The organism is Bradyrhizobium sp. USDA 3311 (assembly GCF_054062495.1).
In genome coordinates this window covers 7,843,084-7,900,306 of record NZ_JBSSFI010000001.1, presented here as the reverse complement: position 1 = coordinate 7,900,306, position 57,223 = coordinate 7,843,084, and the positions used below count along the sequence as shown (strand labels likewise).

Below are 57,223 nucleotides of genomic sequence, written 5' to 3'. Positions count from 1 at the left end.
TGTGTGGTGCGGTCGCCGCGATCGAGCGCCGCCAGTGCGCCCTCGGCGAGTTTCGGCACGATCTGGACCGAAGCGGGGAATTCCGGCGGCATCGAGACCAGCGTCGGCGGGAAGGTCGAGAGCAGGCCGATCCGCTTGCCCATCGTCACCGCGCGCTCGATCATCGCTTCGTTCGGCTTCAGCACTGGCATCGGCGCATGGGCGCGCGCCACCGCCTCGATACAGGGGCCGAAGGCCGAACAAGTGAAGAGGATCGCGTTTGCCTCCGTTGCCTCCGCGTAGTCGCCGAGCGCGAGGAAACGCTCGGTCATGGCGTCGGTGAGCTGGCCGTCGCGCGCGAGATCCGCAGACAGGCTGTCGTCGAGCAGGTTCATCAGTCGCGCCTCGGGCCACGCTGTCGCGAATGCCGCCTCGATCGGGGCAATGGAATGCTTCAGGGCGTGGATCAGGGCGATGCGCATGGGATCTCTCTTCTCCCTCTCCCCCTAAACGGGGGAGAGGGAGAATTCCTTACTTGAACGGCACGGCGTACATCAGGCCGCCCTTGCTCCAGAGGCCGTTGAGGCCGCGATCGAGCTTGAGCGGGCTCGCCTTGCCGACATTGCGCTCATAGATCTCGCCGTAATTGCCGGTGGCCTTGATCGCCGTGACCAGCCATTTGTTGTCGAGCCCGAGCCGCGAGCCGAGATCGCCGGAGGCCCCCAGCAGCCGCTGGATCGCCGGCGTCTGCGACTTCGCCATCTCATCGACATTGGCCTGGGTGACGCCGAGCTCTTCGGCCTCGATCAACCCGTAATGCAGCCAGGTGATGATGTCGCTCCAGACCTCGTCACCGTTGCGGGTGAAGGGCCCGAGCGGCTCCTTGCTGATGGTCTGCGGCAGCACGACGTAGTCGGCCGGGTTGGGCGCTGCGGTCGTCACGGCGCCGGCAAGCGCGGACGCATCCTGGGTCATGGCATCGCAGCGGCCGCCGAAGAAGGTCTGGTACATGGTGTCGACGCGGTCGAACACCAGCGGCTTCCAGTCGATGCCGTTGGCGCGGCCGTAATCGCCGAGCGTAACCTCGTGCGTGGTACCCTGCGCGACGCAGACCGTGGCGCCCTTGAGGTCCTTGATGTCCTTTACGCCAAGGTCCTTCTTCACGACAAAGCCCTGGCCGTCGTAGAAGTTGATCGGGCCCTGGCGCAGGCCCAGTGTCACGCCGCGCAAATAGGTCTGCGTCGAGTTGCGGTAGAGCACGTCGATCTCGCCCGATTGCAGCGCGGTGAAGCGATTCTGCGCTGTCAGGGAGACGTAACGCACCTTGCTGGCATCGCCCAGCACGCCGGCCGCAAGCGCGCGGCAATAGTCGACGTCGAGGCCCTTGTAATTGCCTTGCGAGTCCGGCGCCGAGAAGCCGGCAAAACCTGCGCTGACGCCGCACACCAGCGTGCCGCGGCTCTTTACCGTGTCGAGCGTCGCCGCCTGCGCGGCCACCGCCGATGCTGCGAGCACGCCGGCTGCGATAACCACTTTCCTCATCATGCTACTCTCCCCTCAATGATTGACACTACGCAACACGTTGTCGACGGCGGTGCCGAGCTTGTCGACGATCAGGTCGATCTCGGCGACTGATGCGATATAGGGCGGTGCCAGCAGCACGTGGTCGCCGCGGACGCCGTCCACGGTGCCGCCGCCGGGATAGCAGCCGAGGCCGTTGGCGAAGGCCTCCGCCTTGATCTTCTGGTTGAGCTTGAGCGCCGGATCGAACGAGGTGCGGCTGGCGCGATCGGCGACAAGCTCGATCGCCCAGAACAGGCCGCGCCCCCTGATATCGCCGACATGGCGGTGATTGCCAAAGCGCTCGGTCAGTCGCTGCTCGAGTTGTCGGCCGCGCTCTTTCACGCGATCGAGCAGGCCGTCCTCGCGGATCACGTCCTGCACGGCGAGCGCGGCCGCGCAGGCGAGGGGGTGCGCCAGATAGGTATGGCCATGCTGGAAGGCGCCCGAGCCTGACCGGATAGTGTCGATGATCTTGCCGCTCGCGAGCATCGCGCCGATCGGCTGGTAACCGCCGCCGAGTCCTTTCGCGATGGCCTGGATATCGGGCGCGACACCTTCCTGCTCCCAGGCGTGCGTGGTGCCGGTCCGGCCCATGCCGCACATGACTTCATCCAGGATGAGCAGCGCACCGTGCCGGTCGCAGATTTCGCGCACGGCCCTGAAGTAACCGTCCGGCGCCGTCACCGCGCCGGCGGTGGCGCCGACGACGGGTTCGGCGAGGAACGCCGCAACGGAGTTGGGACCGAGCCGTTGAAATTCAGCTTCTAGCTCGGCTGCGAGCCGCGCTACGAACTGCGCATCCGACTCGCCGTCGTGTTTCTCATGATAAGCAAAGGCGGGAGTCACATGGCTGAAGGCGGCTGACAGCAGCGGCGCATAGGGCGCCCGGCGCCAGGCATTGCCGCCGGCGGCGAGCGCGCCGAGCGTATTGCCGTGATAGCTCTGCCGCCGCGCGATGAAATGCTGTCGCTGCGGCTCACCGCGCTCGATGAAATATTGCCGCGCGAGCTTGATGCTGGCCTCGATCGCCTCCGAACCGCCGCTGACGAAATAGGCGTAGGCGAGACCGCCGGGCTCGTGTCCGACCAGCGTCTCGGCCAGTGCTTCTGCCGGCTCGGACGAAAAGAAGGCGGTGTGCGCATAGGCGAGCGTCGACGCCTGCTTCGCCATCGCCGCGATCACACGCGGATGCTGGTGGCCGAGACAGGAGACCGCGGCGCCGCCGGAGGCGTCGATGACGCGCCGTCCGTCCTCGGCGAAGAGATAGACGCCTTCGCCGCCGATCGCCTTGGGCGGCGTTTCGCGTAGCGAGCGGTGCAGCACGCGGCTGGTGCGAGTGCTCATGGATCAACCTTTCTCCGAGACGTAGGTGGTAGCTGCGGCAAGCCGCGCCTCGGTATTCTCCAGACGCTTCTTCGCGGCGATGCCGCCGAGCGAGAACGTCACCGCGGCAAGCGACTGTGCAATCGCGATCGCGCCGGTGAGGCTTGGGAAAAAGCCCGGGGAAGAGGCTGCCTCGAACAGCAGCACATGGTCGGCGCCCTCGGCCATCGGTGCTGATACGCTATCGGCGATCGCAATCAGCGTCGCGCCGGCACGATAGGCGGCCTGCGCGACCCGGACGCTTGCGTGCGTGTAGGGCAGGAAGCCGATGACGATGACGGCTTCGCCGGGGCGGAAGGCGCCAAGATCGAGATCGTCAGGACCGGACGCGCCGACGAGTTGCACCTGTTCGGGGCGAAATAGCCGCAGTTCGTAGTTCAATAGTTCCGCGACGCTGCGGCAGCTGCGATAGCCCGCGATCCAGATCCGCTTGGCGTCGTGCAGCGCGCCGGCCGCCTCTGCAATCGGCTGCGCCGGAATGCGCGGAAGGCCGGCGGCCTCGGCCACCAGCTTGTCGGTAACGAGCGCGACGTCGGCGTGCGGACCATGACGCCGGCTCTTGGCGCGGCCGGAGAAGGGCGAGGTCTGCGACGGCCGCCGTGCCTCGGTCAGCGCCGCGCGCAACGCGTCCCAGCCGGAATAGCCGATAGCTTTTGCAAGCCGCGTGAAGGCGGCGGGATCGGCGCCGGCAACGGCCGCGAGATCGCGCATCGAGCGGGTGGTGGCGTCGTAATCATTGGCGGCGACGAAGCGCCCGACCTCCTGCAAGCGCATCGGGAGCGATGGCAATGCAATGCGCAGTTCGCTCAGCGGCGAGGATTTCGCGGGCTCGGCCATGAAACATTTGTTGCATGAATTGGCTTTTGGTGCAACAGTTGACGTGCGCCGCCGGAAATCGTTGCTTTTGAGAAGGATTTTTGCGCTGTGACATCAGATGGTCCGAGACCGCCGCCGCGCCGCCGCTTGTTCGGCGCCTTCGGACAACGGGAGCTGAAAGGCCTGTTCTGGCAGGTCCTGGTGGTCGGGATCGCGGTCGGGGTGATCGCCTTCCTCTGGTCCAACACCGTCACCAATCTCTCCGCTCGCCGGATCACCACGGGCTTTGCCTTTCTCGGCCGCGAAGCCGGCATGCCGATCGCCGACAGCCTGCTCGCCTACAATCCGCGCGACACCTACCTTTGGGCTTTCGTCGTCGGGATCGCCAACACTCTGCGCGTTGCGGTGATCGGCATCGTGCTTGCGACCATCCTGGGCACGCTGATCGGGATCTCGCGGCTGTCGGCCAACTGGCTGCTGTCGCGGCTCGCCGCCGTCTATGTCGAGACGCTCCGCGACATCCCGCTGCTGCTTCAGCTCCTGTTCTGGTACGTGCTGATGCAGGGGCTGCCGGCCGCGCGCGCGGCGTTCCGGCCGCTCGAGGGGGTGTTCCTCTCCAATCGCGGCCTGATCCTGCCGGCGATCCCGATCGGGGCGCCGCAGCTCTGGGTGCTCGGCACCGCCGCGCTGGGCTGTGCCGTGTTCTATGTCTTCAGACGATGGCAGATCGCGCAGCAGATGCGGGACGGCAAGCCGCGGCCAGCATGGCCGTTCGCGCTCGGCCTCATCGTCGTACTGCCGGCCGCAGTGTCGGTGCTGCTCGGCGTGCCCTGGGCGATCGAATGGCCCGAGCTGCGCGGTTTCAACTTCGTCGGCGGGCTGACGCTGGCCCCGGAATATTTTGCGCTGCTGATCGCGCTCGTCACCTACACCTCGGCCTTCATCGCCGAGATCGTGCGTAGCGGCATCCAGTCGGTGCCGCGCGGGCAGTGGGATGCCGCCAACGCGCTCGGCCTGCGCCGCAGCTTCATGCTGCGGCAGATCATCCTGCCGCAGGCGCTCCGCGTCATTGTGCCGCCGATGACGAGCCAATACCTCAACCTGACCAAGAACTCCTCGCTCGCGGTCGCGATCGGCTACCAGGACGTGGTCTCGGTCGCCAACACCACGCTGAACCAGACCGGGCAGGCGATCGAGGCGATCGCGCTGATCATGGCGGTGTTCTTGACCATCAGCCTCGGCATCAGCTTCTTCATGAACTGGTACAACGCGCGTATCGCGCTGGTGGAGCGCTGAGCATGACGGCGATCACCGATAGTCCGGATGCACCGCGCGCCGCGCGCCGCCCGCAGATGGGAAATCCGGTGCTGCGCTGGCTGCGCACCAATTTGTTCTCGTCGATCCCCAACGGCATTCTGTCGGTCGTGCTGCTGGCGATCCTCGCCAAGGGCATCTTCAGCTTCGTGCAGTGGGGCATCGCGAATGCAGTGTGGCTGACGCCCGCGAACGATTCCAGCGCGTGCCGTGCCGTCCGCGGCTTCGGCGCCTGCTGGGCGATCATCCCCGAGAAATATCGGTTCATCCTGTTCGGCACCTATCCGTTCGACGAGCAATGGCGGCCGGCGCTGTCGGTGATGCTGTTCATCGCGCTGTTCTATCTCTCCAGCCGCCGTGCTTTCTGGCGGCGCGAGCTGGTCTATCTCTGGATCGGTGTGCTGGCGCTGATCAGCGTGCTGATGTGGGGAGGCGTGTTCGGCCTGTCCTTCGTGTCGCAGGACCGCTGGGGCGGACTGCCGGTGACGCTGATCCTGGCGACCTTCGGTCTCGCCTTCGGCTTCCCGCTCGGTATCCTCGTCGCGCTCGGCCGGCGCTCAAAGCTGCCGGCGATCCGCTCGCTCAGCGTGCTCTATGTCGAGCTGATCCGCGGCGTGCCGTTGGTCAGCCTGCTGTTCATGGCGAGCGTGATGTTTCCGCTGTTCATGCCCAGCGGCTTCAACATCGACAAGCTGCTGCGTGCGCAGATCGCGATCATCCTGTTCGCGGGCGCTTACCTTGCCGAAGTCATTCGCGGCGGCCTTCAGGCCGTGCCGCGCGGACAATACGAGGCCGCCGAGGCGCTGGGGCTGTCCTATTGGCGCAAGCACCGGCTGATCGTCCTGCCGCAGGCGATCCGCCACGTCATCCCGCCGCTGGTCAACACCTTCATTGCCTTCTTCAAGGACACCAGCCTCGTCCTCATCATCGGCATCTTCGACCTGCTGACGACGGCCAAGACGGCGATCATCGATCCGGCCTGGCAGCAGTTCTCGGTCGAAGTCTACATCTTCGTCGCCGCGATCTATTTTGTGTTCTGCTTCGCGATGTCGCGCTACAGCCGCGGCCTGGAGGCGGCAAGCGGACGGTGAGGTGATCTTCCTTCTCCCCTTGTGGGAGAAGGTGGCGCGAAGCGCCGGATGAGGGGTTCTATCCTCGAGTTCGGACGGTGAGGGAGTCGCTCGCGGAGAGATACCCCTCACCCGTCTCGCCGCTTTGCGGCGAGCCACCCTCTCCCACGAGGGGAGAGGGGAACTACCGAGTACGCGTTGTAGATCGTGCTACTTCTTCACCTTCGGATCAATCGGCGTCGTGCCGCGCAGGCCCAGAATATCCTCCAGAACCTTCGCTCCCGCGAGCACTTGTGCATCAGCGCGGGGGGCTCCCACCACCTGGACGCCGACCGGCAGGCCTGACGCCGTGAAGCCGCAGGGCAGCGACAGCGACGGGCAGCACGCTAGCGTGATGGCGTAGACGATGCCGAGCCACTCGACGTAGTTGTCGAACCTCTTGCCCGCGCATTCGGCGACATAGCGGTCTTCGATCGGAAAGGGCGGCACGATCGTCGTCGGCACCAGCAGGAGATCGTAGGTCTGGAAGAACTCCACCGCGCGTGCAGTCATGCCGACGCGCTGCGCCTCGGCGCGCGCGAGCTGCTCGACGGTGAGCTTGAGGCCTTCCTCGATGTTCCAGATCACCTCGGGCTTGAGCAGGTCCCGCTTGGTGCGCAGCAGATTGGCCTTGGTGATGGCGAAATCGAACGCGCGCAGCACGTGGAAGCATTCATGCGCCTCGCGCCAGTCGGGATGGGCCTCCTCGACGATGGCGCCGGCCTCGGCAAAGCGTTCGGCAGCCTTGCGTGTGATGGCTTTCACCTCAGGATCGACGGGCGTGATGCCGAGATCGGGTGAATAGGCAATGCGCTTCGGCTTCTTGCCCGCCTGTGTCGTCGACAGGAACGACGTCGTAGGCGCAGGTAGCGACAGCGGATCGTCCGCATAGTCGCCGCTCATGGCATCCAGCAGCAGGGCGAGATCCTCGACGTTGCGTGCCATCGGGCCCACCACGCCGAGATTGCGATCGATCGCCGATTTGGGGGTATGGGCGACGCGGCCAATGCTCGGCCGCATTCCGACGACGCCGCAGAAAGCCGCCGGGCTGCGCAGGCTGCCACCCATGTCGGAGCCCTGGGCGAGCCAGGCCATGCCGGTCGCAAGCGCCACCGCCGCGCCGCCTGAGGAGCCGGCGGCGGACTTGGACGTATCCCAGGGATTGAGGGTTGCGCCGAACACCTCGTTGAAGGTGTTGGCGCCGGCGCCGAATTCCGGCGTGTTGGACTTGGCGTAGACGACTGCGCCGTTGGTTTCGAGGTTCTCGACCATGAGGTCGGACTTCGCAGGGATATTGTCCTTGAAGATCGGCGAACCCTGCGTGTTCAGCACGCCGGCAACGTCGGTCAGGTCCTTGATCGGCACCGGCAGGCCAGCGAGCAGCCCGCGCGCACCGGCCGGTTTCTGCATCAGGGCCTTCGCATTGGCCCGGGCGCGATCGAAGCACAGCGTCGGCAGCGCGTTGACCTTGCCGTCGACCTCGGCGATGCGCTTCTCCAGCACATCCAGCAGTTCGAGCGGCGAGACGTCGCCGGAACGCAACTTGTTGACGACGGTGCGGGCGGTTTCGCGGATCAGGTCTTGAGACAACTCTTTTACTCCTATCTCTTGATTGTCATTCCGGGGCGCCCGAAGGGCGAACCCGGAATCTCGAGGTTCCGGGTTCGATGCTTTGCATCGCCCCGGAACGACGGTGGCTAAATAACCTTGGAGAAACTAACCCCACCCGGCACTGATGCCGCCATCCACCGTATAGATGACCCCGGACGTATAGCCGGCGCGATCCGACGCCAGGAACGCCATGAGGTCGCCGATCTCGCGCGCATGCGCGGGGCGGCCGAGCGGCAGGCTCTTCTGGAATTCCTTGTAGCGGCTCTCGTCGCCGAACTGGTGCATGGCCCGCGTCTTGAGCAGCGTGACGTGGCGGTCGGTGCCGACAGGGCCGGGATTGATGCCGACCACGCGGATGTTGTCGGCGAGGCTCTTGCCGCCGAGCGCGCGGGTGAACGCCATCAGCGCGGCATTCCCGGCGCTGCCGCAGATGTAGTTCGCGTCGAACTTTTCGCCGGCCGCACCGATGTCGTTGACGATGACCCCGCCGCCCTTCGCCTTCATCTGCGCGTAGATCTGCCGCGTGAGGTTGATGTAGCCGAACACTTTCAATTCCCAGGCGTGGCGCCAGGTCGCCTCGTCGATCTTGTCGATCGAGCCGCCGGGGATGTCGCCGGCATTGTTCACGAGGATGTCGATGTCGGCGGCTTCTGTGGCCAGCCGTGCGATGTCTTCGGTCTTGCGCAGGTCGACGATGCTCGTCGCGGCGTCGATCTGGTGAGCAGACCGCAAGCGGTCCGCCAGCGCCTTGAGCTGATCGCCGCTGCGCGCGGCGAGCAGGAGATGCGCGCCTTCCTCGGCGAACGCCTCGGCGGCGGCGGCGCCGATGCCCTTGGACGCGCCCGTGATCAGGACACGCTTGCCACGCAGATGCAGATCCATGGGGGTTACTCGCAAGATAGGAATACGATGAAATCAGTAGGCGGTCGGCCGTGCCACGGTCAACATTGCAGTGCAGCGTTGCACTGCCCGCGACTTTGGTTCATTGCAGGGCGATCAAAAGACGGCGGCTGCCGGACCAACCAAGGACGTTCTCGATGAGCAAAAAACAATACCGGATCGCGGTCATCCCCGGCGACGGCATCGGCAAGGAAGTAATGCCGGAGGGCCTGCGTGTTTTGGAGGCGGCCGCCAAGAAACATGGCGTGTCCCTGCATTTCGACCATTTCGACTTCTCGTCATGGGACTATTACGAGAAGCACGGCCAGATGATGCCGGACGACTGGAAGGAGAAGATCGGCAAGCACGATGCGATCTATTTCGGCGCGGTCGGCTGGCCGGCCAAGATTCCGGATCATGTTTCGCTGTGGGGCTCGCTGATCAAATTCCGCCGCGAGTTCGACCAGTACGTGAACCTGCGGCCGGTACGGCTGATGCCCGGCGTGCCGTCGCCGCTCGCCAACCGCAAGCCCGGCGACATCGATTTCTGGGTGGTTCGTGAGAACACCGAAGGTGAATATTCCTCCGTCGGCGGCCGCATGTTCCCGGACACCGACCGTGAATTCGTCACCCAGCAGACGGTGATGACCCGCACCGGCGTCGACCGCATCCTGAAGTTTGCCTTCGAGCTCGCGCAATCGCGACCGAAGAAGCACCTGACCTCGGCGACCAAGTCGAACGGCATCTCCATCACCATGCCCTATTGGGACGAGCGCGTGGAGGCGATGGCCAAGAAGTTCCCGGGCGTGAAGTGGGACAAGTACCACATCGACATCCTCACCGCGAACTTCGTGCTGCATCCTGACTGGTTCGACGTCGTTGTCGGCTCGAATCTGTTCGGTGACATCCTCTCCGATCTCGGCCCGGCCTGCACCGGCACCATCGGCATCGCGCCATCAGGTAACATCAATCCCGAGGGCGATTTCCCCTCCGTGTTCGAACCGGTGCACGGCTCGGCGCCCGACATCGCGGGGCAGGGCATCGCCAACCCGATCGGCGCAATCTGGTCCGGTGCGATGATGTTCGAGCATCTCGGCGAGAAGGAAGCCGGCCGATCGATCGTGGACGCGATCGAGCGCACGCTCGCCGAGCGCACGCTGCGCACCAGGGATCTCGGCGGCAATGCCGACACGACGGCCTGCGGCAAGGCGGTCGCGGATATGGTGGATTAAGCAGAGCTGCTAACCGAGGCGTCGTCCCGGCGAAAGCCGGGACCCATTACCCCAGGGAGTAGTTGCGGCGCGACGTTGGTGACTACGAGTCTTCGCCAAACCACCTTCTGTGGTTATAGGCCCCGGATCTGCGCTTCGCTGCGCTGATCCGGGACGACAGCAGTTGCGGTTTCCTACCCCGCGATCTTCTCGATCGCGGCCTGACCCAGCCCGAACTTCTGCCCGGCCGCGAGAATCTCCTGCCAGGTGGTCGGATCGACCGGAATGCCTTCGGCGAGGCGCTTTTTCTTGGTCTCGCGCTCGGGCTCGCCGGCGATCTTGACCTTGTCGACGCCGGGGCCAGGCGGTGAGCCGGTGTGCCAGGCGACGAAGCTTTCGACTTCGCGTGCGAGGTTTTCGCCGGTGCCGAGCTTGCCCGGGTCGATGATGATCGAGAGCATGCCGTTGAGGACGTTGTACTTGCCGTCGGACGGGCCCTTGACCACCTGTCCGCCGGAGAGCGCGCCGCCGAGGATTTCGCACACGAGCGCGAGCCCCGAACCCTTGTGCTCGCCGAACGGCAGAATAGCGCCGTACGGCGGGATCACGGTGTAGCGCGGATTGACCGTGGGCTTGCCTTCATTGTCGATGATGGTGCCGGGCTCCAGTTCGACGCCCTTGTTGTGGGCGACGCGGGTCTTTCCTTGCGCGATCCTGCTGGTGGCGAAGTCGAGCACGATCGGCTCTTTGCCCCTGCGCGGGATGCCGACGCAGAACGGGTTGGTGCCGTGGCGGGCATCGCTGCCGCCCCAGGGCGCCACGATCGGGCGCGAGATCACGTTGACGAAGTGGATCGATACAAGCCCGTGGTCGATGCACTGCTCGGCCCAGTGGCCGATGCGGCCAATGTGGTGCGCATTGGAAAGACCGACGAGACATACGCCGTTGCTCTTGGCACGCTCGGCTGCCAGCTCCATCGCTTCGTGGCCGATCACCTGGCCGTAGCCGGTGAGGCCGTCGAGGGTGAGGAGCGGGCCAGTGTCGAGCACGATCTTGACGTGCTGGTTCACGGCGAGGCCGCCGTTGGTGACGCTCTGGACATAGCGCGGGATCATGCCGACGCCGTGCGAGTCATGTCCCCTAAGATTGGCCTCGACGAGGTTGGTGGATACGAGCTCGGCCTCGCGGTCCGAGGAGCCGCCGGCCTTGACGATGGCGCGGACGACGCTGGTGAGCGCTTCGGCCTTGATGGTGCGATAGTCAGCCATTTGTTGTTGCTCTTATCCCTTCACGATCCGGCGGCAGTGAATCCAGGCCGCTTCAATCAGGTTCTCGCTGGCCTCCGGCGTGCGGAACGCCGAATGCGCCGACAGTGTCACGTTCGGCAGTTTTGTCAGCGGATGATCGCCGGGCAGGGGCTCGACGTTGAAGACGTCGAGGCCGGCGTGACGGATGTGGCCCGACTTCAGCGCGTCGATCACGGCGACCTCGTCGACGACTGCGGCGCGCGCGGTGTTGATGAGGATGACGCCGGGCTTCATCGCAAAGATCTTCTCGCGCGTGATCATGCCGCGCGTTTCTTCGTTGAGCAGCAGGTGCAGCGACACCACGTCGCTGGTCGCCAGCACCGTGTCGAGATCGGTGAACGTGACGCCCGGGGAGCTCTTCGGCGAGCGATTCCAGGCGATCACCTTCATGCCGCTGCCGGACGCAATGCGCGCGACCTCTGCTGCGATGCCGCCGAAGCCGATAAGGCCGAGCGTCTTGCCGGTGAGCTGCATGCCGTCTTCGCGCAGCCAGTTGCCGACGCGCATCTCGCGGTCCATCATCGCGATGACGCGGGCCGAGGCCCACATCAGCGCGATCGCAGATTCAGCCACGGCGGTGTCGCCATAGCCCTTGATCAGGTGCACGGAGATGCCGAGCTCGGCGAGCTCTTCCGGATTCATGTAGCTGCGCGCGCCGGTGCCGAGGAACACGACGTGCTTCAGCCCCATGCATTTCTTCGCGACGTCCGTCGGCAGCGCGGTGTGGTCGACGATCGCGATCTCGGCGCCGTCGAGGATTTCCGGGTATTGCTCGGGCTTGATGTCCGGATCCCTGTTGATCCGCACCTTGGGATCGCCTGGTTTCTCCAGCCGCTCCATGATCACGGCGAGGGCTTCGTTGGCGTCGACGAAAACTCCGCGCATGGCTCTCTCCGGTCAGGCCGCGACGCCGGCGATCGCCAGCACGGTATGCATCAGCACGTTGGTGCCTGCGGCGCAGTCGGGCTGCGTGGCATCCTCAAGCTCGTTGTGGCTGATGCCGTCCTTGCAGGGCACGAACACCATCGCCGCCGGCATGACGGTGTTGAGGTTGCAGGCGTCGTGGCCGGCGCCGGAGGTGATGCGGCGAGAGGAATAGCCGAGCGTCTTCGCCGCGTTCTCGACCGCCGCGATCAGCTTGGGATCGAAATGCGTCGGCGGCTTGCGCCAGACCAGGTCGATCTTGACCTCGACCTTGCGGCGGGCGGCAATCTCGGCAATCGCGGCGCGCAGATCGTGATCGAGCGCGTCCATGATCGCGCCATCGGCACTGCGGCAATCCATGGTGAAGGCGATCTCGCCGGGAATGACGTTGCGCGAGGGGTTTGAGATCACGGCCTCGCCGATGGTGCCGACCGCGTTCGGCCCATGCTTCTTTGCAATCGCCTCCATCGCCAACACGATTTCGGAGAGCGTGGCCAGCGCATCGCGCCGCAGCGGCATCGGGGTCGATCCCGCATGGCTCTCGAAGCCGGAAATCTTGCCGTCATACCAGAGCACGCCCTGGCCGGAATCGACGACGCCGATGGTCTTGCCCTCGGCCTCCAAAATCGGGCCCTGCTCGATGTGCAGCTCGACGAAGCAGCCGAGCTTCTGGAAGCCGACCGGCTTGTCGCCGCGATAGCCGATGCCGTCGAGCGCCTGGCCGACGGTGATGCCCTCGGCGTCCTTGCGTGACAGGATGTCGTCGGTGGTGAAATCGCCGACGTAAGCCGCCGACGCCATCATCGCGGGCGCGAAGCGCGAGCCTTCCTCGTTGGTCCAGTTGACCACACAGATGGGCGCCTCGGTCTCGATGCCGGCGTCGTTCAGGGTGCGGATCACTTCCAGCGCGCCGAGCGTTCCCAGGATGCCGTCATATTTGCCGCCGGTCGGCTGGGTGTCGAGATGCGAGCCGATGCCGACGGGCGGCTTCGACATGTCACGTCCCTTGCGCAGGCCGAACTGTGAGCCGAGCGCATCGACATGAACCTCGAGACCGGCATCCTCGCAGGCCTTGCGGAACCAGTCGCGCACCTGCTTGTCCTCGGCGCTCAGCGTCAGCCGCCGCACGCCGCCCTTGGCCGTCCCGCCGAATTGCGCGGTCTCGTGGATGGAGCCCCAGAGGCGGGCGGAATCGATTTGCAGATTGGTGGCGGCTCGGCTCATGCGGTCAGTCTCTCAGTTGTCATTCCGGGGCCCGACGAGCGAACCCGGAATCTCGAGATTCCGGGTCTGGTGCTTGCGCACCATCCCGGAATGACGTTGAAGGTTGTCCGGCATCCGTTTCAATGACGCGCCAGCGCGGGCGCGTCAACCGCGAGGCTGCTCTGCGCAATCTGACATGCAAGCTCGGCGACACGCTCCACCGCCACGACGTCGGGCGAGGCGAGCCAGCTCGCCGTGAACGTCAGCGGTGTGATTTCGAGATCGGTGTCGAGCAGTTGCAGCCGCCCGTCGGCGAGCTCGTTCTCGACGATGGCGTCGGGGATCACGGCGATCCCGAGGCCCTCGACCGCCATGTGGATAACGGTCGCGAGCGACGCAGAGGCATGCAGCCGTATCGGCGGCAATTCCGGCCGGTCGAACACCTCGCGCACGACCTCGTAAGGCTTGGTCTTGCGTGGGAAGGTGATGATCGGAAACCGTGCGAGCTCCGCCGGCGTCACCGGACCCTTGCCGAGCCCGAGCGAGGGGCTTGCGAGAAAGCCGATCGGGTAGTCGGCGAGCACGCGATTGTGCACGCCGGAGGCGGACAGCGGCCCAACCACGAAAGCAAGCTCGATCTCCTGCGCGAGGAGGCGTGCCGTGAGGTTCGGGGTGATGTCGACCTCGATCTCGAGCGACAGGTTCGGATAGATCTGGTTCACGCTTTTCACGAGGCGCGGCAGCCAGGTGTGCACGATGGTCTCGGCGACGCCGAGCCGCATCACGCCGCGCATCGCTGAGCGGTCGCCGATCTCCGCCATCATCTGAGCGCGGAGACCGATCAGCTTCTCCGCATAGACCATCATCTGCCGGCCGCTCGGCGTCGGCGAGGCCACGCGATGGTCGCGGTTGAGCAGCTTCACGCCCATCTCGCGCTCGAGCTGGGCGATGCGCTGGGAGATCGCCGGCTGGGTCGTGTTGAGGCGGGCCGCAGCGCCGCGGAAGCTGCCGAGCTTCACAACCCAGAGGAACGTCTCGATCGATCTGAAGTCCAGCATTGGAAGGATTTCCCCGATCGATAAATTGGATTTATCGATATTGATTAGAAAGGACGATTAGACTTTATAGCACGCTTGGTGTTGGCTGTCCTTGTCGAGTTTATAGGCAGGTCGATCAGATGACTGTTTTGGTGGCAGCGCAGCAAACTGAAACGCCCGACCCACTCCCGAGCCGCCAGGCGCGGCTCGCCTATCGCGGCGGCGAGGTGGGATCCACCGCCGGGGTCGCCCCCGGCTTCGTCCAGGGCAATCTGGCGATTCTGCCGGCGGAATACGCCAGCGCCTTTCACCGCTTCTGCCAGCTCAACCCGAAACCCTGCCCGATCATCGGCATGTCCGACGTCGGCAGTCCGCATATCCCCGCACTCGGCGCCGATCTCGACATCCGCACCGACGTTCCCCGCTACCGTGTCTGGCGCGATGGCGAAGTCGTCGACGAGCCGACCGACGTGAAGAGCTACTGGCGCGACGATCTGGTGACCTTCGTGCTCGGCTGCTCGTTCTCGTTCGAGGAGGCGCTGCTCGACGAGGGCATGCCGATCCGCCACATCGAGCAGAACGTGCGCGTGCCGATGTACCGCACCAACATCGCCTGCGGCGAGGCCGGTCCGTTCGCCGGCCCCATGGTGGTGTCGATGCGTCCGTTCAAGCCGGCCGATGCGATCCGCGCCGTGCAGATCACCTCGCGCTATCCAGCCGTGCACGGCGCGCCCGTGCATCTCGGCCATCCGCATCTGATCGGCATCAAGGACATCGCCAAGCCCGACTATGGCGATCCCGTGCCGGTCGCCGATGACGAGATTCCGGTGTTCTGGGCCTGCGGCGTCACGCCGCAATCGGTGATCAACGCCGCCAGGCTGCCGTTCGCGATCACGCATTCGCCCGGCCTGATGCTGGTGACGGATCTCAAGAACAGGACCATGGCCGTGATATAGTGGGCAGCGTTTGCTGCTTCTTCGGGCTTTACCGCATCCATCAATCGCTTCATTCGATCAGCCGAAATTCCGTAACAGAGGACTTTGCCATGACGATCTCTCGCCGCGACGTGTTGCTGGGTGCCACCGCCACAGCAGCGCTGGTGCCGCTCGCCGCACGCGCCCAGACCTCGGAAGTCGTGATCGGCGTCATCTATCCGTTCTCCGGTGGCAGCGCGCAGCAGGGCGTCGATGCGCAGAAGGCCTATGAGACCGCGCTCGAGGTCATCAACAAGGACACCGATTTCGACCTGCCGCTGGCGAAGGGCGAAGGCCTGCCGGGCCTCGGCGGCGCAAAAGTCCGTCTCGTGTTCGCCGACCACCAGGCCGATCCGCAGAAGGGCCGCGCCGAGGCCGAGCGCCTGATCACGCAGGAGAAGGTCTCCGCCATCATCGGCACCTACCAGAGCGCGGTCGCCGTCACCGTCAGCCAGATCTGCGAGCGTTACCAGATCCCGTTCGTCTCCGCCGACAACTCCTCGCCGAGCCTGCATCGCCGCGGTCTCAAATATTACTTCCGTGCCGCGCCGCATGACGAGATGTACTCGGCCGCGATGTTCGACTTCTTCGACGCGATGAAGAAGAAGGGCACCAAGATCGAGACGCTGTCACTGTTCCACGAGGATACCATCTTCGGCACCGACTCGGGCAACGCCCAGGCCAAGATCGCCGGCGAGCGCGCCTACAAGATCGTCACCGACATCAAGTATCGCGCCAATTCGCCGTCGCTCTCGGCCGAAGTGCAGCAGCTCAAGACCGCCAATGCCGACGTGCTGATGCCCTCGAGCTACACCACCGACGGCATCCTGCTGGTCAAGACCATGGCCGAGCTCGGCTACAAGCCCAACGCGATCGTGGCGCAGGACGCAGGCTTTTCCGAGAAGGCGCTCTACGACGCCGTCGGCGACAAGCTCGAAGGCGTGATCTCGCGCGGCACCTTCTCGCTCGACCTCGCGCAGAAGCGCCCGATGGTCGGCAAGATCAACGAGATGTTCAAGGCGCGGTCGGGCAAGGATTTCAACGACCTCACTTCGCGCCAGTTCATGGGCCTGATCATCCTTGCTGACGCCATCAGCCGCGCCAAGTCGACCGACGGCGAGAAAATCCGCGATGCGCTGGCCGCCACCGACATCCCGGGCGAGCAGACCATCATGCCCTGGAAGCGCGTCAAGTTCGACGAGATGGGCCAGAACAACGACGCCGACCCGGTGCTGCTGCAATATGTCGGCGGCAAGTTCGTCACCATCTTCCCGCCGCAGGCCGCGATCGCCGAAGCAATCTGGCCGATGAAGTAAGCGTTTCGGAGAGCGGGAGCTCAGACTTGGCTCCCGCCCTCATCCTGAGGAGCGGGCGTAGCTCGCGTCTCGAAGGACGAGGGTGGGCCCATCCTTCGAGACGCGCGCCGCGGCGCGTTCCTCAGGATGAGGGCGTATTGTGGGGGACGACTTTTGACAGCTCAAGCCATTATCCAGAGTCTCGCGAGCGGCCTGCTCATGGGCCTGCTCTACGGACTGATCGCCGTCGGCCTCGCGCTAATCTTCGGCCTGATGGACGTCGTGAACTTCGCCCATGGCGAGTTCCTGATGATCGCGATGTATGTGAGCTTCTTCCTGTTCGCGTTCTTCGCCATCGACCCCCTGCTGTCGGCGCCGCTGGTCGCCGCGGCCCTGTTCGTGTTCGGGGCGGTCGTCTACCTCTTGATTGTACGCTTCGCGATGCGCGCCAAGGCAAACGCCGGCATGGTGCAGATCTTCTCGACCTTCGGCCTTGCCATCGTGATGCGCGGGCTCGCGCAGTTCTTCTTCACGCCGGACTATCGCAGCATTCCGCAGTCCTGGCTCGGCGGCAAGACGATCTCGATCGGCGGCATCTTCCTGCCGGAGCCGCAGTTGATCGGCGCGCTGGTCTCGATCGCGGCTTTCGCCGGCCTCTATTTCTTCATCAACCGCACTGACTTCGGCCGCGCGCTCGAAGCCACCCGCGAAGATCCCGGTGCAGTCGCACTCGTCGGCATCGACAAGAACCGCGTGTTCGCGCTGGGCTGGGGCCTGGGCGCCGCACTGGTCGGTCTCGCCGGCGCGATCATGGCGGTGTTCTTCTACATCTATCCGGACGTCGGCGCCTCCTTCGCGCTGATCGCCTATGTCACGGTCGCGCTCGGCGGTTTCGGCAGCGTGTTCGGCGCGTTTGCCGGCGGCATCATCGTCGGCCTCGTCGAGGCGACCACCGCCCTGGTGCTGCCGCCTTCGCTGAAATCGGTCGGCATCTACGCGGTCTATCTGCTCGTCGTCTTCATCCGGCCGCGCGGCCTGTTCGGATCGATGTGATGGACCAGAATTTTGCTACGCGGCGCCGCCGCGACCTGATCATCGCCGCAGTGCTGGCCGCGCTCGCGGCCCTTGCACCGCTGTTCATCAAGGATGTCTACGTCCAGAACATCCTGATCCTGACCCTGATGTACGCGGCGCTGTCGCAGAGCTGGAACATCCTGTCCGGCTATTGCGGACAGATCTCGCTGGGGCACGCGCTCTATTTCGGCATCGGCGCCTATACCACCGAGCTGCTGTTCACCAAGTTCGGCGTATTGCCCTGGTTCGGCATGCTCGCCGGCGGCGTGATCGCGGCCGTCATCGCAATGGGGCTTGGCTATCCCTTCTTCCGTCTGCGCGGCCATTACTTCGTGATCGCGACCATCGTCATCGCCGAGATCGGGCTGCTCCTGTTCCAGAACTGGGAATGGGCGGGTGCTGCGATGGGCATCACCATTCCGGTGCGCGGCGACAGCTGGCTGAAATTCCAGTTCATGCGCAGCAAGCTGCCTTACTTCTATTTCGCGCTGGTGCTGTGCAGCCTCGCCTGGTTCGTCACCTGGTGGCTCGAAGATTCCAAATGGGGCTTCTGGTGGCGCGCCGTGAAGGACAATCCGGAAGCGGCCGAGAGCCTCGGCGTCGTCGTGTTCAATTCCAAGATGGGCGCGGCGGCCGTCTCCGCCTTCCTCGTCGCCATCGGCGGTGCCTTCTATGCGCAGTTCCTCGCCTATATCGATCCCGAGAGCGTGATGGGCTTCCAGTTCTCGCTGCTGATGGCGCTGCCGGCCGTGCTCGGCGGCATCGGCACCCTGTGGGGGCCGGTGCTCGGCGCTGCCATCCTGATCCCGATGACGGAGCTGACACGCTCCTATATCGGCGGCTCCGGCCGTGGTGTTGACCTTATCGTCTATGGCGCACTGATCGTTGCGATCTCGCTGGCCCTGCCGCGCGGTCTGGTGAGCCTGTTCTCCCGTTCAAAAGCAAAGGGAGCCACGCGATGACCGCGCTCCTTGAAACCCGCGGCGTCTGGCAGCGGTTCGGCGGCCTCGTCGCCAACAGCGACGTGTCGATCTCGGTCGGCCGCGGCGAGATCGTCGGCCTGATCGGCCCGAACGGTGCCGGCAAGTCGACATTGTTCAATCTCATCGCCGGCGTCCTGCCGCCGACCCAGGGCTCGATCTGGTTCGACGGCGAGGACGTCACCCACATGCCGGCGGCCGAACGCTGCCAGCGCGGTGTCGGGCGCACCTTCCAGGTGGTCAAAAGCTTCGAGACCATGACGGTCATCGACAACGTCATCGTCGGTGCGCTGGTGCGCAACACCGTGATGCGCGAGGCGCGGCGCAAGGCGCATGAGGTGCTCGAATTCACCGGCCTTGCAGCACGCGCCGACGTGCTCGCAAGCGATCTCGTGCCGGCCGAGAAGCGCCGCCTGGAAGTCGCCCGTGCGCTCGCGACCGAACCAAAGCTGCTGTTGCTCGACGAAGTCCTCACCGGTCTCACGCCGACCGAAGCGCAGACCGGTGTCGCGCTGGTGCGCAAGGTGCGCGATGCCGGCATCACCGTGCTGATGGTCGAGCACGTCATGGAGATCGTGATGCCGCTGGTCGACCGCGCCATCGTGCTTGACCTCGGCAAGGTGCTGGTCGAGGGCAAGCCTGCCGACGTCGTTCGCGATCCCAAGGTGATCAGCGCATATCTGGGAGATCGTCATGCTGTCAGTGCATGAAGTCACGACCGCCTATCAGGGTCTGGTCGCGATCTCCGCAGTCTCGATCGAGGTCGAGAAGGGCGAGATCGTCTGCGTCGCCGGCGCCAACGGCGCGGGCAAGTCGACGCTGCTGAAGTCCATCGCCGGCGCCGAACGCCCGCGTTCGGGCACCGTGACGTTCGACGGCAAGCGCCTCGACGGCATGGCGCAGCACCACATCACGGCCACCGGCATCGCCTATGTGCCGGAGAACCGCCGCTTGTTCCCGCGCCTGTCGGTGCGCGACAACCTTCGCCTCGGCAGCTATCTCTACCGCGGCGAGGCGAACCGCGAGGGACCGCTCGACCTCGTCTTCAACCTGTTTCCGCGTCTTCAGGAACGTTTGGAGCAGCGCGCCGAAACGCTCTCCGGCGGCGAGCAGCAGATGCTCGCCATCGGCCGCGCGCTGATGACGCGCCCGCGGCTGCTGATGCTGGACGAGCCGTCGCAAGGCATCATGCCGAAGCTGGTCGACGAAATCTTCCAGGCCGTATTGCGCATCCGCGACGCCGGCATGACCGTCCTGATCGTCGAGCAGCGCATGGCCGAATGCCTGGAGATCGCCGACCGCGCCTACATCTTGCAAACCGGCCGCGTGCTGATGCAGGGCCCGGCAGCCGAGATCAGGGGCAATCCCGATGTGAGGAAGGCGTATCTGGGGCTGTAGCTAGACTGCCGCCGCAATCGCAGCCGTCATCCTGAGGGGGCGCGCTCTTTGCGCGCCTCGAAGGATGGGCCGCAAGCGCCTGTAGCCCATCCTTCGAGGCTTCACCTTGCGATGCATTGCATCGCAAGGCTCGCACCTCAAGATGATGGCGGAGTATGCGGTTAATGTCCGTGCCCGTGCCCATGCTCCGGCAACGTCACCCCGAACACCTTCACCAGATCCTTCACCTGCTCCGGTGACAAATATCGCGGGTTCAACCCGCGCAGCAGCAGATACAGCTTCGCCGTCTCCTCCAGCTCCTCGGTCGCGAAAACCGCAGCCTCCAGCGTGTCGCCGGCGACCACCGGGCCGTGATTGGCGAGCAGGACGGACGAATATTTCCCCGCCAGCCCCTTGATCGCATCCACCACCGCGGGATCGCCGGGGCGGTAATAGGGCACGAGCGCGGTGGCGCCGCATTTCATCAGATAATAGGCCGTCATCGGCGGCAGCGCGGCGCGCGGGTCGATCTCGGGCAGCATCGACAGTGCGACGGAATGCGTCGAGTGCAGGTGCACGATCGCGCGTGCACTGCCGCGGGTGCCGTAGAGCGCGGTGTGCAGCGGAACTTCCTTGGTCGGTGCATCGCCCGAGATCGGCCGGCCCTGGCTATCCAGCCGCGACAGCCGCGCCGGGTCGAGGAAGCCGAGCGAGGCATTGGTCGGCGTCACCAGCCAGCCGCCATCGTCAAGCTTGACGCTGATATTGCCGGAGGAGCCCGGCGTCAGCCCGCGCTCGAACAGGGACCGTCCGAAGCGGCAGATATCCTCACGCAGCCTTGTCTCGTTGCTCATGGCCGTCATGCCTGCTTGTCTCACGCTTTGGCAGCGCGGCCAAGCCGTGTTATTCGGTTGCCAAGCTGCCGCAAAGGGCGGCTATTCGGGAAACGTTCGCAAGGGTCAGTTGCATATGTCCGCCTCCACGTCACAGAATCAGCGTATCGCCGTCGTCGGGCTTGGCTCGATGGGGTTTGGCATGGCGACCTCGCTGAAGCGCGCCGGTCACGCCGTCACCGGCTGCGACGTCTCGGCTGATGCGGTGGCGCGCTTCGTGAAGGACGGCGGCGCGGGCGCCAAGACGCCGGCCGAAGCGGCCAAGGACGCCGACGTCGTCGTCAGCGTCGTCGTCAACGCCGCGCAGACCGAGACGATCCTGTTCGGCAAGGATGGCGTCGCCGAAACCATGCCCAAGGACAGCGTCTTCCTGTCATCGGCCACCATGGATCCCGACGTGGCGCGGCGCCTTGCCAAGCAGCTCGAGGCGACCGGTCGGCATTATCTGGATGCGCCGATCTCCGGCGGGGCGCAGCGCGCCGCGCAAGGCGAGCTGACGATCCTCGCCTCAGGCAGCCCGGCCGCCTTTGCAAAGGCACGGCCGGCGCTCGATGCCATGGCTGCAAAGCTCTACGAGCTCGGCGACGCGGCCGGGCAGGGTGCCGCCTTCAAGATGATCAACCAGTTGCTGGCCGGCGTGCACATCGCTGCTGCCAGCGAAGCGATGGCGTTCGCGGCCAAGCAGGGCCTCGACATCCGCAAGGTCTATGAGGTGATCACGGCCTCCGCCGGCAATTCCTGGATGTTCGAGAACCGCATGCCGCATGTGCTCGACGGCGACTATACGCCGCGCAGCGCGGTCGAGATCTTCGTCAAGGACCTCGGCATCATCCAGGACATGGCGCGCAGCGCCAGATTCCCGGTGCCGGTCTCCGCCGCCGCCCTCCAGATGTTCCTGATGACGGCTGCCGCCGGCATGGGCCGCGATGACGACGCCTCGGTTGCGCGCATGTATGCGCAGGTCACCGGCGTGAAGCTGCCCGGCGACAAGTAAGGATAAGAGGATTCCAATGCCCCGTTTCGCCGCCAATCTCTCGATGATGTTCACCGAGGTGCCGTTCCTCGATCGCTTCGAGGCCGCCGCCCAGGCCGGCTTCACCGCCGTTGAGTTTCTCTTTCCTTATGAGCATCCGGCCGAGGCGGTCGGCGAGCGGCTCAAGCGCAACGGTCTGACCCAGGCGCTGTTCAACCTGCCGCCCGGCGACTGGAATGCGGGCGAGAAGGGTTTTGCTGCGCTCCCGGCGCGCTTCGCCGATCTCAAGGCGAGCCTCGAGACCGCGCTGCCTTACGCCAAGGCCACCGGCGTCAAGCGCCTGCACCTGATGGCCGGCCTTGCCAACCGCGGCGAGCGCGTCGCCATCGAGGCGTTCTACAAGTCGGTGGCGTGGGCGGCGGAGTTCTTCGCGCCGCACGGCATCGACATCGTGCTCGAGCCGATCAATGCCCGCAACGTGCCCGGCTACTTCCTCAACGATTTCGGCTTCGCGCGCGACCTGATCCAGGAGTTGCGGCTCCCGAACCTCAAGCTCCAGTTCGACATCTATCACTGCCAGATCATCCATGGCGACGTCACCATGCGCTTGCGCGAGATGATGCCGATCATCGGCCACATCCAGATCGCCAGCATTCCATCGCGCAACGAGCCCGACGGCGAGGAGCTGAACTATCCCTTCCTGTTCGAAGAGCTCGACCGGCTCGGCTATGCCGGCTTCGTCGGCTGCGAATACAATCCGCGCGGCAAGACCACCGACGGGCTCGCCTGGTTCAAGCCCTATGCGGGAGTGAAGCCGTGACTCTTGCACTGGGTTGCATCGCCGACGACTACACCGGCGCCTCCGATCTTGCCAACACGCTGACGCGTGCGGGCCTGCGCACCGTGCAGACCATTGGCATTCCTGCCGATGATCTGGCGCTGCCCGAGGTCGACGCTGTCGTGGTGTCCTTGAAGAGCCGCTCGATCGAAGCAGGTCTTGCTGTATCGCGCTCGCGCGCGGCGGAGACATGGCTGCGGGGCCGCGGCGCGAGCCATGTGCTGTTCAAGATCTGCTCGACCTTCGATTCCACCGACGCCGGCAATATCGGCCCTGTCATGGACGCGTTGCGCGACGATTGCGGCGAGGGCATCGTTCTGGTGACGCCGGCCTTCCCCGAGACCGGCCGCACCGTCTACCAGGGCAACCTGTTTGTCGGCGCCGTGCCGCTGAACGAGAGCCCGCTGAAGGACCATCCGCTCAACCCGATGCACGATTCCAGCCTGGTGCGGGTGCTGGCGCGCCAGAGCCGGACGCAAATCGGCCTCGTCGATCTCGCCACCGTCACGCGCGGCGCAGACGCCGTGCGGGCACGGCTGGCCGAACTCGCGGGCAAGGGCATTGGCGCTGCGATCATCGACGCCGTCTTCGATCGCGATCTCGAAACCATCGGCCTCGTCGCAGCCGAACATCGGCTGTCGGTCGGCGCCTCCGGCATCGGCCTTGGACTGGCGCGCGCGCTGGTGTCGACGGGCAAGGTCAAGTCGAATGCGGCAGGCGGCGAATCCGGAGCTGCCGTTGGTGGGCCGGCGGCGTGTCTTGCCGGCAGCTGCTCGCAGGCCACGCTCAAGCAGATCGCCAGCGCCGAACAGGTCATGCCGGTGTTTCATCTCGATCCGGACCGTATTCTTACGGGGGCGGACGAAGCTCAGCGTGCGCTGGACTGGGCAAGGCCGCGGCTGGCGGAGGGGCCCGTGCTGATCGCATCGAGCTCGACACCGGATCAGGTCGCCGCGCTTCAGGCACGTCACGGCCGTGACGCAGCCGGACATGCGATCGAGCAGGCCATGGCCGACATCGCCGAAAACCTTGTGAAATCAGGCGTGCGGCGATTGGTCGTTGCCGGCGGCGAGACGTCCGGCGCCGTGGTCGACCGGTTGAGGATTCCCGGATTTCTCGTGGGGGTGGAGATCGCTGCAGGCGTTCCGGTGCTGCGCGCGGTAGGCGCCGGGGGCGACATGCTGCTCGCTCTGAAGTCCGGCAATTTCGGTGGCCCGGAGTTCTTCTCCGATGCGCTTAGGCTCATGCGCTGAGCGCAGAGCGTTCTTAGCTGCCTGTTCATCTCTTTCAGGCTCCGTACTCGTACGGAGTCGTAGTTAACATCTGCTCAGTCGCTCTGTTGTCTGATGTCGGCGTCGCTCCTTTTGGTTGATTCTTAAAACCTCCCGGACGCGCGCCCGCGCCAGCATAAAGAGACCTGACTATGTTCGCCAAGATCTCCATCCGCGCCAAGATCATCAGTGTCGTGGCGTTCCTGCTGGTCGCGATGACCGGCATGGGCCTGCTCGCCGTCATGAAGATGCGCGCGATGAACGCGAACACTACCGACATCACCACGAGCTGGATGCCCAGCGTGAGGGTGCTGGGCGAACTCCGGGCCAGCGTCATCACCTATCGCAGCGTCGTCCGCGAGCACATGCTGGCCGAGACCCTGGAAGAAAAGCTCGCGATGGAAAAGATCGCGGTCACCACCAGCGAGACACTGGCCAAGGCCCGCCAGAGCTACGAGCCCATGATCACCTCGCCGGAGGAGCGGGCGCTCTACACCGAATGGTCCAAGCTGTGGGACGACTACAAGAAGAGCGCCGACGAGGTCTTTGCAGTGTCGCGCAAGGAGGTCGGCAAGGTCCCGCACGAGGCGCATGAGCTGAACGTCAAGACCGCCAACAAGATCGGCATCCAGTCCGACGAGGTCCTGCGCAAGGATATCGACCTCAACACCCGGGGTGGCGACCAGGCCGCGCGGGATGCCGCCGACAGCTATTCCTTCGCCTTCCTGCTGGTCGCGATCATCCTGGGCGCGGCCGTCCTGACAGGCATCGGCGTCAGCGTCTATCTCGTCCACGACGTCTCCAGCGGCATCAACTCGATCGTCGAGCCGATGCAGGCGCTGGGCAAGGGCGACCTCTCCGCCGAAGTCCCGCATCGCGGCGAGAAGACCGAGATCGGCGCCATGGCCGACGTGCTCCAGGTCTTCAAGGAGGCGTTGATCGCCAAGAAGGCCGCCGACGAAGCCGCCGCGGCCGACGCCGAAGCCAAGATCGAGCGCGGCCGCCGCGTCGACAATATCACCCGCGAATTCGAAACGATGATCGGCGAGATCGTCCAGACCGTGTCATCGGCCTCGACCCAGCTCGAAGCTTCCGCCTCGACGCTGACCTCGACCGCCGACCGCTCCCAGCGGCTCGCGACCACGGTTGCCGGAGCTTCGGAGGAAGCCTCGACCAACGTGCAGTCGGTGGCTTCGGCGACGGAGGAGATGGCCTCATCGGTCGGCGAGATCAGCCGTCAGGTGCAGGAATCGGCGCGGATGGCGGGCGACGCCGTCGGCCAGGCCCGCGCCACCACCGAGCGCGTCAGTGAGCTTTCGAAGGCGGCTTCCCGCATCGGCGATGTCGTCGAGCTGATCAACACCATCGCCGGCCAGACCAACCTCCTGGCGCTGAACGCCACCATCGAGGCGGCGCGCGCGGGCGAAGCCGGCCGCGGCTTCGCGGTGGTGGCTTCCGAAGTGAAGGCACTCGCCGAGCAGACCGCGAAGGCGACCGGCGAGATCGGCCAGCAGATTTCCGGCATCCAGGCGGCGACCAACGATTCGGTCGGAGCGATCAAGGAGATCTCCTCGACGATCGAGCGTCTCTCGGAGATCTCGTCGGCGATCGCTGCGGCCGTCGAAGAGCAGGGTGCAGCGACCCAGGAGATCGCCCGCAATGTGCAGCAGGCGGCGCAGGGCACCCAGCAGGTCTCCTCCAACATCTCCGACGTGCAGCGCGGTGCGACCGAGACCGGCACCGCCTCCTCGCAGGTGCTGTCGGCGGCGCAGATGCTGTCGAACGACTCGAGCCGGCTCAAGACCGAGGTCAGCAAGTTCCTGACCAGCGTTCGCGCTGCGTAGCCGTCAGAGCAGGTATCGGACTACGCAAGAGCGGCGCCGTCGGCGGCGCTCTTTGATTTTGGCGCATGGCTTGGCGCCTGCTGACTTATTTTTCACGTGGGTCATACGGTTCCAATTCTTTACGGGTTCCCAACCCTGCGAACCTTAACTCGTCGCAGTGTTTTGGAGACTCAATCGTGAAGTTGTTTTCATTTTCCGCCATTCGCTCCATCCAGTTGAAGATCGCCCTGATTGCCGGCCTCTGCCTGGCAGTGACGTGCATCGTGCTGATCGGCTACGGCCTCTTCTCCACGCAGAGCATGAACCAGTACGTGACCCACGAGGTCATGCAGCTGGTCGACCGTCAGACCAAGGAGAGCCTGATGAACCGGGCCTCCACCGAAGCCAACGCCATCAAGGCTGAGCTGGAGGTCGGGTTTGATGCGGCGCGCACCACCGCACATGCCTTCGCGATCCTCGCCGACGAGAAGACCGGCACTCCGATCGCGGCGCGGCGGACCCAGTTCAACGCGCTTCTGCGTCACGTGCTCGAGCTCAACCCTGCCTTCAACGGCACCTACTCGGCCTGGGAACCCGGCGCGCTGGATGGTGACGATGCGTCGTTCAAGGGACGCAAGGAGGCGGGATCGGATAATACCGGCCGCTTTCTGCCCTATTGGACGCGCAACGCCAGCGGCGCCATCGCCGTTCAGCCGCTCGTCGAGTACGACAGCAGCGAGCGGCATCCCAACGGCCTCGTGAAGGGCGCCTGGTACATCAACCCGAACACCACGGGTAAGGAAAACATCCTGGGTCCGTTGCCCTACATCGTTCAGGGCAAGGCCGTCTTCCTCGCGACCATGTCGGTGCCGGTCATGATCGACGGCAAATTCCGCGGTGTCGCCGGCGCCGACTACAATCTCGACTTCGTGCAGAAGCTGGCCGTCAAGATCAACGGCTCGCTGTTCGAGGGCAAGGGCAAGGTCGCGATCCTCAACGACACCGGGCTGATCGTCGCCAACAGCGCCAATCAGGACCTGATCGGCAAGAACGCCTCCGAGGCCGACGCTCGCTGGAGTGAAAGCCTCGCCATCGTCAAGGCCGGCAAGGGCGCGGTGCAGGACGATCCGAAGTTCGCCAACATCGACATCTATGCGCCGATCCGCTTCGGGCTCACCGAGAACGCCTGGTCGATCGTGATCTCGATCCCCCGCGACGTGGTGCTTGCGTCTGCAAGGCAACTCGACGCCTCGCTCAGTGCCCGTGCGACCTCGAACACGTTCTGGCAGCTCGGCGTTGGCCTGGTCATCGTGCTGGCGGCGATCTTCCTGATCTCGTTCGCCGCACGCAAGATCGCGCGGCCGATCCAGGATTGTGCCAATTTCGCCGATGGCATCGCCAAGGGCGATTTCAATCAGCAGCTCGGGATCGAGCAGGCCGACGAGGTCGGTAGGCTGGCGACGTCGCTCAGGTCGATGCAGGGCGACATCAAGCGCAGCATCGAGCAGCGTGCCCAGGACCAGGCGGCTGCCGACCGCGAGCGCCGGCGCGCGATGAACGAGCTGGCCGACAGCTTCGAAGCGTCGGTCGGCGGCATCGTGGAGACGGTGTCGGCCGCGTCCGGTGCGCTGGAATCCTCGGCCGGAACGCTCAGCTCGACCGCCGAACGGGCGCAACAGCTTACCAAGGTCGTCGCTGCGGCGTCAGACCAGGCATCGGGCAACGTGCAGTCGGTGGCCTCGGCAACGGAGGAGATGGCCTCTTCGGTCGGCGAGATCAGCCGTCAAGTGCAGGAATCGGCGCGGATGGCGAGCGACGCCGTCGGCCAGGCCCGAGCCACCACCGAGCGCGTCAGCGAACTCTCCAGGGCGGCCGCCCGCATCGGCGACGTCGTCGAGCTAAGCAACACCATCGCCGGCCAGACCAACCTGCTCGCGCTGAACGCCACCATCGAGGCGGCACGCGCCGGCGAGGCCGGCCGCGGCTTCGCGGTGGTCGCCTCCGAGGTGAAGGCGCTCGCCGAGCAGACCGCGAAGGCGACCGGCGAGATCGGCCAGCAGATCTCCGGCATCCAGCTTGCGACCAACGACTCGGTCGGCGCGATCAAGGAGATCTCCTCGACCATCGAGCGTCTGTCGGAGATCTCGTCGGCGATCGCCGCCGCGGTGGAAGAGCAGGGCGCGGCCACGCAGGAGATCGCTCGCAACGTGCAGCAGGCGGCGCAAGGAACCCAGCAGGTCTCTTCCAACATCACAGACGTGCAGCATGGCGCGACCGAGACCGGCACGGCCTCTTCGCAGGTGCTGTCGGCGGCGCAAATGCTGTCGAACGACTCGGGCCGGCTCAAGAACGAGGTCAGCAAGTTCCTGACCAACGTCCGCGCCGCGTAGACCCTCGCACAACCCGTCGATCGAGCGAGGAGCGGCGCCAAAAACGTCGCTCCTTTCATTCTTCCGGTAGCATGATGTCGCTTTTAGGTGGCGTTACGAGGGGTACCCGTAGTCTTGCGGACAGATCGTTTCATCGATGGTTAAAGCGGATTTTCAAGAATTGGGCGAGGGCGGTCTCGCGCTGCGGCAGTCCTGATTGGAATGATTTCAGACTGAATTCGGTCTTTGGGGGCTTCGATGCGCAAGAATTTTCCTGTCACTGATGTCGAATATCCGGTCAGTGACGAGACACTGATCGTCTCCCGGACCGACCTCAAGGGCAAGCTCACCTACTTCAACGAGGATTTCCTCGCCGCCGCCGGCTTCACGTCGGCCGAGCTGATGGGCCAGCCGCACAACATCGTCCGTCATCCCGACATGCCGCCGGAGGCGTTCGACAATCTCTGGGACACGCTGAAGGCCGGCAAGCCGTGGCTCGGCGCGGTGAAGAACCGCCGCAAGAACGGCGACTTCTACTGGGTGCTGGCGACGGCCTCGCCGATCCGCGAGAACGGCCATGTCACCGGCTATACCTCGATCCGCACCAGGCTGCCGGCCGACCAGCGCAAGCTCGCCGAAGAGGTCTATGCCGCGATCCGCGAGAAGAAGCCGCATGGCTATCGCGTCGATGCCGGCATCATCCGCCGCCGCTCGCTGCTCGATCGCTTCAGCGTCTTCACCGGGACGCTGAAGGCGCGCCTGGTCACGACGATGACGCTCCAGGCGGTGTTCATGCTGGCGCTCGGCATCGGCGGCGCGCTCTCCACCGGCGGTTCGACCAGCCTGGTTCTGACGCTGCTGGCCTTGTTCGGCATCGCCATCGTCGGCTTCGCCGGCCTTGCGACCATGCGCGCGATCCAGGGCCCGATGCGGCACCTCAACGACACCATGCTCAACCTCGTGCAGGACAAGCTCGACAACCGCATCGTCATCGAACGCGACGACGAGATCGGCGAGGCGCTGCGCAACCTCCAGACCGTGCAGACCATCATCCGCTTCAGCCGCGACGAGGTCCAGGCGGTGCAGCGCCGCGCCGAGGAGCAGCGCAAGGCCGGCATGACCAAACTTGCCGACGGCTTCGAGGCCGCGATCGGCGAGATCGTCGAGACCGTGTCGTCAGCTGCGACCGAGCTCGAGGCGTCGGCCTCGACGCTGTCCTCGACGGCGGGCCGGGCGCAGGAACTGGCGACGGTGGTCGCAGCCGGCTCGGAAGAAGCTTCCACCAACGTCCATTCGGTGGCATCGGCCGCCGAGGAGATGTCGTCGTCGGTCCACGAGATCGGTCGCCAGGTGCAGGATGCCACCCGGATTGCGAGCGAGGCCGTCAGCCAGGCGCACGCCACCACCGAACGCGTCAGCGAGTTGTCGCGGGCGGCCTCTCGGATCGGCGACGTCGTCGAGCTCATCAATGCCATCGCGGGCCAGACCAATCTCCTGGCGTTGAACGCCACGATCGAAGCGGCACGTGCCGGCGAGGCCGGCCGCGGCTTTGCGGTTGTGGCTTCCGAGGTCAAGGCGCTCGCCGAACAGACGGCGAAGGCGACCGGCGAGATCGGCCAGCAGGTCGGCGGCATCCAGGCGGCGACGCAGGAATCGGTCGGCGCCATCAGCGAAATCTCCGGCACCATCGCGCGCCTTTCCGAAATATCCTCGGCGATCGCCGCAGCCGTGGAGCAGCAGCGCGCGGCGACCCAGGAGATCGCCCGCAATGTGCAGCAGGCGGCCAACGGCACCCAGCAGGTGTCTTCCAATGTCGGCGACGTCCAGCGCGGCGCCTCCGAAACCGGATCGGCGTCTTCGCAGGTGCTGTCGGCGGCGCAGATGCTGTCCCGCGACTCCAACCGCCTCAAGCTCGAGGTCGGCAAGTTCCTGAACTTCGTCCGCGCAGCGTGACGTGTGCGGCCGCATAGCTGCGATGCCGATTTCGCAGTGCGGTAGCAGGGAAGTGAATGCAGGAAAGCTGCCGGTGATTAGCGTTTCCGGCGGTGCTCAGGTAAAGGGGAAATAGGATCCCCGTGGGGCGGATTCCGTATCCCTGCCTGACCTGGAATTGCCTGGCGCATGATTGCTCTGGTCCGTATTGCCCTGAGCCGACCCTATACGTTTGTCGTGCTCGCGCTCCTGCTCCTGATCATCGGACCGCTGGCAGCCCTGCGGACGCCGACCGACATCTTCCCCGACATCCGCATTCCCGTGATCGGCGTGGTCTGGCAGTACACCGGCCTGCCGCCCGACCAGATGTCCGGCCGCATCACGACGCCGTTCCAGCGTGCGCTGACGACGACGGTCAACGACATCGAGCATATCGTCGCCAACTCCTATAACGGCTTTGGCATCATCAAGATCTTCTTTCAGCCGAACGTCGACATCCGCACTGCCAACGCACAGGTCACAGCGATCTCGCAGACGTTGCTCAAGCAGATGCCGCCGGGCGCGACGCCGCCCTTGATCCTGAACTACTCCGCCTCGACCGTGCCAATCATCCAGGTGGCCTTGTCGGGCGACGGCCTGACCGAGCAGAACCTCGCCGATATCGGCATTAACAATCTGCGCACCCCGCTGGTCACCGTGCCTGGTGCGGCGATTCCGTATCCGTTCGGCGGCAAGCAGCGCCAGGTCCAGATCGATCTCGACCCGACCGCGCTCCAGGCCCGCGGCCTGTCGGGCCAGGACGTCGCCAATGCGCTGGCTGCGCAGAACCTGATCACGCCTGTAGGCACCCAGAAGATCGGCACCTTCGAATACAACATCCAGCTCAACAACTCGCCGCTGAAAATCGACGAGCTCGGCAACCTCCCGATCAAGACCGTCAACGGCGCGATGGTCTATGTGCGCGATGTCGCGACCGTGCGTGACGGCAATCCGCCGCAGACCAACATCGTTCATGTCGACGGCAACCGCTCGGTGTTGATGATGGTGCTGAAGGCGGGCGCGACCTCGACGCTCGATATCATCGCCGGCATCAAGCAGAAGGTGATCGAGGTCAAGGACCAGCTCCCGGACGCGCTGAAGATCGGCTTCATCGGCGACCAGTCGGTGTTCGTTCGCGGCGCGATCGAAGGTGTCGCCTTCGAGGGCGTGATCGCGGCGCTGCTGACCAGCGTCATGATCCTGCTGTTCCTCGGCAGCTGGCGCTCGACCATCATCATCGCGGTCTCGATCCCGCTGTCGGTGCTGGGCGCCATCATCATGCTCTCGGCGATCGGCGAGACGCTGAACATCATGACGCTCGGCGGTCTCGCGCTCGCCGTCGGCATCCTCGTCGACGACGCCACCGTGACGATCGAGAACATCAACTACCATCTGGAGCAGGGCAAGCCGGTCGAGCAGTCGATCCTCGACGGCGCCAACCAGATCGTCACGCCGGCCTTCGTCTCGCTGCTCTGCATCTGCATCGTGTTCGTGCCGATGTTCTTCCTCACCGGTGTCGCGCGCTTCCTGTTCGTGCCGATGGCCGAAGCGGTGATGTTCGCGATGATCTGGTCGTTCATCCTGTCGCGCACGCTGGTGCCGACCATGGCGAACTATCTGCTGCATGCGCATGTCCACCACGAGGGCGAGCCGCCGACATCGCGCAATCCGCTGGTCTGGTTCCAGCGCGGGTTCGAGAAGCGTTTCGAACGCATCCGCGGCGGCTACCATGATTTCCTTGGGCTGGCGCTGGCGCATCGCGCGGTGTTCGTGATCGGCTTCCTCTGCGTGGTCGGCGCGTCCTTCGCGCTGGTGCCGTTCCTCGGGCGCAACTTCTTCCCCGCGGTCGATGCCGGCAACATCCTGATGCATGTCCGCACCCAGGTCGGCACCCGCGTCGAGGAGACCGCGAACCAACTCGCTGACGTGCAGAAGGCCGTGCGCAAGCTGATCCCGGGTGAGATCGAGACCATGACCGACAACATCGGCATGCCGATCTCCGGCATCAACATGACCTACAACAACACCGGCGTGATCGGTCCGCAGGACGGTGACATCCAGATCAAGCTGAGGGAAGGCCACAAGCCGACCGAAGAGCATGTACGCGTCCTGCGCGAGCAGCTGCCGCGGCTGTTCCCCGGTGTCAGCTTCGCGTTCCTGCCGGCCGATATCGTCAGCCAGATCCTGAATTTCGGTGCGCCGGCGCCGATCGACCTTCAGATCCGCGGCGCCAACATCAGCGCCAACTTCGCTTACGCCAACAATCTGCTGGCCAAGGTCCGCAAGATTCCCGGCGTTGCCGATGCGCGCATCCAGCAATCGCCGAACAACCCGACCTTCAATATCGATGTCGACCGTACCCGTGCGCAATATGTCGGCCTGACCGAGCGCGACGTCACCAACAGTCTCGTGGTCAATCTTGCCGGTTCCTCGCAGGTGGCGCCGACCTACTACCTCAATCCGGATAACGGCGTGTCCTATTCGATCGTGATGCAGACGCCGCAATACCAGATCGACTCGCTCGGCGCGCTGCAGACGCTGCCGATCACCGCCACCGGCAACGCGCAGTCGCCGATCCTCGGCGGCATCGCCGACATCAAGCGCTCGACGTCGAGCGCGGTGGTGTCGCAATACGACATCCAGTCGATGGTGCAGATCTTCGCTACGACCTCGGGCCGCGATCTCGGCGCGGTTGCCGCCGACATCCGCCAGGTGATCGCCGACACCGCGAAGGAGGTGCCGAAGGGATCTTCCGTCGTGCTGCTCGGCCAGGTGCAGACCATGAACAGCGCCTTCACCGGCCTGCTGTTCGGCCTGCTCGGGGCCGTCGTACTGATCTACTTCCTGATCGTCGTGAATTTCCAGTCCTGGTCCGACCCGTTCGTGATCATCACGGCGCTGCCGGCCGCGCTCGCCGGCATCGTGTGGATGCTGTTCATGACCGAGACCACGCTGTCGGTCCCGGCGCTCACCGGCGCCATCATGTGCATGGGGGTTGCCACCGCCAACAGCGTGCTCGTGATCTCCTTTGCGCGCGAGCGCTACGCGGAGCTCGGCGATCCCGTTGCGGCTGCGCTCGAAGCCGGCTTCGTCCGGTTCCGCCCGGTGTTGATGACCGCGCTTGCCATGATCATCGGCATGGCGCCGATGGCTCTGGGCCTCGGCGAGGGCGGTGAGCAGAATGCGCCGCTCGGCCGCGCCGTGATCGGCGGCCTGATCTTTGCAACCTTCGCCACGCTGATGTTTGTTCCCGTGGTGTTCAGCATGGTACACAAGAAACAAGGCGCCGAAGCCGCCGCCCCCTTGGAGACTCCGCATGTCGCCCACTGAATCCCGCTCCCCGGTGTCGCACCGGAAACTGGGCATCTTCGGCGTGGTGGCGCTGATTGCGGCAGGCCTTGTCGTCGGCACCGGCATCCGCGCGCGCGAGGAGCAGGGCTCCAAGTTGAAGGAATGGACCGATGATCAGGCCGTTCCCAGCGTCGCGGTGACCCAGCCTAACGCCAAGGCGCTCAACGCCAGCCTCGATCTGCCGGGCCGGTTGGAAGCCTACTACCGTGCCCCGATCTTCGCGCGCGTGTCGGGTTACCTGAAGAGCTGGAGCGCCGACATGGGGGCCCGCGTCAAGGCAGGGCAGGTGATTGCCGAGATCGAGGCGCCCGACCTCGATCAGCAGCTCCTGCAGGCCCGCGCCGACCTCGCCAGCCAGCAGGCCAGCGCAAGGCTGTCGGAAGCGACGTTGAACCGGCGCAAGACGCTGGTCGCCTCCAACTTCGTCTCCGCGCAGGAGATCGACGAGCGCACCGCCGATCTCTCCAACAAGAACGCCGCGGTGCATTCGGGACAGGCCAATGTCGAGCGGCTGGAAGCGCTGGCCGGCTACAAGAAGATCACCGTTCCGTTCGACGGCGTGGTCACGGCGCGCGATACCGACGTCGGTGCGCTGATCAATGCCGGTGGCGGCTCGGGCCCGGCGATGTTCGTGGTCTCGGACATCACCAAGCTGCGCGTCTATGTCAACGTGCCCCAGAATTACGTGCCGGCCATCAAGATCGGCGCGAAGGCCACCATCGCGCTGCCGGAGTATCCGAACCGGACCTTCCAGGCGACGGTGGAAGCGTCTTCGCAGGCCGTCGACGTTGCCTCCGGCACCACGCGCATGCAGCTTGGCCTGGACAATTCCTCGGGCGAACTAATGCCCGGCGGCTATGCCAGCGTGAAGTTGAGCCTCCAGCGCGACTCCGCGCCGCTCAGCATTCCCGCCAGCGCGCTGATCTTCAACGGCAGCGGCCTGCGTGTCGCGACCGTCGGTGCGGACGACAAGGTGCTGTTCAAGGCCGTGACGATCGCGCGCGATCTTGGCAAGGAAATCGAGCTCGCATCAGGCATCTCTCCGGACGATCGCGTCATCACCGCCCCGCCGGACGGCCTGTCCGATGGCGATCAGGTCCGCGTCGTCGGCGCCGGCGCCAAGGGCAAGCCGGCCACCGCGTCGGAAAAGCAGGCGCCGAAGGGCTAGCTTTTCTTCACCTCGCCCCGCTTGCGGGGAGAGGTCGAATTGCGAAGCAATTCGGGTGAGAGGGACTCTCCGCGAGTCTAACTCTCACGGTGTTTGCGGACGCAGCCCCTCACCCCGACCCTCTCCCCGTAAGAACGGGGAGAGGGAGATCAGGATACCCGCCACTCCGGTACGCCATCGCCGGCCATCGCGATCTCGCCCAGCGAGCCGACCGGCGTGCGATCCATGTTGAGGAGATGCGCCAGCGTCGCGGTATCACCCGCCGGAATCCGCGCCAGCGTGCGGCGGTCATCTTCCGTGCGCAGCATCACCACACCGTGCTCGACATCCCCGCCGCGGCCGTAGAGCACCGTAAAGCTCTCGACCTTGCCCTTGCCCGAGGCTTCCGCGACGAAATTCGGCACCGCGCGCTTGTTGCGGTCGGCCTCTTCTTGCACGCTCGTCTCCTGCGCCAGCGCCGCGCGCGGCGGCGCCTTCGAAACCACCAGCGCATGATGCTTGGTGACGAAGCCGCCCTGGCCGTAGAGCAGGCCGAGCCTGGCGCCATCGCGCAGGCGCCGCACCATCGCGCAGGCCGCATGCGTCATGTAGGTGTTGAGCGGCGCGCCGAAGAAGGTGAGGCCGCCGGTCACGGTCGGCTGCACGTCGGCGGAAAGGCCCAGCGTCCGCCGCGCCATCTTGGGCACGCAGGGGAAGCAGCTATAGAGCTCGATCGCTTCGAATGCCGTGCCGTCGCCGCCGGCGAGGTCCACCGCGGCTTTCAGCACCGCATTCTGCGGATGGCTCTCGTAGAACTGGTCGCGCAGGAGATAGTCGCGCGGCTCCTCCGCCGAGGCGCCGCCGAGCGGATAGACCAGTCTGTCCTCGGCGATGCCCGCCGCGCGCGCCTTGGCAAGGCTGGTGAGCAGCAGCGCGCCGCCCATGTTGACGCTGGGGTTGGCGACCATGAGCTTGTTGTAGGGCCATGCGATGAGACGGTTGTCCGCGGTCGGCGTCGTGATCTCGTCCGGCGCATAGCGTCGCTTCAGCCAGGCGTTTGGATTTTGCGCGGCGGCCTCGGAATAGCGCGACCACAGCGTCCCTGACTCCGCCATCGCCTCGCGCGGCGTCTGGCCCCAATGAGCGGAGGAGGCCGCCTCATAGAACGGATAGACCGTGACGGGCCGGAACACGCCGAGCTTCACGGCCAGCGGCTTCTGGAACGCTGCGCCGCGCTTCGGCTCCTCGACATCATGCGCGAACGGCGTCCATGGCAGCTTTGCGCCTGCGCGCTCGGCCTTGGTCGCGGTCGACTGCGCCTCCGCACCGCAGACCGCGGCAACGCTGCATTCGCCGCGCGCGATGCGCTTTGCGGCCTCGTGGATGTAGCGGATCGGGCTCTCGCCGCCGACCGGGCCGTAATGGCAATGCGAAGGCGTGATCCCGAGTCGCTGCGCCAGCAGCTTCTCCGGGTCGCGGTAGCGCCAGCTCAGGAAGTTGACGACGTCGAGCGACTGCACCTCGCCGAGCAGCTTTGCCCCGGCATCCGCTTCGGCGCGCCGCAGCGCCTGTTCGAGCAGATCGAGCGGCTCGAGGCCAGCGGTGATCTCCTTGGGGCGGTCGACGATCTCGCCGATGCCGACGATGACGGGGATGCGGTCTTCGGGGATGTTGGTCATTTCTTCTTGCTTCACGGTTTAAGTCTCGGGCACGCCGTCGCCCTTCGAGGGCCGCTGAAGAAGCGGCCACCTCAGGGTGACGGCTACGGAGAAAGCGTCATCCTGAGGTGCGAGCCGAGCGACGCCTGCGGCGCTTGGCGAGCCTCGAAGGAGGGGCCGCGGGCAATCACTCCGCCACCAGCGCATTCATGTGCTCGACGGCCTCGGCAAACTCTTCCTTGAACTCCTGCACCACGGCGCCCGCCGACTTCACGCTGTCGATCAGGCCGACGCCCTGGCCGACGAAGTAGCTGACGAGATCGCGCGCTTTGGCGTTGCCAGCCGCCGCCGCGCGGTCGATCGAATTGAAGGCGTCGCGGCTGATGATGCTTTGCAGCGGCATCGGCAGTGCACCCGGGCTTTCCGGCGCGCGGTCCCAGGCATCGGTCCAGACCGAGCGGAGCTGCCGCGCGGGCTTTCCGGTGCGTCCCTTCGAGCGCACCGCGTCACGCGAGGACGCGGCGATCATCTTTTCGCGGAAGATTTCCGTCGTCTCGGCTTCCACGGTCGCGAGCCATACCGAGCCGGTCCAGGCGCCGGCTGCGCCCATCGCCATGCAGGCCGCCATCTGCCGTCCTGTCATGATGCCGCCGGCCGCCAGCACCGGCACGTCGCGGATCTTCTTGATTGCCTTGATCACCTCCGGCACCAGCACCATGGTCGACACCTCGCCGCAATGGCCGCCGGCCTCGGTGCCCTGGACCACGAGGATATCGACGCCGGCCGCGACCTGGCGCAGCGCGTGCTCCTTGGCGCCGACGAGAGCTGCGACCGGCACACCGTGCTTCTTGCCCATCTCGATCATCGCTTTCGGCGGCACGCCGAGTGCGTTCGCGATCAGCCTAATCGGATGATTGAACGAGACCTCGAGCAGCTGAAGCGCCGTCTTTCCGTCGAACGGCTGCGGCTGGTTGTCGGCCATTTCAGTGGTCGTCAGCTCGATGTCGTACTTCTTCAGGAGGTCGCGCGTGTAGTTGCGATGCTCTTGCGGCACGCGCGCTTCCAGGCTCTTCCAGGTGACGTCCTTCTCGCCCGCCGTCGAGATGTTCTCGGGGATCAGCACGTCGATGCCGTAGGGCTTGCCGTCGATATGGTCGTCGATCCATTTCAGCTCGTGTTCGAGCGTATCAGGCGTATGCACGGTGGCACCTAACACGCCCATGCCACCGGCGCGGCTGACGGCGGCGACGACGTCGCGGCAATGGCTGAAGGCGAGCAGCGGGAACTCGATGCCCAGCATGTCGCAGATCGGCGATTTCATGGCTCTCTCCCGGCGGCCGTCGCGTTGCTGTTATTGCTTTGCGTTGTTGTTGTCCTTGGCGAAGGCCGTGCGACGCTAACCCATCGTCGCCGGCGATGCCAAGCCGGATTTCGCCGCGCATCTTGCGTATAGGCGCCACGCCACGCGAGGAGCCATTCCGTCGCGCAAAATAAGCGGAGCGGCGGCCGTGAATGAGCCTCTTGCGCTTTGGCCGACGTGAGAGAATGCTGGCGAACAACAACAGACAACAACGAGGGAGCGCCAACTGATGTCGCCAGCGCAATCGAGTCCGGCCGAGGCCAGTGAAGCCTATGACGTGGTCGTCGTCGGCGCCGGCTTTGCCGGCATGTACATGCTGCATCGGCTGCGCGGGCTCGGCTTCTCGGCGCGCGTCTACGAGCAGGGCGGTGGTGTCGGCGGCACCTGGTACTGGAATCGTTATCCGGGCGCGCGCTGCGATGTCGAGAGCATGCAATATTCCTACTCGTTCTCGGATGAGCTCCAGCAGGAATGGGACTGGAGCGAGCGCTACGCGCCGCAGGCAGAGATCCTGAAATATGCCAACCATGTCGCGGATCGTTTTGATCTGCGCCGCGACATCCAGTTCGACACGCGCGTCGAGCGCGCTGTCTTCGATGAACAGACCAATGGCTGGTCGGTGACGATTTCCGGCGGAAAGACGGTCGAAGCGAAGTTCGTCGCGCTCGCCACCGGCTGCCTGTCGAACGCGCGCAAGCCCGACATCAAGGGTCTCGAAAACTTCAAAGGTCCCGTCTACCACACCGGCAACTGGCCGCACGAGCCCGTGGACTTCACGGGCTTGCGCGTTGGCCTTATCGGCACCGGTTCATCCGGCATCCAGTCGGCGCCCATCATTGCCGAGCAGGCAAAGCATCTCACGGTCTTCCAGCGCACCGCGAATTTCTCGATTCCCGCCCGCAATGCCGCGTTGACCGACGAGGAACGCAATGCGTTCCGGCAGAATTATCCGGAGATCCGCCGCTTCGCCCGCGAGGTCGCGCGTAACGGCATCTATGCCGAGCCGCCCGATCGCGGCGCTCTCGACGACAGCGAGGATGAGAGGTGCGCCAAATACGGGGCGCGTTGGGATCGCGGCGGGCTCACCTTCATGTACGCCTACAACAATCTCGGCCTGGATCTGGCCGCGAATAACACCGCCGCCGACTACGTGCGCGGCAAGATCACCGAGATCGTCAAGGACGCCAGCACTGCGGAATTGCTCCAGCCGAACAGCCATCCGATCGGCACCAAGCGCATCTGCATCGACACCGATTATTTCGCGACCTTCAACCGGCCGAGCGTCTCGCTGGTCGACATCAAGACCAATCCGATCGAGGAGATCACCGCGAACGCCGTCCGTGTCGCGGGGGCAGATCACGAGGTCGATGCGCTGGTGATGGCGACCGGCTTTGACGCCATGACCGGATCGGTCGCCCGGATCGACATTCGCGGTCGCGGCGGGCGGACGCTGAACCAGAAATGGGCCGAGGGCCCCAAGACCTATCTCGGCCTGATGAGCGCAGGCTTTCCCAATCTCTTCATCATCACCGGGCCCGGCAGCCCGTCGGTGCTGTCGAACATGATCGTGTCGATCGAGCAGCATGTCGACTGGATCGCCGACTGCCTCCTCCACATGCGCAAGCAGGGCCTCGCCACGATGGAGGCGGACGGAGGGGCGGAGGACAAGTGGGTCGCGCACGTCAACGAAGTTGCCCATGGCACGCTCTATCCGCAGGCCAATTCCTGGTACATGGGCGCCAACATCCCCGGCAAGCCGCGCATCTTCATGCCCTATATCGGCGGCGTCGGCGTCTACCGGCGGATCTGCGACGAGGTCGCGGGGAAAGGATATGAGGGGTTCGTGATGACACGGGCGGAGCAGCCGCGCAGGGTGGTGACGGGTTAGGCCGGATGCATGACACCGGCGTGAGGCCCGCGCCGGACGCAGAGCCGGCAGGGCTTGTCATCGGCCGCTCGCGGGCTAATTAATGCAGGCGCATCTTTCCGCCGGAGCCCCGCATGACTGACGTCCCCGCCTACGTGCCGCCCAAAGTCTGGACCTGGAACAAGGAGAATGGCGGGCAGTTCGCCACCATCAACCGCCCGATCGCCGGCCCCACCCACGACAAGGAGCTGCCGGTCGGCCGCCATCCGCTCCAGCTCTATTCGCTGGCGACCCCGAACGGGGTGAAGGTCACGGTGATGCTGGAGGAGCTTCTGGCGCTCGGCCACAAGGGCGCCGAATACGACGCCTGGCTGATCAGGATCGGCAATGGCGACCAGTTCGGCAGCGGCTTCGTCGACATCAATCCGAACTCGAAAATCCCGGCGCTGATGGACCGCTCCGGCCCCGAGCCGGTCAGGGTGTTCGAGTCCGGCTCGATTCTGTTCTATCTCGCCGAGAAGTTCGGCGCCTTCCTGCCGAAGGACATCAAGACCCGCACCGAAGCGATGTCCTGGCTGTTCTGGCAAATGGGCAGCGCGCCGTATCTCGGCGGCGGCTTCGGCCATTTCTACGCCTACGCGCCGACCAAGATCGAATACGCCATCGACCGTTTTGCGATGGAGACCAAGCGCCAGCTCGACGTGCTCGACCGGCGCCTCGCCGACAACGAATATCTCGCGGGCAGCGAGTACACCATCGCCGACATCGCGGTGTGGCCCTGGTATGGCGCGCTCGCCAAGGGGCTGGTGTACGGCGCCGGCGAATTCCTCTCGGTGCAGGACTACAAGAACGTGCAGCGCTGGACCGACGAGATCGCCAAGCGTCCGGCCGTGAAGCGCGGCCGCATGGTCAACCGCGTCTCCGGCGACCCCGCCAGCCAGCTCCACGAGCGCCACGACGCATCCGATTTCGAAACCAAGACGCAGGACAAGCTCGCGCCGGCGACGTAGGTGTCGCTGTCTTCGCCTCTCCCCGCGTGCGGGGAGCTTCGTAGGGTGGGCAAAGCGGAGCGTGCCCACCACGTCATGCGAAGAGCCGAGATGGTGGGCGCGGCGCGCGAAGAGCGCGCCTTTGCCCACCCTACGGGACTCTCCCCGCAAGTACGGAGAGAGGGACGGATAGAGTTCAGGCCATGCTCAGCTCGTGCCGGCCGACGACCATCCAGTGCACCTCGTCCGGGCCGTCGGCAAAGCGCAGGTGGCGCACGTCCTGGTACATCTCGGCGAGCGGGGTCCAGTGCGAGATGCCGGTGGCGCCGTGCATCTGGATGGCCTGGTCGATGATCTTGCAGGCGCGCTCAGGCACCATGGCCTTCACCATTGAGACCCAGACGCGGGCTTCCTTGTTGCCGAGCACGTCCATGGCCTTCGCCGCCTTCAGCACCATCAGCCGCATCGCCTCGATCTCGCAGCGCGCCTGCGCGATGATCTGCATGTTGCCGCCGAGATGGGCGATCTTCTTGCCGAAGGCTTCGCGGGTCAGGCCGCGCTGCACCATCAGATCGAGCGCCTTCTCGGCCTTGCCGATGGTGCGCATGCAGTGATGGATGCGCCCCGGGCCGAGGCGGAGCTGCGAGATCTCGAAGCCGCGGCCTTCGCCGAGCAGCATGTTCTCCTTCGGCACGCGCACATTGTTGAAGCGCATGTGCATGTGGCCGCGCGGGGCGTGGTCCTGGCCGAACACGTACATGGGCCCGAGCACCTCGACGCCGGGCGTGTCGCGCGGCACCAGGATCTGCGACTGCTGCTTGCTCGGCGCCGCATCCGGGTTGGTCTTCACCATCACGATGAGGATCTTGCAGCGGGGATCCCCTAGGCCGGAGATGTAATACTTCTCGCCGTTGATGACCCATTCGTCGCCGACGAGCTTGGCCGTCGTCGAGATGTTCTTGGCGTCGGAGGAGGCGACGTTCGGCTCGGTCATGACATAGGCCGAGCGGATCTCGCCGTTGAGCAGCGGCTTCAGCCACTTCTCCTTCTGCTCCTTGGTGCCGACGCGCTCCAGCACCTCCATGTTGCCGGTGTCGGGCGCCGAGCAGTTCATCGTCTCGGAGGCCAGCGGGCTCTTGCCGAGCTCGGAGGCGATATAGGCATAGTCGAGATTCTTCAGGCCCTGGCCGGTCTCGTCATCGGGCAGGAAGAAGTTCCAGAGGCCTTCCTTCTTGGCCTTGTTCTTGGCGACCTCGAGCACTTCGAGCTGCTTCGGCGTAAAACTCCAGCGGTCTTCCTTGCTCTCGCCAGCCTTGGCGAACTCGATCGACATCGGCTCGACGGTGTCGCGGATGAACTTCCTGACGTGATCGTAGAGCGGGCGAACCTGATCCGACATGCGGAGGTCGTTGAGCTCGTCGCCCGGATTGAGCGTGTAGTTGGTGGTGCGGGGAATGTAGGTGTGTTTTGTCATTGTTCCTCCCGGGGGCGCTGAGTTCGTGCTGAACGCGAGAATAGTCGCAGCGTGGCCAAAGTGCGAGCGCGCATTTTTCACGCGAGCCATGCCACGCGATGGAATATCGCGAGGGCGTTTGAAATGTTGTTTGAACGGAGTGAGGTGGCAGGCGCGGGCCGCACTCACGGTTGTCATCGCCCGGCTTGACCGGGCGATCCAGTACTCCGTGACGTCAGCGACTCACGGAGAAGCCGCGGCGTACTGGATTCCCCGCCTTCGCGGGGAATGACAGCGTCCTGGGGCAATCAGTTCGGCATCCGGTGCATCGCGCAGATCTTGTTGCCGTCGAGATCGCGCAAGTAGGCGAGATAAAGCTTGTTCCCCGCGCCCTCGCGGATGCCGGGCGGATTCTCGATCGGCGTTCCGCCGGCGGCGACGCCGGCCGCGTGCCACCTGTCGACCTGCTCAGGCGAGTTGGCGGCAAAGCCGATGGTGCCGCCGTTCGCGCAGGTCGCGGGCTCGCCGTTGATCGGCTTCGTCACCGAGAACACGCCGGTCTTGGTGATGTAGAAGATGCGATGGCCGTCGACCCGTGCAGGCCGCACCTCGAGCGTGCTGAGCAGCTGGTCGTAGAAAGCCTTCGCCTTGTCGAGGTCGTTGGTGCCGATCATGATGTGTGAAAACATTCGCCCTGTCCCCTCTGCGCTCACAAAACGAGAAGCCGTGGGGTGGGCAAAGCGCAGGGTGCCCACCACGACCTTCGAAAGTATTTCTGGTGGGCGCGGCGCAGGAGCGCCTTTGCCCACCCTACGAGATGTCAAAACGCGGTATAGCCGCCGTCGATCACGAACGTATCGGCCGTATGATACGACGACGCCCTGCTCATCAGATACACCGCGATGCCGCCGAAATCGCTGGCCTCGCCGAAGCGACGCTGCGGAATGCGCGGCATCACATTGGCGACGAACTTGTCGTTGGCCATGAGGCCGGCGGTCATGTCGCTCTTGATCCAGCCGGGCAGGATCGCATTCGCGGTGACGCCGTGGCGTGCCAGCTCGACGCCGAGCGCGCGCACCAGCGCGTTGATGGCAGCCTTGGTCGCGGCATAGTGCTCGTTGCGCGCGGTGCCGAAGATCGAGGCGAGGCTCGAGGTCGCGACCAGCCGGCCGAAGGGATCGCCGGCATTGGCGCGGTCGGTCATGTGTCTGGCGGCCGCCTGGAACGCGTGGAACACGCCGTCGAGATTGGTCGAAAACATCGTGCGCCATTCCTCTTCGGTGCGCTCGATGAAGGAGCGCCGGCCGCCGCCGCCGATGCCGGCATTGGCGAAGCAGCCGTCGACCCGGCCGAAGGTGTCGAGCGTGGCCTTCATCGCGGCATTGACCGAGGCCGGATCGGTGACGTCGCAGACGCGGGTATCGACCTCGCCGGCAAGTCCCGCCAGGCTCGCGGCAGCGCTTCTGTTCTTGTCAGGATTGCGGCCCCAGATCGAAACGTTGCAGCCCTGGCCGGCCAGTGCCTGCGCGATGCCGAGCCCGATGCCGCCATTGCCGCCGGTGATCACGGCGACACGGCCGGAGAGGTCGAAAAGGTTCATGGCGCGTTTCCCGTTTTTGGCAAGACTTTCTGGCATGACGCGCATCAGCCGCTGCGCGCAAGATTGCTTGCTATGCTCCGATCACCATGGACAAGACCGCGCCAAAAATCAAATATGCGCCCCGGCAAAAGTAATTCCGGTCTGCGAAACTGACGCAGGCCGCAACTGACGAGGAAACCATGCAGTTCAAACACGTCACGCTCGACTTCGATGGTTCGGTCGCGATCCTCAAGCTCGACCATCAGGAGGTGATGAACGCGGTCTCCGTGGACATGCTGGGTGGCCTTGCCGAGGCGCTCGATGCGATCGAAGAGAAGAAAGACGAGGTGCGCTGCGTCGTGTTGACCGGCGCGGGGCGGGCGTTCTGTACCGGCGCTAATCTTCAGGGCCGCAACAACCAGTCGAAGAAGACCAAGGCCGGCCTGACGCTGGAGACCGGCTTTCACCCGTTCCTGCGCCGCATCCGCAATCTGCACTGCCCGATCGTCACCGCGGTCAATGGGCCGGCGGCGGGTGCCGGCATGAGCTTCGCGCTGCTTGGCGACATGATCCTGTGTGCGCGCTCGTCCTACTTCCTGCAGGCGTTCCGCCGCATCGGCCTCGTGCCGGATTGCGGCTCGACCTGGCTGCTGCCGCGGCTCATTGGTCGGGCCCGCTCGATCGAGCTGTCGCTGATGGGCGAGCGGCTCCCGGCCGAGAAGGCGCTGGAATGGGGCCTCGTCAACCGCGTCTACGATGACGGCGTGCTGATGGAGGAGGCGATGAAGCTGGCGCGCGAGCTTGCCAGCGGCCCGACGGTGGCGTTGTCGCTGATCCGCAAGCTCTATTGGGACAGCCCGGAAAATTCTTTCGAGGATCAGCTCAACCTCGAATTCCAGTGCCAGCTCCGCGCCGGCGACACCCAGGATTTTCGCGAGGGCGTCGGCGCGTTCCTGGAGAAGCGCCCCGCGCAGTTCAAGGGCAAATGATCGAAGCGCAACTCTCCCGCAGCGTCACGCGCTGGTGCGAGGGGGCGACCGGCGTCACCGGCGCGGCCAAGCTGTCCGGCGGTGCCAGCCAGGAAACCTGGCGCTTCGACATCGTGCATCCCGACGGGCCGATCGGTGCGATCCTGCGCCGCTCACCGAAGGGTTATGGCGCGGCTCCGACGCGCGCGGCGGGGCTCGGCGCTGAAGCGCAATTGATGCAGCTCGCCTATGAAGCCGGTGTGCCGTCGCCGCGCGTGATGCATGTCCTGACGGCCGAGGACGATCTCGGCACCGGCTTCATCATGCAGCGGGTCGAGGGCGAGACCATCGCGCGCAAGATCCTGCGCGACGACGAGTTCGCGTCGGCTCGGCCGCACCTCGCGCGGCAGATCGGTGGCATTCTCGCTGGCCTGCACAGGCTGCCGCTGGACAAGCTGCCTGAGCTCCGGCGCATGACGGCAGCGAAGGAGATCGGCGAGTTCGAGCGCGACTATCGCAGCCTGAACTGGCCCAAGCCCGTGTTCGAGCTGGCGCTGCGCTGGCTGCGCGACCACGATCCCGGCCCCTCGGCCGAGGAGACGCTGGTGCATGGCGATTTCCGCAACGGCAATCTCATCATCGGTGCCGACGGCGTCCGCGCCGTGCTCGACTGGGAGCTTGCCCATCTCGGCGATCCCATGGAGGATCTTGGTTGGGTCTGCGTCAACTCTTGGCGGTTCGGCGAGATCGACAAGCCCGTCGGCGGTTTTGGCACTCGCGAGCAATTGTTCGCGGGTTACGAAGCGGCAGGCCGAAAAGTCGATCCCGCGCGCGTAAAATTCTGGGAAGTGATGGGCACGCTGCGCTGGGGCATCATGTGCGGCGGCATGATGCAGCGGTTTCGCGAGGGACCGGACCATTCCATGGAGCGCGCCATGATCGGCCGCCGCGCTTCCGAGACCGAGATCGATCTGTTGCGGCTCTTGGCGCCGCGCGGGAGTTGACACATGCAGGACGAACCGACACCGGTCGAGCTGACCAAGTCAGTCGCCGATTTCCTCCGCAGCGACATCGCACCGCTGATCTCCGGCCACCAGGCCTTCAAGCTGCGCGTCGCCATCAACATCCTCGACCTCGTCACGCGGCAGCTGACGCAGGAGGCGGGGAGCGATGCCAAAGAGGTGGAGCGGCTGCGTGCACTGCTCGGCATCGACGGCCCGGTGACAGACCTCAACCGGGTGCTGGCCGAGCGCATCGCCAGGGGCGAGCTCGACCTCGCAACGCCGGGCCTCGCCGAGCATCTGTGGGCGACCACGATGGACAAGCTCGCGGTCGATCAGCCGAATTATGCGTCGTACAAGCGTGAGCTGGGGCAAGGCGGGTAGGCGGGGCTATAGTCTCCGTCATTGCGAGGAGCCCCTGCGAGGAAGCAATCCAGAGTGTCCCCGCGGAGGCAGTCTGGATTGCTTCGCTGCGCTCGCAATGACGGCGTTGATGCAGTGGTGCGCCACACTCTCCTCGTCATTCCGGGCGTCGCGAAGCGACGAGCCCGGAATCCATTTATCCGCGGTCGCCGTGGCCCGATGGATTCCGGGCTCGCGCCTGACGGCGCGCCCCGGAATGACAGGAGGGATTACTTCCCCACCCATTTCGGCGGCCGCTTCTCCGAGAACGCCTTCGGGCCCTCGATGTAGTCCTGCGAGGCCACCATCGCCTTCACCGCCGGATATTCCCGCTGCTCCTCGATCGCCTGCTCCAGCGAGACGCCAAGCCCCTTCTGGATCGCCTGCTTTGAAGCGCGGATCGACATCGGCGAGTTCTTGGTGATCATCTCGGCCCAGCGCAGCGCGGCTGCAAGGGCCTCGCCCTGCGGCACCACCTCGTTGACGAAGCCGAGCTCAAGGCCCTCCTTGGCGCTGACATGGCGCGCGGTGAGGATCATGCCCATGGCGCGCTTCAGGCCGATCTGGCGCGGCAGCCGGTGCAGGCCGCCCGCGAGCGCGGCGAGCCCCACGCGCGGCTCGGGCAGGGCGAAGGTCGCATTCTCCGCGGCGATGATCAGGTCGCAGGCCAGCGCGATCTCGAAGCCACCGCCCATCGCAACGCCGTTGACCGCGGCGATGATCGGCTTGTCGCAGTCGAAGCGCGCGGTGAGGCCGGCAAAACCGCCCTTGTCCCAGCCGCGTTTGCCGCCGGCCGCCTGCCACTTCAGGTCGTTGCCGGCGCAGAACGCCTTGTCGCCGGCGCCGGTGACGATCGCGACCCATTGCTCGGCATCGGCCGAGAAATCGTCGAACACCTTCTGGAGCTCGAAATGCGCGTCGGTGTGCAGCGCATTGTAGACCTCGGGCCGCGACAGCGTGACGATCGTGATCGGTCCCTTGCGTTCCACCTTGGAAAATTTCAGCTCCATCGCTCGCTCCCGCTTTTCTCCTGAAGGAATATTGCCGTCATACTAGCGCGCGCAAGCGCCGGGGCACCATCGAATTGCGCAATGCGCCTTGCGCAGCCGGCACGCGTCGGCTTGCTTGACTTGCGCGCGCTCTTCTCACCTTAATCGTGCGAAGCAAAAGCGCGGTTAGCGCCTTAACGCAAAACGAAAAAATCATCCGGGAGAGAGCCGTGGATTTCTCATTGCCAACAGATCTCGTCGCCTATCTCGGAGAGCTCGACCGTTTCATCGAACGCGAGATCAAGCCGCTGGAAGCGGCCGACGACAACATCCGCTTCTTCGATCATCGCCGCGAATGGGCGCGCACTGATTTCGAGAGTGGCGGCCTGCCGCGCCACGAATGGGAGGCGCTGCTGCGCAAGGCCAAGGATCTCGCGGACGCCGCCGGTCACCTCCGCTTTCCGGTGCCGAAGCAGTATGGCGGCAAGGACGGCTCCAACCTCTGGATGGCGGTGATCCGCGAGCATTTTGCCGCCAAAGGTCTCGGCCTGCACAACGACCTTCAAAACGAGCATTCCATCGTCGGCAATTTCCCTGTCGTCACCATGCTCGACCGTTACGGTCGCGACGACCAGAGGGCGATGATCGACGGCTCGATCAAGGGCAAGTACCGCATCACCTTTGGCCTCACCGAGCCGCATCATGGCTCGGACGCCACGCACATGGAGACACGTGCGGTGCCGGCGACCCGCGACAACATCAAGGGCTGGATCATCAACGGCGAGAAGATGTGGACGACGGGCATGCACGTCGCCACGCATTGCGCGCTGTTCGCACGCACCTCGGGCAATGACGGCGATGCGCGCGGCATCACCTGCTTCCTGGTGCCGGCCAAGAGCCACGGCGTCAAGGTCGAGGAGTACATGTGGACCTTCAACATGCCGACCGATCATCCCCGCGTCAGCTTCACCGACGTGTTCGTGCCCGAGGATGCGCTGTTCGGCGAGGTCGGCCGCGGCCTGTCGCTGGCGCAGTGCTTCGTGCACCAGAACCGCATCCGTCAGGCGGCGAGCTCGCTGGGCGCCGCCGTCTATTGCATCAATGAAAGCGTCAAATATGCGCGCGAGCGAAAACCATTCGGCAAGGCGCTCGCCGAGAACCAGGCGATCCAGTTCCCGCTGGTCGAGCTCGCGACGCAAGCCGAGATGCTGCGCCTTCTGATCCGCAAGACCGCCTGGGAGATGGATAAGCTCACCGAGGAGCAGATCGAGCGCACGCTCTCCGACCGCGTCTCGATGTGCAACTACTGGGCAAACCGCCTCTGCTGCGAATCCGCCGACCGCGCCATGCAGGTCCACGGCGGCATGGGCTATTCACGCCACAAGCCGTTCGAGCATATCTATCGGCACCATCGCCGTTACCGGATCACGGAAGGCAGCGAGGAGATCCAGATGCGCAAGGTGGCCGGGTTCCTGTTCGGATATATGGGACCGGGGAAGCATTAGCTCTCGTTGCTAAGTGTCCCTGTCGTAGGGTGGGCAAAGCGAAGCGTGCCCACCACTGCTAATGCTACCGTGGAGGAATGGTGGGCACGCTTCGCGCCTTTGCCCACCCTACGCAACTTCGCGATCAATTCACCCGCCGGTCCTTCCCCGCCCAATACGGCTCGCGCAGTTGCCGTCGCAAAATCTTGCCTGATGGATTCCTCGGCAGCGCCGGCAGAAACTCCACGCTCTTCGGCGTCTTGAACCCTGCGATGCGCTCGCGGGTGAAGTTGATGATGTCGGTGGCGGTCGCCTGCTTGCCGGGCTTCATCACCACCACCGCCTTCACCGCTTCGCCCCATTTATCGTCGGGCACGCCGATCACGGCGGCCTCGGCGACATCTGGATGATCGCACAGCGCGCTTTCGACCTCGGCGGGATAGATGTTCTCGCCGCCGGAGATGATCATGTCCTTGATGCGGTCGTGGATGTAGAGATAGCCGTCCTCGTCCATGTAGCCGGCATCGCCGGTGCGCAGCCAGCCGTCGCCGCGCAGCGTCGACGCGGTCGCCTCCGGCAAATTCCAGTAGCCCGCCATGTTGGAGCCCGAGCGCGTCGCGATCTCGCCAACCTGGCGCGGCGGCAGCGGCTTGCCGTCCGCATCCAGAATGGCGATCTCGACACCGGGGAGCGCCTTGCCGGCCGAGCGCATCCGCTCCAGCCCCTCGACGTGATCCTCCGGCGGCAGCGCGACGATGGTGCCTGTCGTCTCGGTCATGCCGTACATCTGCACGAAGCCGCATTTGAAGACCTCGATGCACTCCTTCAGCAGCGCTGCCGGAATCGGCGAGGCGCCGTACAGCATGTATTTCAGCCTGGAGAAATCGACCATCTTCGCGCGCGGCTGCCGCACCACGAACTGCATCGCTGCCGGCACCATGAAGAGCTTCGTGATGCCCGACTGCTCGAAGAAATCCAGCACCTTGGTCGGATCGAACTCGCGTGCGATCACGCCGCGGGCGCCGTGATAGAGACCCATCACGCCCCAGCCCGAGCCGCCGATGTGGAAGATCGGCATCGCGACCAGCGACACGTCGTCGGTCGACCACCGGTTCCACTCCGGCTTGTCTGCGGCGTTGCCTGTCTGCACCAGGTTGAGGAAGTTCGCGTGGCTCAGCATCGCGCCCTTCGGCTTGCCCGTGGTGCCGGAGGTGTAGAGCTGGATCGCGATGTCTTTCGTATCGATCGGTACCTTCGGATCGTCGCCGCTCTGCGCATCGCGCCAGGCCGTAAAATCCTGCCATTCAGGGGCGCCGCCCTCGGTCGTGATGATCGTGCGCACGCCCGGAATCTGATCCCTGATCTGACGGACCAGTGTGATGAACTCGGGCCCGACGAACAGCACCGGCGCCCTGCAATCCGCGACGATGAAGGCGACCTCGGGCGCGGCAAGCCGCCAGTTCACCGGCGCCATCACCACGCCGGCCTTCATCGCGCCCATCAGCAGCTCGAAATAGAAGTCGCTGTTCTTGCCGAGATAGGCGATGCGCTCGCCCTTCTTCACGCCCATCGCCAGAAGCGCGTTGGCGACCTTGTTGGTCTTGATGTCGAACGCGACGAAGCTGGTGACGCGGCCCTCGAACTCGTAGGCGGTGGCATTGCCGCGACTCGTCGCGCGCTCGCGCACCATGTCGGCGAGATTCGCCAATGGCTGTGTGGACATGTTCCTCCCGTGATATCTTGTTCTTATGCCGCCGAGTGTGGCGTCATCCGCGAGTGAAGACAAGATGGGGGAGCCCCGCCGTCGTCCTGGCGAAAGCCAGGACCCATAGCCGTAAAACGCAATTTGGCGAAGACCGGTCATGACCAATCTTCGCCAAACGATATTCGGTGGTAGTGGGTCCTGGCTTTCGCCAGGACGACTACGGAGAGAGCGACTACCCCCGCTTCGCCCGATCCTTCTCGTTCTGGGCCATGATGCTCTCGCGCGCGGTCTTCCAGTCGTCGTCGCTCCAGTCGCGGAGCTGGTAGAAATTGCCGCCCATCGCGAGCGCCTGGGCGCCGTCCATAGCGATGGTCTCGCCGGAGATCCAGTCGCAACCGCCGGAGATCAGGAACACGGCGACGTTCTGCAACTCCTCCATGGTGCCGACACGGCCCATCGGGTTCATCGCCTTGGTGCGCGCGCCGGCCTCGTCGCCCGGCTTGATGCGCTTGCTCATGCCTTCGGTCGGGATCTCGCCGGGCGCGATCGTGTTGAGGCGGATGCCGTATCGGCCCCATTCGGTCGCAAGCGACATCGTCATGGCGTGGATCGCCGACTTGCTCATCGCCGACGGCACCACATAGGGCGAGCCGTTGCGCACCCAGGTCGTGGTGATCGAGACGACGTTGCCGGGCTGCTTCAAGGCGATCCAGCGCTTGCCGACCGCATGCGTCACGTAGAACGTGCCGTGCATGACGATGTTGGCGACGGCGTCGAAGCCGCGCGGCGACAGCTCTTCGGTGCGCGAGATGAAATTGCCGGCGGCGTTGTTGATGAGATCGGTGAGGGGCGCTTCGCGAAAGATGTTTTCGATCATCTCCTCGACCGCGAGCGCGTTGCGGATGTCGACGCCGTGGCTGGTGACGCGTCCGCCATAAAGATCCATCAATTCGGTCGCGGTCTCGTCGCACACGATCTTGCGTCGGCCGCAGATGTGCACTTCGGCTCCAAGCTGGAGGAAGCGCGCCGCCATCGACTTGCCGAGCCCGGTGCCGCCGCCGGTCACGAGGATGCGCCGGCCGGCCAGAAGATTTTCCTTGAACATGGGTGTTTCCCCCGTAGGGATTGTCGGTTAATTGATCGATTGACTAAATCCGGCCGCCGGCTTCCTGTAAAGCGGCACTGAACAAGAACAGGGGAGAATTCATCCATGGAAGAGCGCGTCTCGATCTCGATCTCGGAAGGCGTCGCCGACGTGCGCCTGGTGCGCGCGGACAAGATGAACGCGCTCGATCAGGCCATGTTCGAGGCGCTGGTTGCCGCCACCGAACGGCTTTCGAAGGAAAAAGGCGTGCGCGTCGTCGTGCTCTCCGGCGAGGGCCGCGCTTTCTGCGCCGGTCTCGACATGGGGCGTTTTGCCGCCATGAAGGAAAAGGGCGGCAACGGAATTCCGGGTGGCGAAAATCGCGATCTCACCAAGCGCACGCATGGCCAGGCGAACTTTCCGCAACAGGCGGTATGGGGATGGCGCCAGCTTCCTGTTCCCGTAATCGCGGCCGTGCACGGCGTTGCCTTCGGTGGCGGCCTCCAGCTCTCGCTCGGCGCCGACATGCGCTTCCTCTCCCCCGATGCGCGGATGTCGGTGATGGAGATCAAATGGGGCCTCGTGCCTGATATGGCGGGCACGCCGATCCTGGCCAGTCTCGTGCGCGACGACATCCTGCGCGATCTCACTTACACCGGGCGCATCTTCTCCGCGCAGGAGGCGCTGACTTATGGCCTCGCCACGCGCATCTGCGACGACCCGCGCGCCGCAGCCCTCGACGTCGCGCGCGAGATCGCCGGCAAGAGCCCCGATGCGATCCGCGCCGCCAAGCGCCTGCTCAACAATCTCTCAGTCGATCCGGGCCCGGCGCTGCTCGCGGAGTCGGTCGAGCAGCAGAAGCTGATCGGTAGTGCGAACCAGACCGAGGCGGTGCGCGCCAATCTGGAGAAGCGTGCGCCGAAGTTTGCGGATTAGTTCTCTGTCGTTCCGGGATGGTCCGAAGGACCAGACCCGGAACCTCGAGATTCCGGGTTCGATGCTGCGCATCGCCCCGGAATGACGGCCACTAACCACAACAAAGAAAAACAACAATGAGCGAAACGTCAAAGTTCCTCGGCATCGTCTCCGGCGACCGCCGCCGTTCCCACGCCGACGTCGCCAATCGCGCCGACCGCATCGCGAACGGCCTCAGCAAGCTCGGCGTCCGCCCGGGCGATTGCGTCTGCATGCTGATGCGCAACGACATCGCCTTCATTGAAGCCGCCTACGCCGCGATGCGGCTGGGTGCCTATGGCGTGCCGATCAACTGGCACTTCAAGCCGGAGGAGATCAACTACATCCTCAACGACACCGACACATCCGTCCTGATCGGGCATGCCGACATGCTGCACGCCCTGCGCGACGCAATCCCGAAAGGCGTCACCGTGCTCAGCGTGCCGACGCCGCCGGAGTTCCTGTCCAGTTACAAGATCGATCCGGATCATCTGGCGACGCCGGCTTTCGCGATCGATTTCGAATCCTGGCTCGCGCAGCATCAGCCTTATGATGGCCCAATCGTGCCGCAGCCGATGAGCATGATCTATACGTCAGGCACGACCGGCCATCCCAAGGGCGTGCGGCGCAATGCGCCGACGCCGGAGCAGCAGGCCGCCGGCGAGCGCATGCGCGCGATGATCTATGGTCTGAAGCCCGGCGCCCGCGCGATCCTGCCGGGCCCGCTCTATCATTCCGCGCCGAACTCGTTCGGCATCCGCGCGGGAAAACTCGGCGGCGCGCTGGTGCTGATGCCGCGCTTCGAGGCGGAAGAGTTTTTGGAGTTGATCGAACGCTACAGGATCGACACCGTCTTCATGGTGCCGACCATGTTCATCCGACTGATGAAGCTGCCGGAACAGGTGCGCAAGAAGTACGACGTTTCCTCGCTGCGCCATATCATCCACGCGGCAGCGCCTTGCCCGGCCGACGTCAAGCGCGCCATGATCGACTGGTGGGGGCCGGTGATCTACGAATTCTACGGCTCGACCGAATCCAGCGCCGTCACCTTTGCGACCTCCGAGGACGCGCTCAAGAAGCCCGGCACCGTCGGCAAGATTTCTCCTGGCGCCGAGCTGCGCTTCATCGGCGATGACGGCCGCGTGCTCGGCGTGGGCGAGATCGGCGAGATCTATTCCCGCATGGCGGAGATGGCCGACTTCACCTATCACAACAAGCCGGAGAAGCGCGCCGAGATCGACCGCGACGGCTTCATCACCTCCGGCGACGTCGGCTACATCGACGAAGACGGCTACGTCTTCATCTGCGATCGCAAGCGCGACATGGTGATCTCGGGCGGCGTCAACATCTATCCGGCCGAGATCGAGTCCGTGCTGCACGCCTTGCCCGGCGTGCATGATTGCGCGGTGTTCGGTATCCCCGACGCCGAATTCGGCGAGGCATTGATGGCGGTGGTCGAGCCGCAAGCCGGCATCACGCTCGATGCCGCGGATGTCCGCGCGCGGCTGAAGACCTCGCTCGCCGACTACAAGGTGCCCAAGCACATCGAGATCCGCTCGGGGCTGCCGCGCGAAGACTCCGGCAAGATATTCAAGCGCCGCCTGCGCGATCCCTATTGGGAGCAGGCGGGGCGGAAGATCTGAAGAATGCGTAGGGTGGGCAAAGCGAAGCGTGCCCACCATGACGATCGAGGTGCTGATGGTGGGCACGGCGCAAGCGCGCCTTTGCCCACCCTACGAGGGAAACGACAGGGAAACATTCGTCATGAGTGACGCCACCAAAGAAGTCCTCTACACAGTCGCCGATCACATCGCGACCATCACGCTGAATGCGCCGGAGCGCATGAACACGATCTCCGGGCCGATGCTGAACGATCTGGCGCGGCTCTTGACCGAGGCCAATGAGGACAAGAACGTCCGCGTCGTGATCCTCACCGGCAAGGGGCGGGCATTCTGCGCGGGCCTCGACCTGCGCAAGGAGCGCGACGGCAATGGCCTTAGCGCCGCGTCCTCGCCGACCACGATCAACCTGCGCAACACGCCGCCGACGGTCTTGCAAGCGATGGACAAGCCGACCATCTGTGCCGTCAACGGCGGCGCCGCCGGCTACGGCATGGACACCGCGCTCGGCTGCGACATCCGCATCATGGCGGAATCCGCAAAACTCGCCGCAGCCTTCGTCAAGCGCGGCGTGGTGCCGGAATCCGGCGGCACCTGGCTGCTGCCACGGATGCTCGGTTGGGCCAAGGCCTCCGAGCTGATTTTCACCGGCCGCACGCTGAGCGCACGCGAGTGCCTGGACTGGGGCCTTGCCAACGAGGTCGTGCCGGACGCCGACTTGATGAGCCGCGCCACTGCGATTGCCCGCGAAATCGCCGCCAACGCGCCGCTCGCGGTGCAAGCCTCCAAGCGCATGATGCGGATGGGCCTCAACGAGACCTTCTCCGACCACGTCCACCACGTCTATCTCCAACTCCTGCCATTGTTCAAAACCCAGGACATGGCCGAGGGCATGAAGGCCTTCATGGAGAAGCGCGAGCCGAAGTTCGAGGGGCGGTAGGCCAGGTCGGCTGGCACACGCAAGAGTGGCAATTATGGATCGGCTCGGCTAGATTGGCGGTCCCGCTCCAGCCGCTTGCGATCACCTATGCCCTCATTCCGCGCCAGCTTCTTCGAAGTCCCTCATGCGGCCGTCTACGCGCTGATGACGGTGACGGTCCTCACGTCGGGGTTTTGCTTCATCCAGGCGGGCGGTCCGTCGGCGCCGGCGGAGTTGCTGTATCGCTACGGGGGCATGTACACGACCGCAATCGCGCGGCATGAGTATTGGCGACTGCTCGCCTATGGCTTCCTGCACGTCAATTTCGTCCACCTCACGATGAACATGTTGTGTCTGGTGCTGTGGGGCGGGCATCTCGAGCGGCGCGTGGGACCGGCCTATTTCCTCATCATCTATCTCTGCGCGATGGTGTTCGGCGCCGTCATCGGCAATGGCATTCATTCCACGCCCTATTTGACGGCCGGCGCGTCCGGCGCCACGTCGGGCATTCTGGGCGCGCTGCTTTGCCTGTGGATTCTTGGCAAGCTCGATGTCGGGTTCGATTTCTTCGCGATCAACATCGGATTGAACATCGCGTTTGCGTTCGGCAATTCACGGATTGACTGGGGTGTCCATCTAGGTGGTTTTGCCGCTGGCTTGATCGCCTGCGCATTGCTGGACCTCATCGAGAAGGCGAATATCCATGTGCTTCGGTGCAAGTTTCCGGAAGCGGTAAAGGTCAATCTCACCCTGCTTGCCTGTGTCACTGCGCTGTGGGCCTGGAGCGGCCAAGCTCAGGCGATCGCCGGGGGCGCCGGATGGGGCGCGGCCCTCGTCGTCGTGGCCGCATGTTGTGCCGTCGTGAAGATGGTTGATCTCATCCTCTCCATGAAGAAAGGCCTCGCGATCGTCGTGACGGTTCTGGCCGGAGCGAACGCTGCGGCCGTGATGCTTTCCGGTGGGGCTTTGGCATCTACCTGCAGCCCACGCTGGCCAACTGGCTCCGTTCCGCTCGACAATCTTCTCGTCATATTCTGCCCCAATCCTGTTCTCATTTCGGTGCTGGCCGCGATTGGCGCCGCTTCGGTGACGCTTTGGCTCTGTTCGAAGGAGATTTCGCGCGGGATCGAGGATGTTGGATTCGTCGGCACGTCGTTGCGTGCCGAACGCGGCCGGCGTCGTGGACTATGACCGCGGAAGGCGTGCTATAAAGAGGGATCACCGACCTCCGGATAATCCCATGGCCCCTGTTTCCATCCTGCTCAACCTGCTCTGGATCCTCATCGGCGGCGCCTGGATGGCGTTCGGCTGGCTGGTCGCCGCCATCATCATGGCCATCACCATCATTGGCCTGCCCTGGGCGCGGGCGGCGTTCAACATCGCGGTCTACACGCTGCTGCCGTTCGGCTCGAAAGCGGTCAGCCGCTACGAGGTCACGGGTGTCGAGGATATCGGCACCGGCCCGCTCGGCGTGATCGGCAATATCATCTGGTTCGTGCTGGCCGGCTGGTGGCTGGCGCTCGGCCATCTCGTGACCGCTCTGGTCCTGGCGATCACCATCATCGGCATCCCCTTCGCCTGGGCCCATCTGAAGCTCGCCGGCATCGCGCTCTGGCCGATCGGCAAGGTGATCGTGCCGGCTTAGCGGCAGTCCCGGTCCCAAGTAACACCCCAAGTGTGCGCCGCCCCCAACTTCACCTTGCGCTGCGGCAAAAAACTTGCACACTCGGCTGAGCCGGGCAGTCAAGCGAGCTCGAACCAGGGGAGCGAGCCATGTCCCTCCAGACATTACCATCCGACGCCGCAGATTCTCGCCCCAATCGCCCGGAGGACGTCCAGGCGCTGGAGGCGGATGCCCGCATGCGGGACGACATTCGCCTGCTCGGACGCATCCTGGGCGACACGGTGCGCGACCAGGAGGGCGCCGACTTGTTCGACCTGGTCGAGCGCATCCGCCAGACCTCGATCCGGTTCCACCGCGACGAGGACCGGCTCGCCCGCCGCGAGCTCGAGCAGATCCTCGACAGCATGTCGACCTCCGAGACGGTGCGGATCGTCCGCGCCTTCAGCTATTTCTCCCACCTCGCCAACATCGCCGAGGACCAGAACAACATCCGCCAGATGCGCGCCCGCACCGCAGCCAAGAACGGCGGCTCCGGCGTGCTGGCGGACACGCTGGCGCATGCCAAGGCCGCGGGCATCGGCCCTGACGCCTTGCGCAACTTCTTCAAGACCGCGCTCGTCAGCCCGGTGCTGACCGCGCACCCGACCGAGGTCCGCCGCAAGAGCACCATGGACCGCGAGATGGAGGTCGCTAGCCTGCTCGACCGCCGCGAGCGGGTCGCGCTGACCGAGGACGAGGCCGCCGCCAGCGACGAGCAGCTCCGCCGCGAAGTGCTGACGCTGTGGCAGACCAATCTGCTTCGCCGGACCAAGCTCACCGTGCTCGACGAGGTCGCCAACGGCCTGTCCTTCTACGACTACACGTTCCTGCGCGAGGTGCCGCGGCTGGTCAACGTG

The 57,223-nt window shown here is 65.0% G+C and carries 48 protein-coding genes (2 of these 48 running past the window's edge); 29 read left to right on the top strand and 19 right to left on the bottom strand.

Annotation, left to right across the window (positions count from 1 at the left end; genetic code table 11):
• The 4 genes in view from ACVWW6_RS37690 to ACVWW6_RS37675 are tightly spaced (at most 49 nt apart) and all read right to left on the bottom strand, a layout consistent with a single transcriptional unit that may run on beyond the window.
• Positions 1 to 461 carry the 5' portion of an aspartate/glutamate racemase family protein gene (locus tag ACVWW6_RS37690; RefSeq protein ID WP_456682537.1) on the bottom strand. Its footprint begins 178 nt before the window's first position, so only the first 461 of its 639 coding nucleotides appear in the window; its start codon is at positions 459 to 461; its stop codon lies beyond the left edge, outside the window.
• Positions 462 to 510: 49 nt separating this feature from the next.
• The gene (locus tag ACVWW6_RS37685; protein ID WP_011085693.1) at positions 511 to 1,524 is read right to left on the bottom strand and encodes an amino acid ABC transporter substrate-binding protein; all 1,014 of its coding nucleotides are present in this window, start codon (positions 1,522 to 1,524) and stop codon (positions 511 to 513) included.
• 12 nt (positions 1,525 to 1,536) lie between these two features.
• On the bottom strand, positions 1,537 to 2,886 hold the full coding sequence (locus tag ACVWW6_RS37680) for an aspartate aminotransferase family protein (protein WP_456682536.1): 1,350 nt from the start codon (positions 2,884 to 2,886) through the stop codon (positions 1,537 to 1,539).
• A gap of 3 nt (positions 2,887 to 2,889) precedes the next feature.
• Positions 2,890 to 3,762, bottom strand: coding sequence for a MurR/RpiR family transcriptional regulator (locus tag ACVWW6_RS37675; RefSeq protein ID WP_011085695.1), 873 nt, complete (start codon positions 3,760 to 3,762; stop codon positions 2,890 to 2,892).
• A gap of 87 nt (positions 3,763 to 3,849) precedes the next feature.
• On the opposite strand from ACVWW6_RS37675, the gene ACVWW6_RS37670 reads away from it, so the two are divergent.
• Positions 3,850 to 5,037 (top strand): amino acid ABC transporter permease, encoded by a 1,188-nt coding sequence (locus tag ACVWW6_RS37670; RefSeq protein WP_456682535.1) that lies wholly within the window; start codon positions 3,850 to 3,852, stop codon positions 5,035 to 5,037.
• Between the two features lie 2 nt (positions 5,038 to 5,039).
• Positions 5,040 to 6,146, top strand: coding sequence for an amino acid ABC transporter permease (locus ACVWW6_RS37665; protein ID WP_456682534.1), 1,107 nt, complete (start codon positions 5,040 to 5,042; stop codon positions 6,144 to 6,146).
• A 189-nt stretch (positions 6,147 to 6,335) separates the two neighbouring features.
• On the opposite strand, the gene ACVWW6_RS37660 is transcribed toward ACVWW6_RS37665, so the two are convergent.
• Both ACVWW6_RS37660 and ACVWW6_RS37655 read right to left on the bottom strand, forming a co-directional pair.
• A complete protein-coding gene (locus ACVWW6_RS37660) occupies positions 6,336 to 7,754 on the bottom strand; it encodes an amidase (RefSeq protein WP_456682533.1) in 1,419 nt (472 codons plus the stop codon).
• Between the two features lie 126 nt (positions 7,755 to 7,880).
• Positions 7,881 to 8,657, bottom strand: a complete 777-nt coding sequence (locus ACVWW6_RS37655; protein ID WP_456682532.1) for an SDR family oxidoreductase — start codon at positions 8,655 to 8,657, stop codon at positions 7,881 to 7,883.
• A 155-nt stretch (positions 8,658 to 8,812) separates the two neighbouring features.
• Between ACVWW6_RS37655 and ACVWW6_RS37650 the strand changes: the two genes are divergently transcribed.
• Positions 8,813 to 9,886, top strand: coding sequence for a tartrate dehydrogenase (locus ACVWW6_RS37650; protein ID WP_271571007.1), 1,074 nt, complete (start codon positions 8,813 to 8,815; stop codon positions 9,884 to 9,886).
• Between the two features lie 173 nt (positions 9,887 to 10,059).
• On the opposite strand, the gene ACVWW6_RS37645 is transcribed toward ACVWW6_RS37650, so the two are convergent.
• From ACVWW6_RS37645 to ACVWW6_RS37630, 4 genes are all read right to left on the bottom strand, one after another.
• The gene (locus ACVWW6_RS37645; protein ID WP_456682531.1) at positions 10,060 to 11,133 is read right to left on the bottom strand and encodes a malate/lactate/ureidoglycolate dehydrogenase; all 1,074 of its coding nucleotides are present in this window, start codon (positions 11,131 to 11,133) and stop codon (positions 10,060 to 10,062) included.
• A gap of 12 nt (positions 11,134 to 11,145) precedes the next feature.
• Positions 11,146 to 12,057: an NAD(P)-dependent oxidoreductase gene (locus ACVWW6_RS37640; RefSeq protein ID WP_456682530.1), complete on the bottom strand. Its 912-nt coding sequence runs from the start codon at positions 12,055 to 12,057 to the stop codon at positions 11,146 to 11,148.
• Between the two features lie 12 nt (positions 12,058 to 12,069).
• Entirely contained in the window at positions 12,070 to 13,320 is a 1,251-nt protein-coding gene (locus ACVWW6_RS37635) for a Zn-dependent hydrolase (RefSeq protein ID WP_028172397.1), read from the bottom strand.
• 119 nt (positions 13,321 to 13,439) lie between these two features.
• Entirely contained in the window at positions 13,440 to 14,357 is a 918-nt protein-coding gene (locus tag ACVWW6_RS37630) for a LysR family transcriptional regulator (protein WP_011085704.1), read from the bottom strand.
• Between the two features lie 119 nt (positions 14,358 to 14,476).
• On the opposite strand from ACVWW6_RS37630, the gene ACVWW6_RS37625 reads away from it, so the two are divergent.
• The 6 genes from ACVWW6_RS37625 to ACVWW6_RS37600 all read left to right on the top strand — a co-directional run bounded on the left by ACVWW6_RS37625 (position 14,477) and on the right by ACVWW6_RS37600 (position 20,057).
• A complete protein-coding gene (locus tag ACVWW6_RS37625) occupies positions 14,477 to 15,292 on the top strand; it encodes a putative hydro-lyase (protein ID WP_456682529.1) in 816 nt (271 codons plus the stop codon).
• A gap of 89 nt (positions 15,293 to 15,381) precedes the next feature.
• Positions 15,382 to 16,626: an ABC transporter substrate-binding protein gene (locus ACVWW6_RS37620; RefSeq protein WP_028172394.1), complete on the top strand. Its 1,245-nt coding sequence runs from the start codon at positions 15,382 to 15,384 to the stop codon at positions 16,624 to 16,626.
• A gap of 153 nt (positions 16,627 to 16,779) precedes the next feature.
• Entirely contained in the window at positions 16,780 to 17,658 is an 879-nt protein-coding gene (locus ACVWW6_RS37615; protein ID WP_028172393.1) for a branched-chain amino acid ABC transporter permease, read from the top strand.
• Positions 17,658 to 18,641 (top strand): branched-chain amino acid ABC transporter permease, encoded by a 984-nt coding sequence (locus ACVWW6_RS37610; protein WP_038965773.1) that lies wholly within the window; start codon positions 17,658 to 17,660, stop codon positions 18,639 to 18,641. The genes ACVWW6_RS37615 and ACVWW6_RS37610 overlap by 1 nt, the downstream gene beginning before the upstream one ends.
• Positions 18,638 to 19,369, top strand: a complete 732-nt coding sequence (locus ACVWW6_RS37605) for an ABC transporter ATP-binding protein (RefSeq protein ID WP_011085709.1) — start codon at positions 18,638 to 18,640, stop codon at positions 19,367 to 19,369. Before ACVWW6_RS37610 ends, ACVWW6_RS37605 begins: the two co-directional genes overlap by 4 nt.
• Positions 19,353 to 20,057 carry an ABC transporter ATP-binding protein gene (locus ACVWW6_RS37600; RefSeq protein WP_161535852.1) on the top strand — a complete coding sequence of 235 codons (705 nt, stop codon included), beginning with the start codon at positions 19,353 to 19,355 and terminating at the stop codon, positions 20,055 to 20,057. Before ACVWW6_RS37605 ends, ACVWW6_RS37600 begins: the two co-directional genes overlap by 17 nt.
• Before the next feature lie 161 nt (positions 20,058 to 20,218).
• Here ACVWW6_RS37600 and otnC read toward each other — a convergent pair whose 3' ends face one another.
• On the bottom strand, positions 20,219 to 20,899 hold the full coding sequence (gene otnC, locus ACVWW6_RS37595) for a 3-oxo-tetronate 4-phosphate decarboxylase (RefSeq protein WP_404523294.1): 681 nt from the start codon (positions 20,897 to 20,899) through the stop codon (positions 20,219 to 20,221).
• Positions 20,900 to 20,936: 37 nt separating this feature from the next.
• Here otnC and ltnD point away from each other — a divergent pair, with 37 nt between their 5' ends.
• From ltnD to ACVWW6_RS37555, 8 genes are all read left to right on the top strand, one after another.
• Positions 20,937 to 21,923 carry an L-threonate dehydrogenase gene (ltnD, locus tag ACVWW6_RS37590; RefSeq protein ID WP_371740284.1) on the top strand — a complete coding sequence of 329 codons (987 nt, stop codon included), beginning with the start codon at positions 20,937 to 20,939 and terminating at the stop codon, positions 21,921 to 21,923.
• A gap of 16 nt (positions 21,924 to 21,939) precedes the next feature.
• A complete protein-coding gene (otnI, locus tag ACVWW6_RS37585; RefSeq protein WP_028172388.1) occupies positions 21,940 to 22,722 on the top strand; it encodes a 2-oxo-tetronate isomerase in 783 nt (260 codons plus the stop codon).
• Positions 22,719 to 23,993 carry a 3-oxo-tetronate kinase gene (gene otnK / locus ACVWW6_RS37580; RefSeq protein WP_404523292.1) on the top strand — a complete coding sequence of 425 codons (1,275 nt, stop codon included), beginning with the start codon at positions 22,719 to 22,721 and terminating at the stop codon, positions 23,991 to 23,993. The genes otnI and otnK overlap by 4 nt, the downstream gene beginning before the upstream one ends.
• A gap of 170 nt (positions 23,994 to 24,163) precedes the next feature.
• On the top strand, positions 24,164 to 25,855 hold the full coding sequence (locus tag ACVWW6_RS37575; protein ID WP_456682528.1) for a methyl-accepting chemotaxis protein: 1,692 nt from the start codon (positions 24,164 to 24,166) through the stop codon (positions 25,853 to 25,855).
• 176 nt (positions 25,856 to 26,031) lie between these two features.
• Positions 26,032 to 28,224: a methyl-accepting chemotaxis protein gene (locus ACVWW6_RS37570; RefSeq protein ID WP_456682527.1), complete on the top strand. Its 2,193-nt coding sequence runs from the start codon at positions 26,032 to 26,034 to the stop codon at positions 28,222 to 28,224.
• A 237-nt stretch (positions 28,225 to 28,461) separates the two neighbouring features.
• A complete protein-coding gene (locus tag ACVWW6_RS37565; protein WP_456682526.1) occupies positions 28,462 to 30,156 on the top strand; it encodes a methyl-accepting chemotaxis protein in 1,695 nt (564 codons plus the stop codon).
• A 168-nt stretch (positions 30,157 to 30,324) separates the two neighbouring features.
• On the top strand, positions 30,325 to 33,504 hold the full coding sequence (locus tag ACVWW6_RS37560; protein WP_456682525.1) for an efflux RND transporter permease subunit: 3,180 nt from the start codon (positions 30,325 to 30,327) through the stop codon (positions 33,502 to 33,504).
• Positions 33,491 to 34,693 carry an efflux RND transporter periplasmic adaptor subunit gene (locus tag ACVWW6_RS37555; protein ID WP_404523284.1) on the top strand — a complete coding sequence of 401 codons (1,203 nt, stop codon included), beginning with the start codon at positions 33,491 to 33,493 and terminating at the stop codon, positions 34,691 to 34,693. The genes ACVWW6_RS37560 and ACVWW6_RS37555 overlap by 14 nt, the downstream gene beginning before the upstream one ends.
• 149 nt (positions 34,694 to 34,842) lie before the next feature.
• On the opposite strand, the gene ACVWW6_RS37550 is transcribed toward ACVWW6_RS37555, so the two are convergent.
• Complete coding sequence (locus tag ACVWW6_RS37550) at positions 34,843 to 36,351, bottom strand: acetyl-CoA acetyltransferase (protein ID WP_456683225.1); 1,509 nt, start codon at positions 36,349 to 36,351, stop codon at positions 34,843 to 34,845.
• A 166-nt stretch (positions 36,352 to 36,517) separates the two neighbouring features.
• Positions 36,518 to 37,651, bottom strand: a complete 1,134-nt coding sequence (locus tag ACVWW6_RS37545; protein ID WP_456682524.1) for a nitronate monooxygenase — start codon at positions 37,649 to 37,651, stop codon at positions 36,518 to 36,520.
• Positions 37,652 to 37,919: 268 nt separating this feature from the next.
• Between ACVWW6_RS37545 and ACVWW6_RS37540 the strand changes: the two genes are divergently transcribed.
• Positions 37,920 to 39,578, top strand: coding sequence for a flavin-containing monooxygenase (locus ACVWW6_RS37540; RefSeq protein WP_456682523.1), 1,659 nt, complete (start codon positions 37,920 to 37,922; stop codon positions 39,576 to 39,578).
• 113 nt (positions 39,579 to 39,691) lie between these two features.
• Positions 39,692 to 40,567 (top strand): glutathione-dependent disulfide-bond oxidoreductase, encoded by an 876-nt coding sequence (yghU, locus tag ACVWW6_RS37535; RefSeq protein WP_456682522.1) that lies wholly within the window; start codon positions 39,692 to 39,694, stop codon positions 40,565 to 40,567.
• Between the two features lie 175 nt (positions 40,568 to 40,742).
• Here the strand turns inward: yghU and ACVWW6_RS37530 are convergent, their stop codons facing one another.
• The 3 genes from ACVWW6_RS37530 to ACVWW6_RS37520 form a co-directional block, all read right to left on the bottom strand.
• Entirely contained in the window at positions 40,743 to 42,020 is a 1,278-nt protein-coding gene (locus ACVWW6_RS37530; RefSeq protein ID WP_028172378.1) for an acyl-CoA dehydrogenase family protein, read from the bottom strand.
• A 287-nt stretch (positions 42,021 to 42,307) separates the two neighbouring features.
• On the bottom strand, positions 42,308 to 42,688 hold the full coding sequence (locus tag ACVWW6_RS37525; RefSeq protein ID WP_028172377.1) for a VOC family protein: 381 nt from the start codon (positions 42,686 to 42,688) through the stop codon (positions 42,308 to 42,310).
• A 131-nt stretch (positions 42,689 to 42,819) separates the two neighbouring features.
• Positions 42,820 to 43,599, bottom strand: a complete 780-nt coding sequence (locus tag ACVWW6_RS37520) for an SDR family NAD(P)-dependent oxidoreductase (protein ID WP_456682521.1) — start codon at positions 43,597 to 43,599, stop codon at positions 42,820 to 42,822.
• Between the two features lie 179 nt (positions 43,600 to 43,778).
• Between ACVWW6_RS37520 and ACVWW6_RS37515 the strand changes: the two genes are divergently transcribed.
• Genes ACVWW6_RS37515 through ACVWW6_RS37505 form a run of 3 tightly spaced genes read left to right on the top strand, consistent with a single transcriptional unit; the run spans position 43,779 to position 45,931 of the window.
• Complete coding sequence (locus ACVWW6_RS37515; protein ID WP_011085727.1) at positions 43,779 to 44,567, top strand: enoyl-CoA hydratase/isomerase; 789 nt, start codon at positions 43,779 to 43,781, stop codon at positions 44,565 to 44,567.
• A complete protein-coding gene (locus ACVWW6_RS37510; protein WP_304551635.1) occupies positions 44,564 to 45,550 on the top strand; it encodes a phosphotransferase family protein in 987 nt (328 codons plus the stop codon). Before ACVWW6_RS37515 ends, ACVWW6_RS37510 begins: the two co-directional genes overlap by 4 nt.
• A gap of 3 nt (positions 45,551 to 45,553) precedes the next feature.
• Entirely contained in the window at positions 45,554 to 45,931 is a 378-nt protein-coding gene (locus ACVWW6_RS37505; protein ID WP_304551638.1) for a DUF6285 domain-containing protein, read from the top strand.
• A 248-nt stretch (positions 45,932 to 46,179) separates the two neighbouring features.
• On the opposite strand, the gene ACVWW6_RS37500 is transcribed toward ACVWW6_RS37505, so the two are convergent.
• Positions 46,180 to 46,959, bottom strand: a complete 780-nt coding sequence (locus ACVWW6_RS37500; RefSeq protein ID WP_304551640.1) for an enoyl-CoA hydratase-related protein — start codon at positions 46,957 to 46,959, stop codon at positions 46,180 to 46,182.
• A gap of 209 nt (positions 46,960 to 47,168) precedes the next feature.
• On the opposite strand from ACVWW6_RS37500, the gene ACVWW6_RS37495 reads away from it, so the two are divergent.
• Entirely contained in the window at positions 47,169 to 48,443 is a 1,275-nt protein-coding gene (locus tag ACVWW6_RS37495) for an acyl-CoA dehydrogenase family protein (RefSeq protein WP_456682520.1), read from the top strand.
• Between the two features lie 124 nt (positions 48,444 to 48,567).
• Here the strand turns inward: ACVWW6_RS37495 and ACVWW6_RS37490 are convergent, their stop codons facing one another.
• Positions 48,568 to 50,145, bottom strand: coding sequence for a fatty acid--CoA ligase (locus tag ACVWW6_RS37490; protein ID WP_456682519.1), 1,578 nt, complete (start codon positions 50,143 to 50,145; stop codon positions 48,568 to 48,570).
• Between the two features lie 214 nt (positions 50,146 to 50,359).
• Complete coding sequence (locus ACVWW6_RS37485) at positions 50,360 to 51,232, bottom strand: SDR family oxidoreductase (RefSeq protein WP_161535836.1); 873 nt, start codon at positions 51,230 to 51,232, stop codon at positions 50,360 to 50,362.
• A gap of 105 nt (positions 51,233 to 51,337) precedes the next feature.
• Between ACVWW6_RS37485 and ACVWW6_RS37480 the strand changes: the two genes are divergently transcribed.
• From ACVWW6_RS37480 to ppc, 6 genes are all read left to right on the top strand, one after another.
• Positions 51,338 to 52,147 carry a crotonase/enoyl-CoA hydratase family protein gene (locus ACVWW6_RS37480; protein ID WP_304551643.1) on the top strand — a complete coding sequence of 270 codons (810 nt, stop codon included), beginning with the start codon at positions 51,338 to 51,340 and terminating at the stop codon, positions 52,145 to 52,147.
• Between the two features lie 116 nt (positions 52,148 to 52,263).
• Positions 52,264 to 53,808, top strand: coding sequence for an acyl-CoA synthetase (locus tag ACVWW6_RS37475; RefSeq protein ID WP_304551644.1), 1,545 nt, complete (start codon positions 52,264 to 52,266; stop codon positions 53,806 to 53,808).
• Positions 53,809 to 53,929: 121 nt separating this feature from the next.
• The gene (locus tag ACVWW6_RS37470; RefSeq protein WP_304551646.1) at positions 53,930 to 54,724 is read left to right on the top strand and encodes an enoyl-CoA hydratase/isomerase family protein; all 795 of its coding nucleotides are present in this window, start codon (positions 53,930 to 53,932) and stop codon (positions 54,722 to 54,724) included.
• A gap of 87 nt (positions 54,725 to 54,811) precedes the next feature.
• Positions 54,812 to 55,894 (top strand): rhomboid family intramembrane serine protease, encoded by a 1,083-nt coding sequence (locus tag ACVWW6_RS37465; protein ID WP_304551648.1) that lies wholly within the window; start codon positions 54,812 to 54,814, stop codon positions 55,892 to 55,894.
• Between the two features lie 49 nt (positions 55,895 to 55,943).
• Complete coding sequence (locus ACVWW6_RS37460) at positions 55,944 to 56,348, top strand: YccF domain-containing protein (protein ID WP_060911113.1); 405 nt, start codon at positions 55,944 to 55,946, stop codon at positions 56,346 to 56,348.
• Positions 56,349 to 56,476: 128 nt separating this feature from the next.
• A protein-coding gene (gene ppc, locus ACVWW6_RS37455; protein WP_456682518.1) for a phosphoenolpyruvate carboxylase crosses the window boundary here: on the top strand, positions 56,477 to 57,223 show its start. The gene runs 2,052 nt beyond the window's last position; only the first 747 of its 2,799 coding nucleotides appear in the window; its start codon is at positions 56,477 to 56,479; its stop codon lies off the right edge, out of view.

What these genes read in the sequence shown, in the direction of transcription:
- ACVWW6_RS37685 (WP_011085693.1), bottom strand. Translation starts at nt 1,524, where the DNA reads ATGATGAGGAAAGTGGTTATCGCAGCCGGCGTGCTCGCAGCATCGGCG.
- ACVWW6_RS37680 (WP_456682536.1), bottom strand. Translation starts at nt 2,886, where the DNA reads ATGAGCACTCGCACCAGCCGCGTGCTGCACCGCTCGCTACGCGAAACG.
- ACVWW6_RS37675 (WP_011085695.1), bottom strand. Translation starts at nt 3,762, where the DNA reads ATGGCCGAGCCCGCGAAATCCTCGCCGCTGAGCGAACTGCGCATTGCA.
- ACVWW6_RS37665 (WP_456682534.1), top strand. Translation starts at nt 5,040, where the DNA reads ATGACGGCGATCACCGATAGTCCGGATGCACCGCGCGCCGCGCGCCGC.
- ACVWW6_RS37655 (WP_456682532.1), bottom strand. Translation starts at nt 8,657, where the DNA reads ATGGATCTGCATCTGCGTGGCAAGCGTGTCCTGATCACGGGCGCGTCC.
- ACVWW6_RS37650 (WP_271571007.1), top strand. Translation starts at nt 8,813, where the DNA reads ATGAGCAAAAAACAATACCGGATCGCGGTCATCCCCGGCGACGGCATC.
- ACVWW6_RS37645 (WP_456682531.1), bottom strand. Translation starts at nt 11,133, where the DNA reads ATGGCTGACTATCGCACCATCAAGGCCGAAGCGCTCACCAGCGTCGTC.
- ACVWW6_RS37640 (WP_456682530.1), bottom strand. Translation starts at nt 12,057, where the DNA reads ATGCGCGGAGTTTTCGTCGACGCCAACGAAGCCCTCGCCGTGATCATG.
- ACVWW6_RS37635 (WP_028172397.1), bottom strand. Translation starts at nt 13,320, where the DNA reads ATGAGCCGAGCCGCCACCAATCTGCAAATCGATTCCGCCCGCCTCTGG.
- ACVWW6_RS37630 (WP_011085704.1), bottom strand. Translation starts at nt 14,357, where the DNA reads ATGCTGGACTTCAGATCGATCGAGACGTTCCTCTGGGTTGTGAAGCTC.
- ACVWW6_RS37625 (WP_456682529.1), top strand. Translation starts at nt 14,477, where the DNA reads ATGACTGTTTTGGTGGCAGCGCAGCAAACTGAAACGCCCGACCCACTC.
- ACVWW6_RS37620 (WP_028172394.1), top strand. Translation starts at nt 15,382, where the DNA reads ATGACGATCTCTCGCCGCGACGTGTTGCTGGGTGCCACCGCCACAGCA.
- ACVWW6_RS37610 (WP_038965773.1), top strand. Translation starts at nt 17,658, where the DNA reads ATGGACCAGAATTTTGCTACGCGGCGCCGCCGCGACCTGATCATCGCC.
- ACVWW6_RS37605 (WP_011085709.1), top strand. Translation starts at nt 18,638, where the DNA reads ATGACCGCGCTCCTTGAAACCCGCGGCGTCTGGCAGCGGTTCGGCGGC.
- ACVWW6_RS37600 (WP_161535852.1), top strand. Translation starts at nt 19,353, where the DNA reads ATGCTGTCAGTGCATGAAGTCACGACCGCCTATCAGGGTCTGGTCGCG.
- otnC (WP_404523294.1), bottom strand. Translation starts at nt 20,899, where the DNA reads ATGACGGCCATGAGCAACGAGACAAGGCTGCGTGAGGATATCTGCCGC.
- otnI (WP_028172388.1), top strand. Translation starts at nt 21,940, where the DNA reads ATGCCCCGTTTCGCCGCCAATCTCTCGATGATGTTCACCGAGGTGCCG.
- ACVWW6_RS37575 (WP_456682528.1), top strand. Translation starts at nt 24,164, where the DNA reads ATGTTCGCCAAGATCTCCATCCGCGCCAAGATCATCAGTGTCGTGGCG.
- ACVWW6_RS37565 (WP_456682526.1), top strand. Translation starts at nt 28,462, where the DNA reads ATGCGCAAGAATTTTCCTGTCACTGATGTCGAATATCCGGTCAGTGAC.
- ACVWW6_RS37560 (WP_456682525.1), top strand. Translation starts at nt 30,325, where the DNA reads ATGATTGCTCTGGTCCGTATTGCCCTGAGCCGACCCTATACGTTTGTC.
- ACVWW6_RS37555 (WP_404523284.1), top strand. Translation starts at nt 33,491, where the DNA reads ATGTCGCCCACTGAATCCCGCTCCCCGGTGTCGCACCGGAAACTGGGC.
- ACVWW6_RS37550 (WP_456683225.1), bottom strand. Translation starts at nt 36,351, where the DNA reads ATGACCAACATCCCCGAAGACCGCATCCCCGTCATCGTCGGCATCGGC.
- ACVWW6_RS37545 (WP_456682524.1), bottom strand. Translation starts at nt 37,651, where the DNA reads ATGAAATCGCCGATCTGCGACATGCTGGGCATCGAGTTCCCGCTGCTC.
- ACVWW6_RS37540 (WP_456682523.1), top strand. Translation starts at nt 37,920, where the DNA reads ATGTCGCCAGCGCAATCGAGTCCGGCCGAGGCCAGTGAAGCCTATGAC.
- yghU (WP_456682522.1), top strand. Translation starts at nt 39,692, where the DNA reads ATGACTGACGTCCCCGCCTACGTGCCGCCCAAAGTCTGGACCTGGAAC.
- ACVWW6_RS37530 (WP_028172378.1), bottom strand. Translation starts at nt 42,020, where the DNA reads ATGACAAAACACACCTACATTCCCCGCACCACCAACTACACGCTCAAT.
- ACVWW6_RS37525 (WP_028172377.1), bottom strand. Translation starts at nt 42,688, where the DNA reads ATGTTTTCACACATCATGATCGGCACCAACGACCTCGACAAGGCGAAG.
- ACVWW6_RS37520 (WP_456682521.1), bottom strand. Translation starts at nt 43,599, where the DNA reads ATGAACCTTTTCGACCTCTCCGGCCGTGTCGCCGTGATCACCGGCGGC.
- ACVWW6_RS37515 (WP_011085727.1), top strand. Translation starts at nt 43,779, where the DNA reads ATGCAGTTCAAACACGTCACGCTCGACTTCGATGGTTCGGTCGCGATC.
- ACVWW6_RS37510 (WP_304551635.1), top strand. Translation starts at nt 44,564, where the DNA reads ATGATCGAAGCGCAACTCTCCCGCAGCGTCACGCGCTGGTGCGAGGGG.
- ACVWW6_RS37505 (WP_304551638.1), top strand. Translation starts at nt 45,554, where the DNA reads ATGCAGGACGAACCGACACCGGTCGAGCTGACCAAGTCAGTCGCCGAT.
- ACVWW6_RS37500 (WP_304551640.1), bottom strand. Translation starts at nt 46,959, where the DNA reads ATGGAGCTGAAATTTTCCAAGGTGGAACGCAAGGGACCGATCACGATC.
- ACVWW6_RS37490 (WP_456682519.1), bottom strand. Translation starts at nt 50,145, where the DNA reads ATGTCCACACAGCCATTGGCGAATCTCGCCGACATGGTGCGCGAGCGC.
- ACVWW6_RS37485 (WP_161535836.1), bottom strand. Translation starts at nt 51,232, where the DNA reads ATGTTCAAGGAAAATCTTCTGGCCGGCCGGCGCATCCTCGTGACCGGC.
- ACVWW6_RS37480 (WP_304551643.1), top strand. Translation starts at nt 51,338, where the DNA reads ATGGAAGAGCGCGTCTCGATCTCGATCTCGGAAGGCGTCGCCGACGTG.
- ACVWW6_RS37475 (WP_304551644.1), top strand. Translation starts at nt 52,264, where the DNA reads ATGAGCGAAACGTCAAAGTTCCTCGGCATCGTCTCCGGCGACCGCCGC.
- ACVWW6_RS37470 (WP_304551646.1), top strand. Translation starts at nt 53,930, where the DNA reads ATGAGTGACGCCACCAAAGAAGTCCTCTACACAGTCGCCGATCACATC.
- ACVWW6_RS37465 (WP_304551648.1), top strand. Translation starts at nt 54,812, where the DNA reads ATGCCCTCATTCCGCGCCAGCTTCTTCGAAGTCCCTCATGCGGCCGTC.
- ACVWW6_RS37460 (WP_060911113.1), top strand. Translation starts at nt 55,944, where the DNA reads ATGGCCCCTGTTTCCATCCTGCTCAACCTGCTCTGGATCCTCATCGGC.